Below are 55,856 nucleotides of genomic sequence, written 5' to 3'. Positions count from 1 at the left end.
GAGGCGGCCCGCGCCGACCTGCGCGCCGGTGCCTACGACCTTGCGGAGCGTTCCCTGACCGCGGCGCTGGGGGAGTGGCGCGGCGCGCCGTTCGCCGACTTCGCCGACGAGGAGTTCGCGGTCGCGCCGGCGGCGCAGCTGACCGAGCTGCGCGACAGCGCGGTCGAGGAGCTCATCGAGGTCCAGCTGGCCACGGGTCGCCCGGCCGGCGCCGCGGCCTCGGCCCAGGGCCTGCTGGAGCGCCACCCGTTCCGCGAACGGGCCTGGGGCCAGCTGATGATCGCGCTGTACCGCGCCGGCCGGCAGGCGGACGCGCTGGCCGCCTACCGCCGGGCCCGCGAGGTCCTGGACGACGAGCTGGGCCTCCCGCCCGGGCCGCACCTCCAGGCGCTGGAGGCGGCCATCCTCCGCCAGGACCCCGACCTCGACCCCGTCGGCGGCTCGTACGTTCCGGCCCTCGCTCTCCACGATCCCGCTCACCGCGACCGAACCACTCACGGAGTGCCCGACATTTCCGAAAAATCGGGAACATCGGGCGACGGCGGCCGAGGCGACGAGGCCGCGGGGGGTGCGGCGCAGCGGGTGGCCGCAGGCGCGGGACCGCTCGCGGGAGGCCAGGCCGAGCGCACGGCTGCCCGCGGCGAAGCGTTCGCGGGAGGGCCGTCCGCCACGCACCGGGAATCGCTCGCGGGAAGGCCGTCGGCCACGCACCGAGCAGCGCCCGCAGGCGGGCCGTCGGCCAACCACCGAGCAGCGCTCACAGGAGGGCCGTCGGCCGCCCGCGGAGCAACGTTCGTGGGCGAGGCCGCCGGCGTCGAGCCGCTCGTCGGCCGGGCGGCCGAGGAGCAGCACGTCGCCGACCGCATCGCCCAGGCCGGCGCCGGGCGCGGCGGCGTCCTGCTCGTCGTCGGCGAAGCCGGCGTCGGGAAGAGCCTGCTGGCCGAGTGGGCCGCCGCCACCGCCGAGCGGCACGGGCTCGCCACCGCCTGGAGCCGGTGCGTCGAGGCCGGGGCCACGCCCGCGTTCTGGCCGTGGGCGCAGGTCCTGCGCGCGCTGCCGGACACCCCGGAGCGCCGGCACCTGCGCGACGTGCTCGCCGGGCGGGGCGACAGCGAGTGGCGCCGGGAGGACCCCGACGCCGGCCTGTTCCACCTGCACGAGGCCGTGGCCGAGACGCTGCGGGAGGCCGCCGGCGAGCGGCCGCTGCTCGTCGTCGTCGACGACCTGCACGTCGCCGACGCCTCGTCGCTGCAGCTGCTCGCGCACCTCGCGCCGGCCCTGCACCGGCTGCCGATCCTGCTGCTCGCCACGCTGCGGCCGGAGGCCGGCGACGCCGACCCGGCGCTGCGCGAGGCGCTCGCGCTCCTCGCCAACGAGCGCGGGGCGGAGCGGCTGCGGCTCGGGTCGTTCACCGCCGCCGACATCGCCGACTACCTCGGCGGCCGGCCGGGCGCCGACGTGGTCGAGGCCCTGCTCGAACGTACCGGCGGAAACCCCTTCTATCTCAAGGAACTCCTGCGGCTGCTGGCCAGCGAGCACCCCGGCGGCTGGGGCTCGGCGCAGGCCGTCGTGGACACCGGCGTGCCCGAGAGCGTCCGGGACGTCATCTCCCGCCGGGTGTCCCGGCTGCCCGACGACACCCAGGTCCTGTTGCACGCCGCCGCCGTGATCGGCCGCGACGTGAGCCTGCTCGTGCTCGAGGCGAGCACCGACCGGCCCAACGAGGCGGTGCTGGAGGCGCTGGAGCCGGCCGTCGCCGCCGGGCTGCTCACCGAGGTGCCGGGGACGTGGGACTACCGCTTCTCGCACGCGATCGTGCGCGACACCGTCTACGGCGGGCTCAGCCGCCTGCAGCGGGCCCGGCTGCACAAGCAGGTCGGCGAGGCCCTCGAACGCGCCGAGGACCCGGCCCTGCTGCCGCTGCTCGTCCACCACTTCACGATGGCCGCGCCGCTCGGCGTCGCCGACCGGGCCGTGCGGCACGCCCGCCGCGCCGCCGAGCTGGCGATGGCCCAGCTCGCCTACGACGAGGCCGCGCGCTACCTGGAGACGGCGCTCGGCGCGACCCGGCCCGGCGCCAGCCGGGACCGTGGCCGGCTGCTCGTCCAGCTCGGCGTCGCCCGCCGCGCCGCCGGTGACGTGGCCGGCACGCGGGCCGTCCTCGACGAGGCGCTCACCGTGGCCACCCAGCTCGGCGACGACGAGCTGGCGATGGACGCGGCCACCCTGTTCGGCGGCGTCACCCTCTGGACCTGGCGCCCGTACCTCGGTGTCGACGAGCGCATGATCGGCATCCTGCGCGCCCAGCTCGGCCGGCTCGACCCGGCGGACGACCGGCGGCGCGCGGTGCTGCTCGGCACGCTCGCGGTCGAGTTGTACTACAGCCCCGACCGTCCCGAAGGCGAGGAGCACGCGGCCCGGGCCGTCGCCCTGGCCCGCGGGAGCGGCGACCCCGACCTGCTGGTCCGCACGCTGAACAACTACTGGGTCGCCGCCTGGGTGCCGCAGCGGGAGGCGCCGCGCCGCGCGGTCGTCGACGAGCTGCTCGCCATCGACTCGCTCACGCCGACCGTCGAGGTGACCGCACTCGTGCACCGCATGATGTCGCGGACGATCGCCGGCGACCTCGCCGGGTTCGACGCCGACCTCGCCCGGTGCGTCCGGCTGGCCGAGGAGATCCGCACCCCGGTGCTGGGCGCGCAGGTCAGGTACGCGCGGGCCGGCCGCGCCATCAACGCCGGCGACTGGGCCACCGCGGAGCGGCTGGTCGGCGAGGCGTTCGCGCTGCAGGAGCACACCAGCCTCTGGGGCACGCAGTGGATCCGCCTCGCCATGCTGCACACCAGCCGGCGCTTCGAGGGCCGGCCGGGGGACCTGCGCGACGAGCTGGTGCGCTGGGCCGACGAGCCGCTCCTGGAGCTCCTGCGCCCGACCGCGGTGCTGGCGGCCTGCGAGTCCGGCGACGAGGACCTGGCCCGCGAGTTGGTCGGCCGCTGGGGTACCGCGCGGGACCACCTCTGGTGCTGGAGCTTCATCGCGTTCCAGTGGGGCCTGGTGGCGGCCCGGCTGGGGACGCCGGACCCGCGGGAGTTGTACGACGAGATCCTGCCGTTCGCCGACCAGTGGTCCTCGGTCGGGAGCGGCTGCGCGACGTGGGGCACGCTGCACTTCGTGCTGGCCGAGCTGGCGGCCCGGCTCGGCGATCCCGCGGCGCTCGAGCACGCGACGGCGGCCCTGGCCGAGCACACCCGGGTCGGCATCGCCCACCTGGTGGCCGCGAGCCGGGCTCAAGTCGCGCGCATGACGGCTTAAGTCATGACCTAGTTGCCCACAAGTGGTGCCCCGCAGAGTGACTCCTGCACGGCCCCCGCCCCGGGAGCCTCTGTTCTAGGGCAGTTCTTCGATGACGATTTCCGACATTTCGATAGACGACCTGACCGCCGCCGTCGCCGGCCCGGTGTTCGTGCCGGGCGACGAGGGGTACCCCGCCGAGACGTTCGCCTGGAACGTCGCCCACCAACACCAGCCGCTCGTCGTCGTCGGCGCGACCAGCGCCGCCGACGTGGCCGCCGCGGTCCGCTGGGCCGGCCGGCACGGGCTCGCCGTCGCGGTCCAGGCGACCGGCCACGGCGCGGTACGCCCGGCCGAGAGCTGCGTGCTCGTCTCCACCACCCGCATGCAGGAGCTGAGCGTCGACCCGGCCACCCGCACCGCCCGCGTCGGCGCCGGCGTGCGCTGGGCGCAGGTGATCGAGGCGACCACGCCGCACGGCCTGGCCCCGCTCAACGGCTCGTCCTCGAACGTCGGCGTGGTCGGCTACACGCTCGGCGGCGGCCTGGGCCCGCTCGGCCGCGCGTACGGCTTCGCCGCCGACCACGTCCGCTCGGTCGAGATCGTCACCGCCGACGGCGCGGTCCGCACGATCGACGCCGACCGCGAGAGCGACCTCTTCTGGGCGGTCCGCGGCGGCAAGGGCAACTTCGGCATCGTCACCGCCATCGAGTTCGGCCTGTTCGAGGTGGCGTCGATCTACGGCGGCGGGATCTACTTCCCGGCGACCCACGCCGCCGAGGTCCTGCACGCGTACCGCGAGTGGGCCCCGACCCTGCCCGAGCGCACGAGCACGTCGATCGCCGCGCTGCGCCTGCCCCCGCTGCCGCAGCTGCCCGAGCCGCTGCGCGGCGCGTACGTGGTGCACCTGCGCTTCGCCCACCTCGGGACGGCCGAGGAGGGTGCCGAGCTGCTGGCCCCGATGCGGGCGGTGGCCCCGGCCGTCATCGACGCCGTCGGCGAGCTGCCGTACCAGGCCATCGACGCCGTCCACCAGGACCCGGTCGACCCGATGCCGAGCCGCGAGCGGGGCGCCCTGCTCGGTGACCTGTCCGCCGAGACGATCGACCGCCTGCTGGAGGTCGCCGGCCCGCAGGTCGCCGACATCCCGGTCATCATGGTCGAGCTGCGGCTGATGGGCGGCGCCCTGTCCCGCCCGGCCGCCGTCCCCAACGCGGTGAGCGGCCGCGGTGCCGCGTACTCGCTGTTCGTCATCGGCCTCGGCGTCCCCGAGCTGGCCCCGGTGGTCGACGCGGTGAGCGCCGACATCGTGGCCGCGGCGGCCGCGGACACGGTGCCGGGCGGGCTGATCAACTTCTCGGGCAGCGCGGTCCACGAGGCGCTGCTGGCCAACTGGTCGCAGCCGGACCGCGACCGCCTGCTGCGGGTCAAGCGCTCCTACGACCCGACGAACCTGTTCTCGGCCAACCAGGCGCTGCTCCCCTAGGCGCCCGTTCGGGCGAGCTCGCGGTACTCGGCGGGCAGCTGGCCCAGCGCGTGCTGCACCCGCGCGCTGTCCGGCAGCCCGCTGAGCGTCGCGAGGACGACCCGCAGCCCGCGGGTGACCTCGTCCTGGTTGAGCCCGGTGCGCTCGCGCAGGTGCCGGGTGAAGTTCCGCAGCGGCTCGGGGTGGGCCTGCCCGTCGTGCTGGGTCACGTGCCCGGCCAGCTCGATGGGCAGGTCGAGCGCCAGCTCCCGGCTCTCGCCGCCGCTGAGCTGCCCGCCGAGCTGCTCGAGCGTGGCCCGGATGAGGTCCAGGGCCTCCTCCTTGGCCAGCCCCGCCTGCTCGGCGACCAGCGCCGCGAACGTCCTGTCGTCCACGCCGTCCAGCCTCCCGGCTTCCACGGGCTCCCGCCCCCGCACCGCCGGGGTGATACTCGCCTCGTGGACCGGCCGGGACTTCGCGTGTTCGCCCACCAGTTCCGGATCGGCGCGGCGGCGATCGCGGTCCTCGGCCTCATCCCCGGAAGGATCTCCGCCGGCGAGGCGGCGGCCACCTTCGGCGCCGGGCTCGTCATGTGCTGGGTCCTGCGCAAGGCGTCCGGAGCGACGTGGCGCGACACCTTCTGGCCGCGCCACGAGCGCGAACGCCCGCTCTGGGAGACCCTGCCGCCGAGCATCGAGTCGGTCCGCACGCTCGATCGGGCCGGCTACCGGGTCCAGGCGATCAAGATGTACCGGGGGCTCACCGGCGGGGGCCTCAAGGACGGCCTCGAAGCCGTGAAGGCCCTGTCGGCGGACGGCGGTCACAGTGCGGACCGTGGCCGGGCAGCCCGGGTGGCCGACCCGGCCAGCCACGGCGGCGGGCCGCCGGTCACGAAGCGTCAGCGCCGGTCGTCCACGCCCCGACGCACCCCTCGGGCGGAGGACCGGCTCGCGCGGCGGGAGGTCGTTCGCGCTGCGGCCACGAGCCGGTCCGTCGTCAACTCCCTAGCGGCGGGCGTGGCGGACGGCGGTCACGGACAGGACCGTGACGAGACAGCCCAGGGCGGCTGACCCGACCAGCCACGGCGGCAGGCCGCCGGTCATGAAGTTCAGCGATACGACGTCGTTGATGATCAGGTACCACCAGATCGTGTACAGCGCCTGGAACGTCCGGGCCGTGCCGGTCAGCGCGCCGAGCAGCAGCGCCAGCGCCGGGACGAACAGCGACGACGCCGCGAACGGCAGCGGCAGCTGCCAGGACGCCAGCGCGCCGAGGGCGGCCGTCAGCGCGGCCCCCGCCGCCCAGGAGGCGAGCAGGCGGGCGTGCGGGGACGGGTACGCCGCCAGGAACGTCGTCGTCCGGGTGCCCAGCCGCGACCAGAGCAGGATCGGCCAGACCCAGATCGCGGCCAGCGCCACCCCGGGCGGCACGGCGAGGGGCAGCCAGAACAGCACCGCCGCGCCCAGCCACCACCACCAGGGCGTGCCCTGCAGCAGGATGCGCAGTTCGCCCGCGAACAGCCGCAGGAAGCCGAACCCGTACGACGGCGGCGTCCGCGGGAGTCCGCGGTAGACAGCGTGCGGCGCCGGGACGTCACCGGCGCGGGACGACACCGGGCGGTCGAAGCGGTGGAACCACAGCGCCGGCAGAAGCGCAACGGCGACGGCGAGAACGAACACGATCGCGCGGCCTCCGATGTACGCCGGCTGCGCAGGAAGGCCGGGCCACTCGAACGTCTGCAACGGAGTGTCCACATAGGTCAGTCCCAGGCTGAACCCGCCGCCCGACAGGGTCGGCAGGTGCGGCAGGCCGACGCCGCCGAGCGGGGCCGACGGGGACTGGCCGCCCACCGCGCCGACCATCCACACGAAGAACCACAGGCTGTTGCCCAGGCCGCCGCGCAGGACCGGCGTCGTTTCGAACAGCACGGCGGCCGCCGCGGTCACGGCCAGCATGGGCAGCGCGATGCAGAGGTACGGGGTGAGCAGGCCGGGCAGGTCGAGCGCCCGTTCCTCGCCACGCAGCTGCTGCAGTGCGAGGGCCGTCGCGGCGAGGGTGGCGGCCATCGATGCCAGGAGCAGCACGTTGCCGAGGAACTTGCCGGCGAGATAGACGGGTGTGCGCAGCGGTGTCGACGCCAGCAGGTGGCCGACGCCCGTGCGCTCGTCCCGTGCGACCGCGTCCCGGACGAGGTAGAAGCCCACGAACGTCAGCCAGAGCGCGCTGGTCAGGGCCGTGACCAGCCCGACGTACGCGCCGGTGTAGATGCCCCGCCGCCCGCCGGCGTCGAGCACCACCCAGTGGGCGTCGGCGGCCGGCACCGCGAGCCAGCCCAGGCCGATCGCCGACAGGAGCATCAGGAGGTACCCCGGGCGCCGCGTCCGCTCGCGGAAGTCCGCGACTGCCAGGCCCCAAGCCGCGCGCACCGGCCACGCCGCGCGCACCGGCCACGCCGCGCGCTCTGGCGACGTCACGCGCCCTGGCGCCGCCGCAGGCCCTGGCGATGTCGCGGGCCCTGGCGATGTCGCGGGCCCTGGCGACGTCGCGCGCACCGGCCGTGCCGCGCTCATCGGTGCACCGCCGCCAGGTAGGCGTCCTCCAGGTCCGGCGCGACCGCCACGGCGCCGGGCAGCGGTGGCGCGGTGGCGAGCATCCGCACCCGGATGCCGCCGGGCACCCGGATCCGCCGGGTGGTGAGGAACCGGACCTCGGTCTCCGGCGGTACCACCGCCTCCCAAACGTGACCGTCCACCGTGCGCAGCAGCTCGTCGGGCGTGCCGGCGAACCGCAACCGGCCGTCCTTGACCACCGCGATCCGGCCCGCCACCGACTCGACGTCGGCCACGATGTGCGTCGACAGCAGCACCACCCGGTCGGCGGCGAGGTCGCTGAGCAGGTTGCGGAACCGGACCCGCTCCTCCGGGTCGAGGCCGGCGGTCGGCTCGTCGACGATCACGACGCGCGGGTCGGCCAGCAGCGTCTGCGCGATGCCGACCCGGCGCAGCATGCCGCCCGAGTAGCCGCCGAGCGGGCGCTTCGCCGCGTGCGTGAGGTTGACCAGTTCGAGCAGTTCGTCGATGCGCGTGCGGGCCGAGCGGGCGGACAGGCCCTTCACCGCGGCGAGGTACCCGAGGAACTCGCGCGCATTGAGGTTCGGATAGATGCCGAAGTCCTGCGGCAGGTAGCCGAGCGCGCGGCGCAGCCCGCCCGGGCGGGCGACCGCGTCGGCGCCCTCGAACCGGACCTGGCCGCTGGTCGGCCGGGTGACCGTCGCCGCGATGCGCAGCAGCGACGACTTGCCGGCGCCGTTCGGCCCGAGCAGGCCGAGCAGCCCCGGCCCGAGCCGCAGGGTGAGGCCGTCGACGGCGCGCTTCGATCCCCTGTAGACCTTCGTGATGTCGAGCAGTTCGAGCATGCGCTCAAGCGTCGGCGGGCGGCCGCTCCGGCACATCTGCCGAACGGGAGAGATCGCAGGTGACGCGCCACCCGCCCCGGTACGGCCCGGCGGCGAGCCCGGGCACGCGTTCGCGCAGCCCGGCCAGCCCGCTGCCACCCACTCTTGAGCGGCTCGTCTCCTTGTTGGGGCGTTCGCTCGTTTCCGATTGGAGGTTTCTGCTCGTTTCCTTTCGCGGGCTTCCGCTGTCGACGATCGTGAGCCGCCCGTCGCGATCGAGCGTCACGGTGACGGTGTCGGCGTCCGGCGCGTGCCGACGCACGTTGGTCAATGCCTCCACGACCACGTGATACCCGGCGGTACCGGCGGCGCTGCCGATCCGCACGTCGGGGTCCATGACGAGGGTCGCGCGGGTGGGGCCGCTCGCGTCGAACCGGGCGACGACACCGGGGATGTCCGCGAGCCCGTACCCGCGCATCGTGCGCACCAGCCGGTCCATGGCGTCGAGGGCGCGCTGCCCGGCCTCCTCGATCCTGCTGTAGGTGGCGTTGTCGGCGTCCTCGCGGCGCTCGAGCTGCGCGGCCTGCGCCTGCACGACGATCGCGGTGACCTCGTGCGCGACGAGGTCGTGCAGGTCGCGGGCCAGCCCGAGCCGCTGCTCCCGGCGGGCCTCCCCCTCCGCCCGCCGTCGCTTGTCGTCCCCGTATCTGAGATACAGCCCGAGGCCCGCGCAGGCGACCGCGACCGCGAACGCGGCGGCGACGAGCAGCACGGACCCGTCGAACCGGTTGCGGGGCACGTGCAGCGTCATCCGCAACGGCAGCAGGGTGAGGGCGAGACCGACGAGGATCGATTGCAGGACGGTGCCGCGGCGGCTGACGAGCACGAGCAGGAGGCCGAGCGCGGTGAACTCGACGGGCATCCACAGCCCCGGCGGCTGCGGCGGACCCTGATAGGCGCCATCGACGGCGAGTGACAGGACCGCCGCGGGCAGCGCGAGTTGCGGCACGATCAGGGCGACGACCGCCCCGACGCCGGCCACCGCCGGCAGGATCCCGGCCAACCCGGTGAGCGGGACCGCGCACAGCCCGACCAGGACCGCGAGCCCCACGGCGACCCACCGCCACGGCTTCACGGCGCGACGTTCCCGCTGTCCCAGGCCCAGACGGCGATCCCGACCCGGTTGCGCACGGCGAGCTTGCGCTGGATGGCCGCGACGTGCGTCTTGACCGTCCCGGCCGAGATGAACAGCTCGGCGGCGATCTCCGCATTGGTCCGCCCGGCCCCCACGTGCGCGGCCACCTCCAGCTCACGCTCCGTCAGGGGCTCCACGAGGGCGGCCCGCGGCGGCCGCGGCCCGGTGACGTGCTTGAGCAGCCGGACGGTGACCTCCGGGCTGATGAGGCTGTCCCCGTCGACGGCCGCCCGCACGGCGGCGACGAGCAGCGCGGGCCCGGACCGCTTGAGCAGGAACCCGGAGGCCCCGAGCCGCAGCGCGGGGTACACGTACTCGTCGAGGTCGAACGTGGTCACCACGACGACCCGGGTGGACGACCCGGCGAGCTCGCGGGTGACGGCGAGCCCGTCCATGCGCGGCATCCGCACGTCGACAAGCGCGACGTCGGGCCGCAGCTCACGAACGACCGCCACGGCCTCGACCCCGTCCCCGGCCTCCCCGACCACCTCGACGTCCCCGGCCGCCTGGAGGATCCGCCGCAGCCCGTCCCGCACCATGGCCTGGTCGTCGGCAATGACCACCCGAATCACGCTGTCGAGGCTACGCGGCCCTCGGGTGGGCCAGCGGCTTCCCGCGGTGCATCGCCGCGTCCGCCGCCGCCATCACCTCGTCCGGGTCGGCGGCGTCGGCCGACAGGCCGTATCCGACGGTGCCGCGCACGAACACGCGCTTGCCCGACAGGTCGAACGGGCGGTCGAACGTCGCCAGTAGGGCGGCCGCGGAGCGCTCCGTCGCCGCGCGGTCGGCGCCGGGGCACAGCACCGCGAACTCGTCGGCGCCCAGCCTGGCCACGACGGCGCGGCCGTGGGCGGCCGCCCGCAGGCGGTGGCCGACCGCGGCGAGCAGCTCGTCGCCGACGCGGTGCCCGTGGGTGTCGTTGATCGCCTTGAAGTCGTCGAGGTCGACGAGGAGCACCGAGTACGGCTCGACGGAAGCGTTCAGATGCTGCCAGAGCATGGCCCGGTTCGGCAGCCCGGTGAGCGCGTCGTGGTACGCGGCGTGGTGCAGGGACTCCTCGTACGACCGCTGGGCGCTGACGTCGAGCAGGGCGAACACCGTGCCGGCGCCGTCGGCCTCGGCACCCATCGGTACCGTTTCGATCAGAATGTCGCTGCTGGAACCGCCGGGGCGCAGCAGCCGGACCTCCAGCGCCGACGCCTCGGCACCGGCCACGGCGGCGAGGTCGACCGGGCGTCCGTCGAGGCCGACGAACCGCAGGTCGGCGAGGCGCGTGCCGGACCCGGGCGACCAGCCGAGCAGGTCGCCGGCGGCGGGGTTGGCCATCATGACGGCGCCGACCGGGTCGGTGACGACGACCGGGAAGGGCAGTCTCCGCAGTACCGCGTCGAGCAGCGCGCGCTGCGAGCGGTGCTGCTCCTGGACGCGCAGCACCAGCGCGCGCAGGCACGAGACCATCACGGTGACGACGGCCAGCATCACCAGCGTGGCCGGGAAGACGGTGATGCGCGGTTCGATGACGGTGGCGGCGATCAGCATCGCGACGTAGCCGGCCGCCAACGGCAGCATGCGGAGGGCGGGGCTGGTCGCCGCGCGGTACAGCACCATCAGGAAGATCGGTCCGAGCAGCGGGCGCTCGTCGCCCAGCCCGACCGCGACGGCGAGCATCGCGAGGCATTCGGCGGCGTCGACCCACACCGGCACCGGCCGCCGCCGCGCGTACTCGATCGCGCGCAGCATCGTCACGAACGCCAACGCCGCGCACGCGTTCGCGATCGTTGCGGGCGGCCGGTCGAGCGTCCCGACCTGGATCATCGACGCCAGATTGATCGCCACGAGCGTGACCAGGGCTATCAGGCGCATCGTGCGCAGCACGTCACGACGCGACGACCCGATCACCTTGCCCCACACGGGGCGCAACCGCAGCGAAACCACGCGGCCAGCATCGTCACCGGCGCGCGCACCTTCGAGAGCTTCCGGGGTGCGGTTCGGTTCCTACGGTTCGGCGTTCACACGATCCACCACGTGACGATGCCGGCGACGGTGAGCAGCGCGCCGACGGTGATCACGAGCGCCCAGCGGGCCCGCTCGACGTGGTGGTGGTACCCGGCGACGGCGGCCGTGGCCAGCCCGAGTACGAAGGCCACGACCGCCATCAGGTGGAGGAACAGGTCCGTGACGAGGGTCGCGAACCCCTCGGGCGAGCCGAACGAGTCCCGGTACATCAGCTCGGCCAGGGCCAGCCCGACGAGCGCCAGGCCGGTGAGCATGCCCAGCGTCCTCGCCGCCGGTCCGGCGCCGCTGTTGCTGTTGGGCGCCCAGTCCGCCGGGATCTCATCGCGATCCATGGCGGGACGCTACCTCCCCGGCGCCGCCAGCGGGGCCGCGCCGAACGACACCGAGAAGCGTTTGCACCAGATGGTGACGCTTCGGTACTGCTGGAGATCGGTCGAGGCGGGGATCGCGTACGTCTGGTCGCCCTTGTTGCCCTTGAGCTTGCCCAGTTCCAGCCATCGCCCGTCGTCGAAGACGCTCCAGTCGTTCGTGACGGGCTGGTCGGTCAGCCAGACGCGCAGGTCGGGGCCGTCGGAGGTGTCGAGGCCGGCGATCTCCAGACGGTGGGTGCCGTCGGGGAACCGGATGATCCGGGCGGTACCGCTCGTGTGGTGCTCGTGCGCGACGAATGCCCCCTCGGCGACCAGGGCGGGCGCGGCGCCCGCCCCGGCGGCGCTCGCCCCCGCGGCCCCTGCCTCGCCGGCGGCTCCGTTTCCGACTTCGGCCGTGCTCCCGCCTGCGGCCGTGCTCCCGCCAGCGCCGTTGTTGCCGTTCGTCTGGCCGTTCCCGCCCGCGTTCGGGCTCCCGGGCGTCGCCGACGTCGATGTCAACGCATCGTTGACCGTCGTATTGGTCAGCAGGCGCCACGGCGCGAACCAGTACAGCCCGAATCCCAGCGCCACCGCGAGCACCACTGCGGCGCCGATCAGCGCACGACGTCTCATGCCATCGAGTGAACCGATCGCCCGGCCGGGTCGCCAGATGCCAGACCCTTACCGGCCGCTTACGGTCGCCGAAGGCGGGTAGATGCCCGGCATGACGACCACGATGCCGATGCTCGAAACGTACCCACAGCCCATCGACGTCGACCGGAGCGCGCTCGCCACCGCGATCGACATCATCGCCAGCTGCGGCCAGACCTGCACCGCGTGCGCCGACGCGTGCCTCGGTGAGGAGATGGTCGATCGTCTGGCGACATGCATCCGTCTCGATCTCGACTGTGCGGACGTGTGCGCCGTGACCGCGCGGATGCTCGCGAGGCACACGGGAGCGAACGCCGCCGTCATCCGGGCCCAGCTCGAGGCGTGCGCCGCCGCCTGCCGGGCCTGCGCCGACGAGTGCACCAAGCATGCGGCCATGCACCAGCACTGCCGGATCTGCGCCGAGATGTGCCGGCGCGCCGAGCAGGCCTGCCGGGACCTGATGTCACTCTCGATGTGACGTTCGATGTGACGCTTGCTCTGACGCTTGATGTGACCGAGAACGCCAGGTGAACCCGTCGGCTGCGGCATAGGCTGGGCCGCTGTGGCCGACGGGGCGACTGGGCGAACGCTCTGGCGACGCGATGTGACGGCGCCGTTGCGGGCATTCGTGCGCACCGAAGCCGGCAGCGCAGGCGTGCTCGTAGCGGCGATCGTCGTCGCGCTGGTGTGGGCGAACGTCGATCTCAGCTCGTACGACCGGATCTGGAGCACAACGCTCAGCGTCCGGCTGGGCGGCGCGGAGCTCGCGCTGGACCTGCGCACGTGGGTCAACAGCGGCCTGATGACCCTGTTCTTCCTGGTCGTCGGCCTGGAGGCGCGCCGCGAGCTCGACCTCGGCGACCTGCGCGACCGCCGCCGCTTCCTGCTGCCCGGCCTGGCCGGCGTGCTGGGGATGATCATTCCGGTCGCCATCTACCTGGCCGTCAACGCGTTCGCCGGTGCCGGTCATGCAGGCGGCGCGGGCCTCGTCGGCTGGGGCGTGGCCATGTCGACCGACACCGCGCTGGCCCTCGGCCTCCTCGCCCTGCTCGGCCGGGGTGTCCCCGACCAGGTCCGCGTGTTCCTCCTGACAGTGTTCGTCGTCGATGACCTGATAGCGCTGGTCGTCATCGCCACGGCGTACTCCGAAGCGATCGCGTTCACGCCGCTGCTGTTCGCGGTCGTCGTCTTCGCCGGCATCCTGGGGCTGCGCGCGCTCGGCGTGCGCCGCGCCGCCGCGTACGCCGCGCTCGGCATCCTGCTCTGGCTGTGCCTGATGGAGAGCGGCGTCGATCCCGTCGTGGCCGGCCTGGCGATCGGACTGACCGCCACCGCGTACACGCCCGCCCGGACCGCCCTCGAAGCGGCGAGCGGCCTGTTCAAGCTGTTCCGCGAGCAGCCGACGGCCGAGCTGGCCCGCACCGCCAGCCTCGGCCTCACGCAGACGCTGTCGCCGAACGACCGCCTCCAGCGCCTGTACCACCCGTGGAGCAGCTACCTGATCGTCCCGCTCTTCGGCCTGGCCAACGCCGGCATCGCCATCGATGGATCATTTCTCGCCCGCGCATTCACCTCGCCCATCACCCTGGGAATCATCGCCGGCTATGTCATCGGCAAGCCGATCGCCGTGGCCGGCACGTCCTGGCTGGTCTCGGCGCTGTCCGGCGGCCGCATCCGCCCCGCGGTCGGCTGGGCCGGCGTGCTGGGCAGCGGCACGATCGCCGGCATCGGGTTCACGGTCGCCCTGCTGATCGCGAGCCTCGCGTTCGAGGACCGCCCGGACGAGCTCGCCGAGGCCAAGATCGGCGTCCTGTCGGCCGCGGTGCTCGCGTCGACGCTGACGTGGCTGGTGTATCGCATGACCGCCCTCCTCCCGAAACACCGGCGCGCGCGAGCACTCCTCGGCGACGTGGAGCAGCTGGTCGACCTCATCCCGGCGGTCGACGAGGAGCGCGACCACGTCCGCGGCGCCGCGACCGCGTCGGTGACCGTCGTCGAGTACGGCGACTTCCAGTGCCCGTACTGCGGCCAGGCCGAACCCGCCGTCCGCGAGCTGCTGGCGGACGCCGACCTGCAGTACGTCTGGCGCCACCTCCCGCTCGGTGACGTGCACCCGCTTGCGCAGCTGGCCGCCGAGGCGTCGGAGGCAGCCGCCGCGCAGGGCGGGTTCTGGGCGATGCACGACCTGCTGCTGGCGCATCAGGACGAGCTGCGGCCGGCCGACCTGTTGCGGTACGCGGACCAGCTGGGCCTGGACTCCGAGCGCTTCCACGAGGACCTGATGCGGCACGTCCACGAGCCGCGGGTCGCGCAGGACCTGGAGTCGGCCGACCTGAGCGGCGTGAGCGGCACCCCGACGTTCTTCATCAACGGCCGCCGCCACTACGGCGCCTACGACATCACGACCCTGACGGCGGCCGTAAGGGAAGCTCGCGCTCGAGCGCTGCTGCAAACGCATCCGGCTCGTCGGCGTAGAAGCGAATGAGCCCGCCGTCCGCGGTGTGCAACTCGACGTTGGTCTGCCCGGACACGACCAGCGAAACGGTCTGCCCGTCGACGAGGCGCATCTTGTTCTCGGAGTGGTATCGCTTGCCGACCCTTGCCGTGCTCAACGCGTCCCAGGGCACGAACTCCTCGACGAAGAACCCTTGCCGCAGCCGAATGCCGTCGCCGTCGATCGTGTGCGGATTGACCTTGTATCCGGCGAGAATCCCGAACATCCAGACCAGCCCGTAGACGGACAACACATCGACGATGATCCGCACAATCTTCCACGGCAGAATGAGGTGCAGGGCAACGGTCTCCACCGCGGAGACGATGATGAAGGCCCAGAGCACGGCGTTGAGCGGCTTGATGTAGGTATACCCACTGGGCCCCTGACGGCGAATCCAGCGGTACAGGCTGAGCCACATCCGCGACTCGTAGGCCAACCACCTGCTCACAGCGCCCCCTTGATCCTGCCGACGATCTCGTCCAGCCCTCGGGTGAGTGATTCGAACTGCTCCTGCGGCATCCCGTCGAACAGCAGCGTGGTGAACTCCAGCTGCTCCCGCTCTAATCGCTCGACGATGTCGGTCCCGGCGCCGGTGAGCTCGACGAGCGTGGCCCGCCGATCGGTGGGGTGCGGCGTCCGCCGGACCAGGCCGGCGGCCTCGAGCCCGTCCACGAGCCCGGTGACGTTCCGCGGCGTGACGTGCCGAGCGGCGGCCAGCTCCCGCTGCGTCATGGGCCCCTGTTGCCGGATGGTCCAGAGCACCCCGGCCCGGCTGTCACTGAGATGGTCCTGCTCAAGCCGCTTGCTCATGTCCTGCCCAAGCAGGACGACAAGCTCCAGCACAAGCCCGAGCGCCCGTTCCCGCGCCGCCTGATCGGCCATGATTGGTGAGCCTCCTACATGGTGTAGTGACTTCACTATACACCATGCGTGGGCCTGGTTGGGGTGGAAGGCAGCCACATTGCATTTCGACATAGCGCGTTTTCACGCTTCATAGGCGAACTCATCGCCACGGCAGAAGCCCTTAGGCCGCGTTCGGCCGGACCCGGAGAAATAGGTGTTCCCGAGCGGTAGTGACCATCCGCCGTACAGACGAGTGAATTTCGGCTGGCCGCACCAATACGATCACCGAACCCCGATCACAACACGGGTTACCCCCGTTTCGCAGGAGGCCAGGATTGAACTCCCGGTTACCCAGGTATGCCCTGTTCGCCGCGACAGCGGCAACGACCGTCGTGGTGGGCGTGACAATCGCGCCCGTGGCCGCGACGGCCGAAACCACCGGCCCTAACCTCAGCTACGTCGTCAACGCGGTGAGCAAGGAGCGGACGGCGGACGCCGCCGCCGCCGTCACCGCGGCCGGCGGCACGGTGACGGTGTCGTACGCCCAGATCGGCGTGGTCATCGCACGCTCCACCAACCCCTCGTTCGTCCAGGCGGTGAAGGGCGCCGCCCACGGCGACGCCGTCCTCTCCGTCGGCGCGACCCGGACCGCGGCCCTGCCCGCCCTGGCCGAGGACGGCGAGGCCGTCGAGGACTACGCGCCGGACGCGATGGAGAACACGACGCGCCAGAGCGACATGGTCCTCATCGGCGCGCGCGCGGCGCATGAAGTCGGCCTCGGCAGCGCGACCGTCACGGTCGGCGTCCTCGACGACGGCATCGACGCCAACCACCAGGACCTTGCGCCGGTGGTGGACCAGTCGAAGTCCGTCAACTGCGTCGGCACCGGCGCTCCCGACACGACGCCCGGCGCGTGGCGACCCACCAGCCTGACCGCCGACTACCACGGGACGCACGTGGCCGGGACCATCGCCTCGGCCAAGAACGGCGTCGGCATCGTCGGCGTCGCGCCCGGCGTGAAGCTGGCCTCCATCAAGGTGGTCAACTCCGACGGCTTCATCTACCCGGAGTACGCCATCTGCGGCTTCGTCTGGGCGGCGGAGCACGGCATCCAGGTCACCAACAACAGCTACTACATCGACCCGTGGCTGTACTGGTGCGACAGCCAGGCCGACCAGGCGCCGGTCGTCGAGGCGGTCCGTCGAGCAGTGGGCTACACCACCGCCAACGGCATCCTCAACATCGCGGCGGCGGGCAACGAGAACCAGGACCTCAGCAACAAGACGGTGGACACGACGAGCCCCGACGACACCACGCCGGTGCGCCGCACGCTCGACCCGAGCTGCCTCAACCTGCCGAGCGAGCTGCCCGGCGTGGTGTCGGTCTCCTCCACGACCCAGCCGACCGCCCCCGCGGCGGCCGTCGGGCCGTGGGCGCCGGGCCTGACCACGCAGCCGGCCCGGTCGTCCTTCTCGAGCTTCGGTCTCGGGGCGGTGGACGTGGCCGCACCAGGTTCGAGCATCTACTCCACCTCCCCGTCCACCGGGGTCAGCAGCTACCGGACGCTCTCGGGCACCTCGATGGCGTCGCCGCACGTCGCGGGCGTCGCCGCGCTGCTGGTGTCCAAGCACCCGGGCGCAACCCCCGACTACATCGCGGAACTGCTGCGCAAGCAGGCGATCCCGCTTGCCTGCCCGACCTCCGGCACCGACTACACCCAGGGCCGGTGCAAGGTGGACCCCGCGAACCCGTCGGTCAACGGCTTCTTCGGACACGGCCTGGTCAACGCCTACAAGGCCGTCACCGAGGCGGAAGACGTGACCCCGCCGACCGTGGCGGTCGCCGGCGTCACCCAGGGCCAGCGGATCACGCTGGGTACCTCGGTGACGCCCTCCTGCACGACGACCGACGCCGACAGCGGCGTGGCGAAGACCGCGACCCTGTCCGTCACCGGCGGCCCGCAGGTCGGCTACTTCACCGCCACGTGCTCCGGCGCCCGTGACCGCGCCGGCAACACGGCGGCCCCGGTCAGCGCCACCTACCAGGTGGTGTTCGGCTGGCGCGACTTCGGCTCGCCGATCAACGTCGACAAGCTCAACGTCGTGAAGGCCGGCAGCGCGATCCCGGTGAAGTTCGGCCTCTCCGGCAACCAGGGCCTGAACATCTTCACCGGCGGCGCCCCGACGATGCAGCCGGTGGCGTGTGACACGTCGGCACCGCAGGACCCGGTGGAGGCGACGGTCACGGCGGGTTCGAGCTCGCTGACCTACGACGCGGCCTCCGACCAGTACAACTACGTCTGGAAGACCCAGAAGACCCAGGCGAAGACGTGCGGGCAGCTCGTCGTCACGCTGATCGACGGCACCACCCACACCGCGAACTTCATGTTCACCTGACAGCCGACCGAAAGTGGCGGCCCGGAGGCAGTTGCCTCCGGGCCGCCGTCATTCCCACGATTGTGCAGAACACGTGCACGGCAAAGCAGTCCAGCCGCAGACGCCGATCGGGAGTCCGTCGATGGCCGGGGCTATCCTTCCGCGTGGCGATCTGCCACCGGGCCGGGAGCAAGCGGTTGCGATCCTGGACCTTCCCTTGCCCGATCCGCCGCCTGACGGTGCGCGGTGGATCGAGGCGTACCGGCACTGGGGCGGATGACCTGTGAGCGAGTATCAGTACTACGAGTTCGTGGCGATCGACCGGCAGCTGACGGCGGCCGAGCAGGGCGAGCTGCGGGCGGTGTCGACACGTGGCCGGATCAGCGCGTCGAGCTTCGTCAACGACTACCAGTGGGGTGACCTGAAGGCCGACCCGCGCCAGTGGATGGAGCGGTACTTCGACGCCCACCTGTACCTCGCGAACTGGGGCACTCGCCGGATCGCGCTGCGGCTGCCGGTACAACTGCTGGATCCGGATCTCGCGGCGACGTACTGCGTGGGTCACTCCGCGTCCTCGTGGGCCACGGACGAGCACGTGATCCTCGACCTGTACAGCAGGGACGAGGACGGCGACGAAGAGTGGTGGGACGACGAAGCCGCACTGGCGTCGATCGTTCCGGTCCGGGCGGAGCTGGCCGCCGGCGACAACCGGCTGCTGTACCTGGCGTGGCTGTTGTGCGTGCAGGACCGGGAGCTGGACGAGGACGAGTTGGAGCCGGCCGTCCCGCCCGGCCTCGCCGAGCTGTCCGGGCCGCTGCGCAGCCTCGCCGACTTCCTGCGCCTGGACCAGGACCTGCTCGACACCGCGGCCCGGGCCAGCGCGCCCCTGACCACGAAGGCGCCTTCGGCGGCAGCGCTGACCAAGTGGGTGCGACGGCTGCCGGAGGCGGACAAGGACCAGGCCATCGTGCGGCTGCTGCGCGGCGACGGCACGCACCTGCGCGCCGAGCTGCTGCGCCGGTACGGCGGCGGGACGGCACCGGAGGCCGTGCGCGGCGGCCGGACGGTGGGCGAGTTGCTGGCCGGTGCCGAGACGCGCTGGGCGGACCGGCAGCGACTGGCCGAAGAGCGTAAGGCGGCCGAACAGGCCCGCCGGGAGGCAGCGGCCGCGGCCGCCCGCGAGCAGCGCCTCGACGCGCTGGCCGCGGACCCGGAGCGGGCGTGGCGGCAGGTGGCGGAGCTGATCGCGACCAAGAAGCCGAAGGAGTACGACGCGGCGGTCGCGCTGCTGGTCGACCTGGAGGCACTCGGCGAACGCGACGGCCAGCGCAAGGCGTTCCGCGGGCGGATCCACCAGCTGCGTCAGGAACACGCCCGCAAGCCGAGCCTGCTGGACCGCCTGGAACGCGCCGGCCTCATCGCGAGCGCAGCCAGCGGAGCGACGACGTGAGCGCAGCCTCGACGGCTTGGATCAGCCGTCGTCGCCCCTGGACGGCGGCGATTGCGTCGTTTCCGGTGCCAATGCATGGTCGAGACCGAGCCGAACCCGTGGTTCCGAGACACTCTTGAGACATCGACGACTATTTGTTAACTTACCTAAGAGTTGGCCCATAGCTGAGGAGTGCTATGAAACGAGCCCTGTTCAGAATCGCCGTCGTGGCCACCGGAGCGGTCGCCATCGGCGGCGTCATCGCATCTCCGGCCAGCGCCGGCGTCTACGGCGTCTACCCCAGCGCAGAGTCGTGCAACCACGTCGGCCAGACGTACACCGGCGTGCTCTGGAACTACTACTCCTGTTCCCCGGCTACCGGGGGGAGCGGCAACCTCTGGGCTCTGTGGGCCCCGGGGTACTAGGCCGCGTTCAGAAGTGCCGGAGCCCTCGATGCAGGTCCGGCGGGCGTCGGTGATGGCGAGGTCTCCGGAGAAGACGAGCGGAGACCTCGTGGCCGCCGCAGCGATGACGAAACGCTCGGCCCTCGCGCCTGAAGCGGCGACCGGTACAGGTCACGGGCAGCGGCGGGGAGCCGCCACGCCGGTCCTACTGACCGTGACGGCTCCCGTACCGGTGAACGGCGAACCCAATCACCGACCCCAGCCCGCCTAGCCGGCCGATCGACCGCGCTCCTGACCGGGCCCGACTGAACCGGCCCAGTCACGTGCGCAGAACAGCGTGGCGGAACGTCGACGCCCTCGACCTCGATGTCGTCGCTGCGGGCAGAAGGCTCGACATGCACTCAACGGACGGTGCCAACCCGAGCCACGGGAGTCAGGCCGGCGACCGAACGGACATCGCCATGTCGCAAACCGGCATGGTGTGACCGGCGTGCCGTCCCATCAGCACAAACACGCCCGAGGCCAGCTGAGGGTGTCTCGGCCGACATATGCCGAAGCAGGTCAACGGCAGGCTCGGTACACTGTGCTCCGCGCCCTCGTAGCTCAGGGGATAGAGCAACGGTTTCCTAAACCGTGTGTCGCAGGTTCGAATCCTGCCGGGGGCACCAGGTCAGGGGCTTGATCAGGGGTTATTCGATCTTCTTGCGGGGCTTCCGTGCCCGCCGCGGGCCCGTAGTCTCTCGGGCGACCTTGTCCAGGTGCACCGCCACCTGGTCGTCGGCCCCGTCCATCGCGCGGGCGTACTGGTCGTGACGCTGGCGTTGGCGTGCCCGAGCCGGCGGGCCACGACCAGGCACGCGGAGGGAGCGGGGAGCGGAGAGTGCGGGCGCTGAGCTGACACCGAGACGGACGAACTCCCGAGCGCCTCGTGTTGCCTCGATGGCACCATGGCATGCGTGGACGTGCGCGTTGTGCATTCTTCGGCGTTGGCGATCCAGGAGCACCGCCGGATCCGCCGCCTGCTCGACACCGCCTTCGGCGGGCGGTTCGGCGACGACGACATGGACCATGCGCTCGGTGGGCTGCATGTGCTCGTCGAGGATGACCAGCAGCTCGTCGGGCACGCCTCCGTCGTCCAGCGGCGGCTGTTCCACCAGGGGAAGGCGCTGCGCGCGGGGTACGTCGAGGCTGTTGCCGCGCATCCGCAACGACACGGGCACGGTGCGCGGGTCATGGCCGAAGTTGAGCGAATCGTTCGCGGCGGATACACGATCGGTGCGTTGTCGGCGTCCGAGGGCGCCGTGGAGTTCTACCGGCGGCGCGGGTGGGTCCGTTGGGAGGGGCCGACCGCGGTCCTGGCTCCCGACGGGCTCACCCGCACCCCCGACGACGATGACAGCACCTACGTGCTCAGGGTCGAGGACGGCGTCGACATCGCGGGGCTCATCGCCTGCGACTGGCGCGACGGAGACGTCTGGTAACTACTCGTTGCGAGCCGTCTCCGGGCCGGTCAGACGGCGCAGCAGCGGCAGCGTCGTGCCGATGATGACCAGCGACACCACCAGCCCGCCGGCGACCATCGCGTAGAACGACGGTGGCGGGGCCAGCAGCGAGTAGTCGAGCTGTGCGCGCAGGAACAGGTGCGCGGCCAGCAGTCCCATGCCGATCGCGACCGCCGCCACCAGGAGGAGCGGCACGACGGCCTCCAGCGCCACCACGCCGCGCAGGGTGTTCAGTTGGACCCCGGTCAGCCGCAGCAAGCTGAACGGCCGCTTCCGATCGCTCAGCCCGCCGGCCACGCTGACGGCCAGGCTGCAGCCCGCGATCGGCAGGCTGCACAGCATGATGACGTTCGCAAGCTGCTGGAACTGCACGAGCAGCCGCGCCGAGTCGGCCTCCCACTCGCCGACCGAGGACGGGAACCACTGCGTGGCCGGGAACGCGCGAATGAGCATCGTCCGCGCACGTTCGAACGCCGCCCGGTCGGTGGTGTTGACGACCACGGACTGGACCGGCAGCGTCTCCAACGAGGCGGCCGGGACCGGTGAAGCATCCCACTCGATCGTGTCGCGCAGCGAGAAGGCCCGCGGCCCGATCAGGTCATGCCACACCGCCGCGACCGCGGCGCCCGGCGGGCACGCGCCGAACACCTGCAGGCGGGCCAGCTCGGCGCAGGTGACGAGGCCCGTCGGGCCGGGCGCTTCCGGACCCTGGCGCACCAGCGTGACGCTGCTGACGCCGGGGATGCTCGCGAGACCGGCCGGGACGTCGGCGGCGGTCGGCTGCGGGCCGTCCTCCGCCCAGAAGTTGAGCGACAACGACGTCGCGGCGACCGAGTCGGTGCGGGGCTCGCCGCGGTTGGCGACGTACGTGGTGATCGCCCCCGTCGCCGCCGCGGTGATGAACAGGGCCACGATGAGCCCGCTCACCGAGCGGAACCCCGCCTTCGGGTTGTCGGCGAGCCGGCGCCCGGCGATGAGCGCGGCGGGGCGGCGCGCCCGGCCGGCGAGCACCCGCGCGCCGAGCATGGTGAGCCACGGGCCGGCCAGCACGAGGCCGGTCAGGATGAGGACGAAGCCGGTGAGGTACGCCAGGATCTGCTGGTTCGACGTGTCCGGACGCCGGCCGATGAACCAGGCCAGCTCGGCGACGCCGGCCACGAGCGGGACGAGCCGCCAAGCACCGGGCGGCCGAGGGGTCACCCGGCGGGTCACGCCCAGCGGGGAGATCTGCACGCGGCGCAGGGCCAGCCAGGCCGCCACCACCGCGCCGGCCGGGATGCCGAGGGCGACCGCCAGCACGTCGAGCGGCGTCAGCGCGAGGTCGGCCCGGAAGAACCGCTCGCCGGTGAACGGGGCCAGGGCGAGCGCCGGCCGGACCGCGGCGAACAGCAGGAACCCGGCGGCCGTGCCGATGAGCGCGGCGACCGTCGACTCCACGGCCGAGATGTGCGCGATCTGCCGCGGGGTGGCGCCGATCAGGCGCATCGCGGCGAACCGCTGCTCGCGGCGGGCGGCGGCCAGCCGGGTCGCGGTGCCGATGAACATGAGCACCGGGAACAGCAGCGCGGCGGCCACGACCGAGAGGATGAGCGCCATGCCGTCCTGGTTGATGCCGACGATGCAGCGGGTGCAGTCGCTCGGGTCGGTGGCCATGATCTGGTTGACCCTCACCGCGCCGAGCTCCTCCAGCGTCGCCGGCGGCCGGCCGATGACGATGATGAGCGAGTCGGGCGAGGGCAGCGCCGCGTCGCCGATGATGCCGGCCCGCCGGCCGGGGAAGCGGTCGCCGAGTTCGGCGGCGGGCACCGAGTCGAGCAGCTTCGCCAGCGCGGGAGAGACGTAGTACTCGCCGTCGGCGGGCAGGTGGGGGATTCCCGGCGGTACCGGCGAATCCGCGGCCAGCCCGGCGACCTCGATCCGGCCGATGGACTCGCCGCGGTAGTAGTCCTTGCGCGCCAGCCACCAGAGCTCGGCGCCGGAGCCCTGCGTGGAGCTGGGCGCGGTCATGGTGTTCAGCCAGGCGTACCGGAGGTTCTGCGCCCCGACGGCGTTCATGCCCGCGAGCGTCGCCAGCAGCATGCCCACCCCGAGCGTGACCGCGGCGGCGATGATGACCAGCCGGGCCGCGGCCTCCCGCCCGCCGGCGAGGGCCAAACGAACAGCAAACGTCGTCATGAGTGCACCAATGCGTTCACTTTGCCGTCGCGGACGATGACCTGGCGGTCGGCGTACGCGGCGACGCGGGCCTCGTGCGTCACGAGCACGACGGTCGTGCCCTGCTCGCGCGCGGACGCGACGAGAAGGTCCATGACCTGCTCGCCGGTGAGCGAGTCGAGCGCGCCGGTCGGCTCGTCGGCGAACAGCACGCCCGGCTTCGCGACCAGGCCGCGGGCCAGCGCGACCCGCTGGGCCTGCCCGCCGGACAGCTCGCCGGACCGGCGCCGTTCCAGGCCGGCCAGGCCGAGCCGCTCGAACCAGGGCCGGGCCTCGCGCAGCGCGTCCGGCCGCTTCGCGCCGCCGAGCAGCAGCGGGAGCGCGACGTTCTCCTCCGCGGTGAGCTCCGGGACGAGCTGGCCGAACTGGAACACGAACCCGAACCGGTCGCGGCGCAGCACGCTGCGCGCGGTCTCGTCGAGCGTGTCGACCCGGCGGCCGTCGAAGTGGATCTCACCGGAGTCGGGGACCAGGATGCCGGCCAGGCAGTGCAGCAGCGTCGACTTGCCGGAGCCGCTCGGGCCCATGACGGCGACGATCTCGCCGGCCGCCACCGACAGGGTCGCGCCGCGCAGGGCCGGGGTCTCGCCGAAGGACAGGACGACCTCGCGGGCCTCGATCATCGCTTGACCACCTTCCGGAGTGCGTCGAGCCGGGCGATCGTGGTGTCGATCCAGTGCAGGTCGGCCTCCAGGTGGAACAGGCCGTGGTCGGCGAGCAGCGCGTCGACGAGGTTGCCGCCGCGCTTGATCGTCGTGAGCTCCTGCATGCGCTTGAGGTGGGTGGCGCGCTGGCTGTCGAGGTACTCCTCGGCGGGCCGGCCCAGCATCAGCGCCAGCACCACCTTGGTGAACAGCACCGACTGCAGGTTGGGCTCGGCCTCGACCGGTTCGGTCAGCCAGGCGTCGACCTCGGTCGCCCCGAGCTCGGTGATGACATACCGCTTGCGATCCGGCCCGACCCCCGGCTCGACGTCGCCGATGACGACCTTCCCGTCCCGCGCGAGCCGCCCCAGCGTGGCGTAGACCTGCCCGAACGGCAGCGGCTTGCCGCGGCTGAAGAACGTGTCGTAGTCGCGCTTGAGGTCGTAGCCGTGGCTGGGCTCGCGCTCGATCAGGCCGAGCAGGGTCAAGGGGACGCTCATGCGCCGACCATACCCTGAGCGTATACCTCGCGTATATATCCTCGGGGTACATTCACGCTGTTCGTGATCTGTTCACGTCGCGGTAGCCGGTGTGCCCGACGCTCAGCGGGTGCGCACACCACGGTTACTCGTCGCGGCCCTGGCCGCGCTCACCCTGCCGCTGCTCGGCACCGCCGCCCCCGCCGCGGCTGAGGACGCCTCGGGCGTCGTGATCAACGAGGTCGAGTCCAGCGGCGGCACCCCGGGCGACTGGGTCGAGCTGGCGAACACCGGCGCGGCCGACGTCGACCTGTCCGGCTGGATCCTCAAGGACAACGACGACAGTCACGTCTTCACGATCCCGGCCGGGACCACGATCACCGTCGGCGGCTACCTGGCGCTGGACGTCGAGGTCGCCTACGGCCTCGGCGGCGCCGACTCGGCCCGGCTCTTCCGCCCCGACGGCGTCACGCTCGTCGACTCGTACTCCTGGACCACGCACGCCGCCACCACCTACGGCCGCTGCGGCGGTGGGTTCACCACGACGACCTCGCCGACCAAGGGCGCGGCGAACGACTGCTCGGTCCCGGTGCGGATCAACGAGGTCGAGTCCAACGGCGGCTCGCCCGGCGACTGGGTCGAGCTGGTGAACATCGGTGGCGCGCCGGTCGACGTGTCCGGCTGGATCGTCAAGGACAACGACGACAGCCACGTCTTCACGATCCCGGCGGGAACGACGATCGCCGCCGGCGGCTACCTCGCCCTGGACGTCGAGGTGTCGTACGGCCTGGGCGGCGCCGACTCGGCCCGGCTCTTCCTGGCCGACGGCGTCACGCTCGTCGACTCGTACTCCTGGACCACGCACGCCGCCACCACCTACGGCCGCTGCGGCGGCGCGTTCACCACGACGACCTCGCCGACCAAGGGCGCGGCGAACGACTGCTCGACGCCGGTCCGCATCAACGAGGTCGAGTCCAACGGCGGCACGCCGGGCGACTGGATCGAGCTGGCGAACACCGGCGCCACCCCGGCCGACGTGTCGGGCTGGCTGCTCAAGGACAACGACGACACCCACGTGTTCACGATCCCGGCCGGAACGACGATCGCCGCGGGCGGTTTCGCCGCGTTCGACGTCGAGACCGCGTACGGGCTCGGCAGCGCGGACTCGGCGCGCCTGTTCAAGCCGGACGGCACGCTCGTCGACTCGTACTCCTGGACGGCGCACGCGACCACCACGTACGGCCGCTGCGGCAACGAGTTCACCACGACGACCGCCCCCACCAAGGGCGCGGCCAACGCCTGCCCCGGGCAGACGCCCGCCTCGCCCTGGCCGGGCGGCAGCGAGATCACGACCGTCGACGAGGCGAACGTCTTCGGCGGCAACATGAGCGGCCTGACGTTCCAGGGAAGCACCCTGTGGGCGGTCAAGAACGGCCCCGGCACCCTGTACCGGCTCGCCTTCGACGGCACCAAGTGGACACCGACGCTCACTGCGGCGCTGCACTACGGCGACGGCACCGGCGACCTCGACGCGGAGGGCGTGACGGTGACGGACAACGGCGTGTTCGTGTCGACCGAGCGCAACAACGCCAACAGCGGCGTCAGCCGGCCGGCGATCGAGCGCTTCGCCGTCGTCGAGGGCGCGACCAGCCTCAACGCGAACGCCGAGTGGAACCTCACCGCCGACCTGCCGGTCGTGGGCGCCAACCTCGGGCTGGAGGGCATCACGTTCGTGCCCGACGCGGTGCTGACCGCCGGCGGCTTCGTCGACGAGCACACGGGCGCGAAGTACGACCCGGCCACCTACCCCAACCACGGCGGCGGCATCTTCTTCGTCGGCGTCGAGGCCAACGGCACCGTCTACGGCTACGCGCTCGACCAGGCCGGCGGCGCGTTCACCCGGGTCGCCACCATCGTCAGCGGCTTCCCGGGCGTGATGGACCTGCAGTTCGAGCCGGAGACCTCCCACCTGTGGGTGGTCTGCGACGACACGTGCCAGGGCCGCACGGCGACGTTCGATCTCGACGCAACCGGCCGCTACTCGCTCACGAACCTCTACGAGCGCCCGGCCGGCATGCCCAACTACAACAACGAGGGCTTCGCCATCGCCCCGCAGTCGGCGTGCGTCGCCGGCCGCAAGCCGGTCGTGTACGCCAACGACTCCAACGACGAGGGCCACGCGCTGCGCGCCGGCACGCTGCCGTGCACCGTGCCCGACTCGGACGGCGACGGCATCGACGACCCGGTCGACACCGGCGACAACACGTTCACCGGCGGCCGGATCCTCGACCGCAAGGGCCGGACGATCCACGTCGACGCCGCGTTGACCGTCACCGTCGGCGCGGGCACCGAGCCGGCGCTGTTCCAGCTCGACGGCAGCACCGCGACGATCGCGCTCACCGAGGGCACGTACAACGTCAAGAACGCGGTCGCCACCATCGCCGGCGGCCCCGCCGTCGTGACCGTCACGGTGAAGTCGACGCCGATCCTCATCACGGTCGGCGCGGGCGGCTCCGTCACCTACACCGATGCGCTCACCGGCATCCAGCAGTCCGGCCCGGTGGCGATCCGCGCGGCGAGCCAGCCGGCCGACGCCTGCGCCGGCATCGCGATCCAGAACGTCATCGTCGGTGGCACCGGCAACGAGCAGCTCTCCGGTACCGCGGGCAACGACCTGATCCTCGGCCGCGGCGGCAACGACGTGGTCGCCGGCAAGGGCGGCACCGACTGCATCACCACCGGCCCCGGCAACGACACGATCACCACCGCCGACGGCGGCGACTGGATCGACGCCGGCGGCGGCAACAACGTGATCAACGCGGGCGGCGGCGACAACGTCATCACCGCGGCGTCGGGCAACGACACCATCACCGCCGGCGCCGGCAACGACCGGATCGCGGCCGGCGGCGGCAACAACGTCATCAACGCCGGCGACGGCGCGAACGTCGTCACCACCGCGTCCGGCAACGACACCATCGTGACCGGCGCGGGTGACGACATCATCGACGCGGGCAACGGCAACAACACCGTCACCGCCGGCGCCGGCAACGACCGGATCGGCACCGGCAGCGGCAACGACACCGTCGACTGCGGCGCCGGCACCGACGACGCCTACGTCGGCAAGGGCAACAACACCAACGCGGGCAACCGCTGCGAGACCTACGGGGTGTAGTTTTCGCGCATGGCATGCGTCCGGTGCGGCGGGACCGTCGCACCGGACGGCTATTGCTGGGACTGCGGCCACGCCCAGCCGCTGCACCGGGCCCGGCTCGAGACCGCGATCACCGGCGCCGCGGCGGTCACCGACCGCGGCCTCCGTCGCGGCGTCAACGCCGACGCGATGGCCCTGACGACGGCCGGCCCCTGGACGATCGGCGTGGTCGCCGACGGCATCTCGATGACCCCGCGCCCCGAGCGTGCCGCCCAGGTCGCGGTGGCGTGCGGCGCCGAACGGCTGGCCGCCCGCCTGATCGCCGGGGCATTGCCCGAGGAGGCATTGGAGGACTCGGCGGTACGGGCGGGTGCAGCGGTCGCCGCCCTGAACGGACCCGGCTGCACCTACGCGGCGGGCATCGCCGGGCCGGCGGGCATCTGGGCGACGGGCGTCGGCGACAGCCGCGCGTACTGGCTGCCGTCGAGCGGCCCCGGCACGGCGCTCACCGCCGACGACACCGGCGACCTGGACACGATCTCCGCGTGGCTCGGCGCGGGCGCCCCGCCGCCGCGGCCGCAGGCGCACAGCCACCGCCCGCACGTGCCCGGCACGCTCCTGCTCTGCACCGACGGCCTCTGGCGATACCTGCCGGGCGCCGGCGACCTGCGTGCCCGGCTGCGCGGGCCTGCGCCGCTCGACGACGCGCGCGCCCTCGTCGGCCACGCGCTCGCCGCCGGCGGGCGGGACAACGTGACCGCACTCGTGATCGCCGTAGGCTGATCGGCCAGGTCGGATCTGGACACCTACGCCCTGTACACCTGGGGCAACTTCATCCGCGAGGTCGGGCTCGACCGCATCCCCGAGTGGCTGGACCCGGCGGTGCTGCGCGGCGACCGCCCGCTGGCGCTGGTCCGCCTTTAGCCGGCGAGCACGCGGCGGAGGGCGTCGACGGTCGCGGCAGTTCCGAACCGGGCGGCCGCCCGCTCCTCCGCCGCCCGCAGCGCCCGGGCGAGCTCGGGCGCCGGCGCCCGCCGTACCACCGCGATCAACCACGCCTCGAGCAGCGTGACGTCGTCGGGCAGCACGAGGTCCTCCTCGGTCGGTGCCGGCCGCCGGTCGCCGTCGGCCGGCAGCGGTTCGCCCGACGCGTACCGGCCCGGCGGCAGGCCGACCCGGTACGGGTGCACGCAGGTCGGCGTCCGCGTCGCCCGGTCGACCCGGTAGCCGAGGTCCGGGTCGTACCGGCTCTCGACCCGCGGCCGGTCGCTCACGTCGAACGCCCCCACCGCCAGCCGCTGCGCCGGGCAGGCGACGCAGGTGGCGTCCCGCAGGTCGTTCATGTGGCCGCTCCTCGGCGCCCGATTCCGGCCAGCAGCAGCGCCAGGCCGCCGCGGAACTCCTCGTCCGCGGGCACGCGTCGCGCCGCCTGCGCCGTGGCGCGCAGGTTCGGGAACTCGGCCGGATCCAGGCCGGCGATCGCGACCGTGCCGGCGCCGGCCAGCGGGCCGAGGTGCTCGAGCTGGATCGCCCCGATCACGTACGCCAGCAGCCCCCGCAGCGCCACCACCCGCTGCCGGTCGTCGGTGCCCGCCTCGGTCAGCAGCCCGGCGACGGACTCCGACCAGCGCAGGATCGCCGGCGAGCGGTGACGGTGGGTCATCGTCAGCGGTACCACGGCGGGATGCGCGCCGACGGCCGCCCGCACCCGCTCGACCAGCGCCGCGATCCGCTCCTGCCAGGTGCCGTCCGCGGGTGGCGCCGGGTCGACCGCGCCGAGCACCAGCTCGACGACGAGCCCTTCGAGCTCCTCGCGGTCCGTGACGTACCGGTAGAGCCCCATCGTGCTGACCCCGAGCTCCTGGGCCACGGCGCGCATGGTGAGCCCGCCGGTCCCGTGGCGGTCGAGGACGGCCAGCGCGGCAGCGGCGATCCCCTCGGCAGTCAGCGAACGAGGTCTCGGCATGGCCTTGACAGCGTACGACATACGCTTACCGTGGTAGGTGTACCTTGTACGCTTACGATCCCGGGGGTTTGCGTTGCTTTCCGTGTCGTCACGCCGGCTGCAGGACGTCTCCGGCGCCGAGGTCCACGTCCCCGACCCGTCCCGCCTGGTGCACCTCCAGTTCCGCCGCTTCGCCGGCTGCCCGGTCTGCAACCTCCACCTCCGCTCGATCGTCAAGCGCCACGCCGAGATCGAGGCCGCGGGCATCCGCGAGGTCGTCGTCTTCCACTCCAGCGCGGCGGACCTGCGCGAGCACGTGGCGGGCCTGCCGTTCGCGGTGATCCCGGATCCCACGAAGCGGTTGTACCGCGAGTTCGGCGTCGAGTCCTCCCGCCGCTCCCTGCTGCACCCGAGGGTCTGGCCGCACATCGCCGCGGCGGTGGCCCGCAGCGTGTGGTCGCTGCTCCGAGGCCGCGGCCGCGCACCGTCGCTGACCCCGGCCGGCGGCCGCTGGGGCTTGCCGGCGGACTTCCTGATCAACCCCGACGGCACCCTGCGCGCGTCCAGGTACGGCGAGCACGCCTACGACCAGTGGACCGTCGACGACCTCCTCCAGCTGGCCCGCTGACCCTTCATGATCGTGGGAACGATCCGGCTGCCCCGGCAACCAGATGGTCCCTGGTTGGGCCCGCCCCCCGGTCGGGCCCAACCGCGGTCAGGCGAGGACCGTCGCCAGCGAGAGCAGGATGGCCAGGGAGTTGGTCGCGCAGTGGGCCGCGATGCTCATCCGGATGCTGTTGAGGCGGAGCATCAGCGCCGTCAGGAGGAGCTGGGCCAGGAAGATGAACAGGAACTTCTCCGGCTGCCAGTAGTGCTGCGCCGCGAACAGCGCCGCCGACGTCACCACGGCCAGCGCGCCGTGGACGGGGAGACGGGGGAGGAGGAAGGCGCGGAAATACAGCTCCTCGACCGCCGGGTTGACCAGGCCGTCGACCAGCAGCGTGAACAGGAGCGTCGCGACCAGGGTGGCGGTCGGGAACGCGGTCGAGTCGTCGGGGAGTAACCAGTCCGACGGGTAGACCGACCGGATCGCCCGCTCCAGCGGCTCCAGCAGGATGACCAGGCCGACCGCGACGGCGATCAGGCTGGGGATCGTGATCGCGTAGAGGCGGGCCGGGAGCCGGCGCTGGAAGGGCAGCGACCGCATCAGGTCGCACAGCGAGCGGGCGCCCGTCACGCGGAACAGGATGGCCAGCTCGGTCGGGGTGAGCACGAACGCGAACGCGAGCGTCAGGGCGAACTGCGGTGGCAGGTCCAGCGAGCGCATGACGGGGCCGAGTGCCATGGCGGCGGCGAACGTGGCCGCGGCCGGCAGCAGGTGCAGCGCGAGCGTCGCGGGCCAGCCGAACCGGCGGGTCGGCGGCGCTGGGACGCGAGTGCGGGTCAGCGTCTCGGTCATGGACAAGACGCTATGGAATCGACCCGGCGCGCCCCAGCCCGCTGAGTAGAGTCTTTGAGGTAGGGCCTGCCCTACCCCGATGGTGGAGCTGGCTCTAGGAAAGGCGTCAGCGAACGCCCGCCACGGCGGCGTCGGCGCCGCCCCGCCACACGATGCCGGTCTCCGTGAACCCGGCCGCGGCCAGGGCGTCCAGGTGCCACGCGGCCGGCGGGGTCCACTCGGTGCTCGAGTGCGACTTCGGGTAGATCTGGTTCCGCTCCTCGACCAGCGGCGCGAGCAGCGGGTCGGTCGCCGCCCGGTCCCACCAGGCCCGCCACGGCAGGACCGCGCCCGCCGCGTACCGCGCCTCGCGCCGCGCGTCGGCCCGCTCGATCAGCCGCCGGCTCAGCGCCGGCAGCGCCGCGTCCGGCATGTGGTCGGCGTTCACGAACACGCCGCCGGGGCGCAGGATTCCGGGCAGCTCCGAGTAGAGGGCCGTCAGCCGCTCCGGGGCCAGCCAGTGCAGGGCGGTGGCGGTGAGGACGGCGTCGTACGAGCGGTGCGGCAGCTGCCCGACCCACCCGGGCGAGCGCAGGTCGGCGGTCACGACGGTGACCCGCGAGCCGAGCGACGCCGCGGCGATTGCCAGCAGCGCCGGGTCGAGATCGAGGAGCGTCACCTCGGCGTCTTCGAAGCGGGCCAATGCCCGCAGGCTGATCGAGCCGGTCCCGCCGGCCAGGTCGAGCAGGCGCAGCGGCCCGTCGGCGGCGACCGCGTCCACGACGTCGAGCATCGCGGTGAAGCGGTGCTCGCGATCCGGCAGGTACGCCTCCTGCTGGCGGTCCCAGCTCTCCTGCCACGCGCGAGCATCGAGCTTGTAAGGAGTCATGGACGTCAGACTAGTTACCTTCCTCGATCGGCGCCAGGAACGACGAGTCAGGCGGCGCCTCGACGGTGACCCGCCGGTCGCCGAGGTCGAACGCCAGCCGCCACGAGTGCAGGAACGTCCGGCCCGTCGCGTGCTTGTCGAACAGCGGGTCGCCCACGATCGGGTGGCCGATCCAGGCCAGGTGCACCCGGATCTGGTGCCGCCGCCCGGTCAGCGGGTGGGCCTCCAGCAGCGCCGTCGACGACGTCTGCTCGCGGACGGCGAAGGTGGTGACGGACGGATACGTCGGCACCTGGTCGAACACCTCGGCGGCGGGCACGGTCCAGGTGCCGGCGGTAAGGTCGGCGACGATGCTCTCGCGAGGCGCGGCGATGCGCACCCGGTTCTTCCGGCCGACGCTGAGCGGCAGGTCGATCCGCCCTTCCGGCGGCAGCCCACCGGGGCGGGTGATCGCGAGGTAGGCCTTGTCGACCGTCCGCTTGTTGAACTGCCGGGTCAGCCCGCCGTGCACCGCGAGATCCTTGGCGAAGAGCACCACGCCGGAGGTGACCTTGTCGATGCGGTGCACGGGGAAGAGCCGCTCGCCCGCCTCCTCCGCCATCCGCACCAGGTCGGACTCGTGGCGCTCGCCCATCACCGAGACGCCGACCGGCTTGTCCAGCACGAGGATCGCGTCATCCTCCAGGATCACGCGCTTGCGATACTCCGCCCACATGGCCTTAACATCCCACGCCCGCGCGGAGCGATCACGGCGAGGGGCAAGGCAGGGGCGGCCCCGGCAAAGCGAGCCGCGCCGCAGTGGGGAGCGCAGCGGCGGCGAGGGAGCGCAGCGGCCGGAAGAGCCGGAGCGCGGGGAGCGCGAGAGGCGGGAGCGCAGCGGTGAACGGCGCGGAGCTGGAGCAGCACCGGCGGGAGCTGGAGGTCCACTGCTACCGCCTGCTCGGATCCTGGCACGAGGCCGAGGACCTGGTGCAGGAGACGTTCCTCAAGGCCTGGCGCGGCCGGGACGCCTTCGACGGGCGCTCGTCCGTGCGGACCTGGCTCTACAAGATCGCCACCAACGCCTGCCTCGACGCGCGCAAGAGCGGGCAGCGGCGCATCCTGCCCGTCGACCTCGGGCCGCCCGCCGACCCCTCGCTCAGCCTCCCGCCGCGCACCGACGTCGCCTGGCTGGAGCCCGTGCCCGACCGCCTGCTCGACGAGTCGCCCGAGGCGGCGTTCGTCGCTAAGGAGACCATCGAGCTCGCGTTCGTCGCCACCCTCCAGCACCTGCCGGCCCGGCAGCGGGCCGTGCTCATCGTCCGCGACGTGCTCGGCTGGCCGGCCAGCCAGACCGCCGAGCTGCTCGGCATCAGCGTCGCCGCCGCGAACAGCGCCCTCCAGCGGGCCCGGGCGACCATGCGCGAGCGACGCGACGACCGGACCCGGCCCGGCCCGGACGAGCAGGAGGTGGCCCGCCGCTTCGCCGAGGCCTACCAGCGGGCCGACGTCGACGGCATGGCCAGGCTCCTGGCCGACCACGCGCGCGCCACGATGCCGCCGCTGCCCATGTGGTACCGAGGGAAATCGGCCATCGTCCAAGCTCTCCGGCAGAGCCTGCCCTTCCTCGGCGAGCTGCGCACCGGGCTCACCCGCGCCAACCGGCAACCGGCGGTGTACTCGCTGGTCCGGGCGCCCGGCGACACCGAGTTCCGGCCCTTCGCACTCTCCCTGCTCACGGTCGAGGCGGGCCTGATCGTCGAGACCACCGCGTTCCACGACCCCGACGTGTTCGACTTCTTCGCGAGGACCGATGACTTCGGCGGTACCGAATCGTCAACCTCGGCATGACGACACAACGGGTGCTCTGGCACGTGACGATGTCCCTCGACGGCTTCATCGCGGGCCCCAGGCACGAGATGGACTGGATGCCCCACGACGACGCCGAGAACCCGGTGGTGCCCGAAGTCATCGCCTCGGTCGGCGCCGTGCTCTGCGGGCGCAACACCTGGGACCTGGTCGACGGGCCGCGCGACCGGGACGGCGCGGGCGCGGTGTACGGCGGCCGGTTCGACGGCCCGGTCTTCGTGATGACCCACCGGCCCGAGCCCGGCGGCCCCTACCTCAGCGGCGACCTGAAGACGGCGGTCGGCACCGCGCTGGCCGCGGCCGGCGGGCGTGACCTGCTGCTCATCGGGGCCGGCCTGGCCCGCACCTGCGTCGCGGCGGGGCTGGTCGACCGGCTCGTCGTGCACGTCGCGCCGATCCTGCTCGGCGGGGGCGTCCGGCTGTACGAGGCCGTCGACCGCGTCCCGCTGCGGCTCGTCGAGGAGAGCCGGGCCGGGCAGCACGTGAACCTGGAGTACACCTTGCCGAGGTGAGGCTTCGGCACGGGCCCTACTGGGCATCCCTCGGTAGGGGAAACCCCACCGGCAATCGACACGTTGGCACCGCTGCGCCCGGTGGGGTGGGACGGGCACGGTGGAGGGCATGGAATCGCTGGCCGGCTGGGCATACGTACTGATCTTCGCGCTGCTCGTGGTCGACTGCCTGCTGCCCGTCGTGCCCGCCGAGACCAGCCTCATCGCCGGCGGGGCGCTCGCCGCCGACGGTCACCTCGAGCTCCCGATCGTGCTGGCCGCCGCGATGACGGCGGTCGCGGCCGGGGACCTGCTCACGCACGAGGCGGCCCGGCGCGGCGGCCACCGCCTGCTCGACCGCTGGGTGCACCGCGAGCACCGGGGCCGGATCACCCGGCTGCTCGAGCGGCGGGGCAGCGCGCTGGTCGCCGCCGGCCGGTTCGTGCCGCTCGGGCGCACCGCGGTCGCGCTGGCCACCGGCTACGCCCGGTTCCCCCGCCAGCGGTTCGTGCCGGCGCTGCTGGTCGGCGCCGCGCTGTGGAGCTGCTACATGGTCGGCCTCGGCTACCTCGGCGGGCACTTCTTCACCCACCCCGTGGTGGCCGCGCTGCTGGGGGTGGCGGTGTCGTTCGCCGTGACCGGTGTGACAACCCTGGCGCACCGCGCGCGTTTGCGCCGCCGCCGCGGCGGGCAACGATATGTGTAGTACGGCAAAGACCGGAGACGTGGGAAGGATCAGCGATGGGCTTCACGGACAAGGTCGAGCACAAGGCCGAAGAGCTCAAGGGTGCCGCCAAGGAGAAGTACGGCGACGCCACCGACAACGAGCGCACGCAGGCCGAGGGTGCTGCCGAGCGCTCCGCCGCGCAGGCCAAGCAGGCCGGCGACCACGTGAAGGACGCCGGGCGCAACATCAAGGACGCCTTCGACCGCTGACCTGAGTGACGGAAAAAGGGTGGGGCCGCCCCGGGCCAAGCGGGGCGGCCCCGCCTCGTCGTGCGCTCAGTCCGCGGCGCCCAGCAGCGTGCAGGCCAGGATCAGCACGCCGACGATGAGGTCGTTGGCGGTCGCGGCCGACCAGCCGTACTGCAGGACGAGCGGCGCCGCCAGCAGCCACCCGGCCAGCCCGCCGATCACCCAGGCGAACGGCGCCAGGGGGTGCAGCAGCCGGATCGTGGTGATGATCGCGATGGTGATGCCCACGACCGCGTCGCTCCAGAAGACGTCGTAGCGGCCCGCGCCGAGGTATCCGATCGGCACCGCGGAGACGACCAGCCACACGGCCGCCAGCAGGACCATGCTGTGGAAGGGCGCCGCCGAACCGGGCTGCCCGCGCCGTGGCTCCCGCCCCCGGTCCTCGTGCTTGACGTCGTCCAGCGTCACGCGGATGTGCGCGGGCGTGGTGAAGTCCTGGTCCGAGATGAAGCTGGTCATGGGGGGAAGCATCGACAAGCGGCGGATGAGCGAGGCTCACCCGGCCGGGGTTGCTATGCCGCGATCGGCTCGCTTTCATTCCACGAGCGGTCCAGGGCGGTCACGCAGTACGTCCCCGCCGGGCCGGTCCACTCGCCGTCGCCGCCGCGCCTCGTGGCGACCAGGCCGGCCTTGTCCCCGTCGACCCGGTAGACGGCGACCGAGGTCCCCTTGCTCTTCCAGCTCAGCTTCACCTGGTCGCCGTCGCGGCTCGCCCGCACGGTCGGCCCGGCCGGCACGTGCTCGGGCAGCCAGTCCATCACCGGCGGCAGCGCGGGCGTGCCGTAGAAGCGGGCGGCGTACCGCGACACCGAGCCGAGCGCGTCGCTGCGCATGCTCTTGGCGCTGAAGTGGACGCTGCCGGTGACCTGCGGATACGTGCGGTTGAGAGCCAGCTGGCGGTCGAGCTCGGCCGGGTCCGACCAGACGCCCGACTGGCCGACGCGGTAGTCGGCCTGCCCGATGTACAACTGCACCCTCGTGTCCTTGACGACGTTCACCCACCAGGGCAGCAGCTTCGCGTAGTCGGCGACGTCGAAGCCGATGTTCCAGTACAGCTGGGGGACGATGTAGTCGAGCCACTGCCGCTGCACCCACAGGCGCGTGTCGGCGTAGATCTCGTCGTAGCTCTGCAGCCCGCGGGTGGGGGAGCCCTGCGGGTCGGTCGTCGCGTTGCGCCAGATCCCGAACGGGCTGATGCCGAACTTCACCCACGGCTTCAGCTGGCGGATGCGGACGCTCATCTCCTCGACGAGCTTGTTGACGTTGTCGCGGCGCCAGTCGGCCTTCGATTTCCCGCCGCCGTACTGCTGGTACGCCGCCTGGTCGGGATAGTCCTGCTTGCCGACCGGGTACTGGTAGAAGAAGTCGTCGAAGTGCACGCCGTCGACGTCGTACCGCTCCACCGCCTCCAGCATCGAGTCCTCGACGAACTTGCGCGCCTCGGGGATGCCCGGGTTGAAGTGCAGCCGGCTGCCGGTGGTGCCCTTGGCCGGGTACACGACCGCCCACTCCGGGTGCTTGCGCAGCGGGTGGTCCGGCGCGAGCGCCTCGATGTCGGGCCCGGCGCCGTTCGGCCCCGGCTGGCTGCCCCGGTACGGGTTGAACCAGGCGTGGAACTCCAGGTTCCGCGCGTGCGTCTCGTCGATCATCCACTGCATGAGATCGAAGCCGGGCGCCTTCCCGCGTACCCCGGTGATCCACTCCGACCACGGCGCGTACTTCGACGGCCAGAGCGCGTCGCCGCTGGGCCGCACGTGCACGAACACCGCGTTGAGGTTGCGCTGCTGGGCGAGGTCGAGCCACCCCCGGTACTCGGCCTTGATCTGCTCGTCCGGCAGCCCGGGCGTGCTGGGCCAGTCGATGTTCTCGACCGTGGTGATCCAGATCCCGCGCAGCTCCCGCGGCGCGCTCAGCGGCTTGCCGTCGCACCGCGCGTCGCCGCGCCCGGCGTGCTCGCCCCGGTCGGCCCGCTCCGCGACCCGCGCGTCCCGCGGCGCCCCGGCGTCGGCGGCGGGCGCGCTGCTGCTGACCCAGACCGCGCGCAGGGCACCGACCCCGGCCACGATGGCGAGCACGATCCCGATCACGATGGGCAGCACCGGCGAGCGGCGGGGCAGGCGGTGACGCACGCGCCCAGTCTGCCCAGGCCTGCCACCCGGAAGCCAAGCGATCCGCCAAGTTCGGGACGAACGGCCCATGCGGCGCGCCCACTTCCTCCCCATTCGCACGGTTCCCCGCGCCGCTGCACGCCTCCGCGTCGCGCCGCCCGACCCGTGCCGCGCGCCCCGGCCACCGCGTCGATCTTGCACTTGTGGTGCCTGACAAACCCGGGTAATCCCGGAGCATCCGGGCACCATTACTGCAAGATCGACGCGGAAGGGGGGTGTGGGTTACCGGGTGGGGGTCAGGGCCGTGCGGGTCTGCTCCTCCAGCTCGGCCAGCAGGCGGGTCGTCGCCTGCGACACCGCCGCGTCCAGCAGGCGCTGCTCCCGCACCACCGTGTCCAGGCCGGCGTCGGCCACGTCCGTCGCCGCCTCGGTCACGCGCAGCTCCTGCTGGTGGCGGCGCAGCTCGGACAGCTCGCGCCGGCGGGCGTCGCGGGCCTCCGCGCGCTCGTAGCCGTTGCCGTGCGAGACCAGCTTCAGCCACACCGCGGCGCAGTCCAGGCACACCAGCAGCGCGGCCACGCCCAGGTAGAAGAAGCCGAAGCCCCAGAAGTCGCGCTGCACCAGCTCCCACATCGCGGCCGTGCGGGCGCCGAAGCCGGCCGCCGACTCGACCGTGGTCCGGTTGCTCGTCCGCTGCGCCTCGATCTGCTCGTTCAGGGCGGCGAACTGGGTGGCGCGGGACTGGCGGGCCGGCTCCTGGGCCTGCCGCACCGTCGACGCCTCCTGGTCCAGGCGGGTCGCCTCGGCGTTCAGGGAGCGTGACTGCTGGACCAGCGCGTCGCAGAAGCCGCCCGGCGGGCAGCCCGCGCGGCGGCTCACGCCCGCGGCCCGGGAGTCCTCGAGCGCCTGGTTGTAGGCCGAGGTGGCCGCCGACCGCTTCGACTCGGCGAGCCGGTGCAGGTCGGCCACCGCGGCGTCGTCGGCCGCGTCCTGGGCCCGCAGGCCGTCGATCTGGCGCTGGAAGGCCGCGATCGCGCCGCTCTGCTCCAGGCGGGCGAGCTCCCGGTTGTGCACCGTGCCGAGGTACGCGTCGATCTCGCCCTTGTAGCGGGCGAGCATCAGCGGCTCGGTGATCACGATCGCGAACAGCAGGGCGAGCACCATGCGCCCCGTGTAGAGGCCGGCCGTGCGGCGCCGCAGCAGCCGGTGCGGGTCGGCGGACTCCAGGTGCTCGTAGTTCACCGCCACCCGCCCCACCACGGCCCGGTCGTAGGCGATGACGGCGGCCGCCACCGGCGGGCCGACCAGCCACTGCCACCAGGGGTGGGTGTAGTTGCTCGACGCGTCGACGAAGGACGCGGCACCGACGATCGCGTACCCGCCGTACAGCAGGATGAAGATCCCGATCGAGCGGTACAGGGCCCGATCGGTGTGGGTCAGCACGTTCGCCGGGTTGACGTTGGCGACCCTGAGGAGGAAGGAGCGCCCGGCCATGCGCTCGACGCTACGCGAGGATTCGTCGCATTTGCGGGTTTTCCAGAGAACAACGTGCCTCGCCGAAGGCGACCCGCGAGTCGGTCGGCGAGGCGCTGGACGTCTTCCCGGCGCTGCGGGGCTGCTGCGCAACCGGGCCGGCTTCCTGTCCGGCGGCCAGCAACAGCAGCTGGCGATGGCCCGCACGCTGGTCATCATGGACGCCGGCGAGGTCGTCCGCAGCGGCGACCGCGAGGACCTGCAGGACCCCGCGGTTCGCCAGCTCCTCACGGTGTGAGCCGCAGGTTCTTCACCATGATCCGGCAGCGTTCCGGCTCGCGGACCTCGTTGCCGTCCTTGAAGACGACGTAGTAGGTGTCGAGCAGCCCGTGCTCCCACTCCTCGTAGCCCAGCCGGCGGTACAGCCGCTCGGCACCCTCGTTGTCGAGCGCGATGCCGAGCGCGAGCTGATCGCGGCCGTGTTCCCGGGCGACGCGCTCGGCTTCCAGGATGAGCATGGTGCCGAAGGTTCGGTTGCGCCACGGCTCCAGCACCCGGAGGCGGTTGAGCAGCGGTACACCCGGCAGATGCTTCTGCAGGTCATCCTCTTCGGCGTCCTCCAGCCACACGTAGACACAGCCGACGGGGTCGCCGCCCAGCCATGCCACCAGGAGGACGCCTTTGTCCTCGGATTGTCGCGCCAGCCGATCGGTGAGGAAGGCGCCCTCACCGAGCCTGGCGGCCACGTGGGCGAGCTCCTGCTCGCTCACGGGGCGGACCTTCAGATGATCTGACGACACTGAGCAATATTGCCCTCTCTGGTCCAGCGCGGTCGATGCGTGCGCTCGGGCGGGACGGTGGACCACCCTCCCGCCCGAGCCCCGCAGCGCCGGCCCGTCCCCTCCACCGGTCCGGCGTGCGGTGTCATCGGGGCGCCCTCAGGCGCCGGTTGCGGAGACGAACGCCCAGACGGCGATCAGGCCCAGCACGCCGACCAGGAGCAGGGCGGTCATGGCCAGGTTCGCCATGACCTTCACCATGCCCATGACGTCGGCGAACGTCCTGGCCAGCACGCGGAGGGAGCGGCGCAGCAGCAGTGCCACGACCAGCACGATGACGATGGTGATGACGGTCGGCGAACCCAGGACGGGGTTTCCGGCGGCGTCCGGCGCGGTTAATGTTGAAGACAGCATGGTCCGGTCCCTTGCAGCGGTCGGGATCATTGCCGCAGTGCTTCGAGGTCGCATCTCGGGGCACTGCTTGTTCTTCGGGCAGCGTGAATCGGCCCGTGCCCACGCAATTCAGCAGGCATCAGTGCGGTGTCGAACCGTCGACAGCCGGTGGCTTTTGTGGTGTCCGCTTGCTACACTCACCTCCGTCTTCAGGTAACGTCAGGCAGTGGCTGAAACTGTCCGACGTGGCGATCGAGCCTTCGGTACAAGTCAGGTTAGGCTTCAGCACTTGCTGAAGCAACGCATCGACGCCGCACACTTTACGATCGTTCAGTTCTGGCGAAGACCATCCTGACCAGGCATCCGCCGTGATTGTCGCGCTTCGGCTCTCGGCTGCTGTCGTCAGCATTGTTCAGTCGACTCCTGAAGTAGGCCTCGTACCGAAGGAATTCACCGTGTCGTCCCCGGAGGAATCGAAAGCTCTTTTGGCGCATCGGCTGAAGTCGCTGCGCATCGACGGAGCGCTGACCCAGAGTCAATTGGCGAAAGCGCTCGGGGTGAGCCCGCCGCTCATCTCGTCGTGGGAGACGGCCGGCAAGCCGGACCTCCCGCCGGCCATTCGCATCAACGCCTACGCGCGCTTGTTCTGCACGGATCGTTCGGTGTCGAATGGTCGGGTGCGGATGCTCGACGAGGACGAGCTCGACGCCGACGAGCGGGCGCGCCGGCGGGAGCTGGAGGAGGAGCTGCTCGCGCTGCGCGACGCCGCCAACGGCAACCACGGCACAGCCCAGGCGGCCGGGCCGGTGTCGGAGGAGCTGCGTCGGCTGCACAGCGGCCCGCTGTACTTCGCCGACGGCCGGCCGGTCACCATCGTCTGCGCGCGGCTGCCGCGCGACATGCGCAAGGGCATGCCCTACACCGACCCGAGCGAGCCGGACTACACCGAGGCATACACGCTGGCCGACCTCGACACCCTGCTCGAGCTGCAGGGGCACATCCGGGCGGCCAACCCGCTGAGCCAGGTGGTGATCCGGGCCGACGACAGCCTGACCGGCGACGACCTCACCACGCACCTCGTCCTGCTGGGCGGCGTCGACTGGAACTTCCTGACCCGCAGCCTGCTCGACCGGCTGGACGTGCCGGTGACCCAGGTCGGCCGCCTGGGTGACGACGAGACCGCCGCCGCGTTCCAGGTGCGGCACGACGGCGACACGGTCACCTTCGCGCCGCGGCTCATCGGCAGCGAGCTCGTCGAGGACGTCGCGCACTTCTACCGGGCGCCCAACCCGTACAACCGGCTCCGCACCGTGACGATCTTCAACGGCATGTTCGGCCGCGGGACCTACGGCGCCGTCCGGTCGTTGACCGATGAGAGGTTCAGGGACCGCAACGGTGGGTACCTCGCAAGCCGGTTCGCGGACCGCGATACGTTCAGCATCCTCACGTCGGTCCAGATCGTCAGAGGGGAAGTCTTGACGCCAGATTGGACTGTCCCCGAGACCAGGCTGCACGAATGGCCAGGGTCGGGGGAGTGACGACCGGCAGACACCCGACCGGCCGGCACCACGGGTCGCACACCCGGCTCCTGAGCACGGTCCGGAGCCGGTCGACCCGATCGGCCGGGGTCAACGCGGTCATCGTGCCGACCGCCCGGCCGTACTCGTACCTGCGCGACGCCGCGAAGCTGGCCAAGGAGCTCAACAGCCAGCTCGTCGTGCTGTGCAGCGGGTGGGCCGACGCGGTGCGCTCCTGCGAGCTCGCGGACGAGTTCGGGGTGCGGGCCGTGGCCGTCGACGTCGGCGGCTCGGAGGCGCCGCGCCTGCCCGACTTCCACACCTCGGGGCTGCTGCGGGACGCCGAGCGGGGCCTGTTCGACCGCAAGACCGACACCAGCCTGAAGCGCAACGTCGGCCTCGCCCTGGCCCGGATGGTGGGCTGGCGGTTCGTGCTGTTCCTCGACGACGACATCCGGGTCGAGAACGCCCGGGACATCCAGGACGCCGCCGCCCTGGCCGAGACCCACACCGCGGTCGGCCTGCTCAACTACGGCTTCCCGGACAACTCGGTGGTCTGCCACGCGTACCGCAAGGTCGGCGGCCCCCAGGGCACGTTCATCGGCGGCGGCGCCCTGGTCGTGCAGGTGCGCGCGGCCCGGTCGTTCTTCCCGAGCATCTACAACGAGGACTGGTTCTTCCTGCTCAACGGCCGCCGGCTCGACCCGGTGGCGATGGTCGGCAAGGTCGACCAGAAGGAGTACGACCCGTTCCGCAACGCCGACCGGGCCCGCGGGGAGGAGCTTGGCGACACGCTCGCCGAGGGCGTCTACGCCCTGCTCGACGACGACAAGGACATCGAGGCGGCCGACATCCCCTACTGGAAGACCTACCTGCAGATCCGCCGGGACTTCATCCAGCACGTGCTGGACAACATCCCGCGGGCGGCGGTCGCCAGCGAGAACGAGCGGGAGCGGATGGTCGTCGCGCTCAAGGGCGCGCTCGGGCGCAGCCTGCGGATCAGTCCCGAGCTGTGTGTCGACTACCTCCAGGCCTGGGCCGACGACCGCCGGGCCTGGCAGCGGTACGTGGGGCGGCTGCCGCACAAGCCGACCGCCGAGGCCGCGCTGCGGCACCTGGGGCTGCAGCCACACGTCAGCTGAGCAGGTGCTCACGGAACGGTGGGAGTAAAAACGCCCCCGGCGTGGTATGCCATGTGGACGGCACCGTGTGGAGGTGGCATCCCATGGGCAAGGACGTCGAGACGCGCGAGTTCAGCCGCGAGGACCGCATGCGGTACCGGGACAAGGTGCGCCAATGTCTCGACGCCTTCGCGCGGATGCTCGCCGACTCCCCGTTCGAGGACGGGCGCGGGATGAGCGGCCTGGAGATCGAGCTGAACCTCGTCGACGAGGACTACGACCCGGCGCTGCGCAACCAGCGGGTGCTCGACGCGCTGGCCGACCCGGCGTTCGTGACCGAGCTGGGGCAGTTCAACATCGAGATCAACGTGCCGCCGCAGCAGCTCCAGCAGGACGGCCTGGCCAGGTTCGAGGCCCAGGTGCGGGAGAGCCTCAACGCCGCCGAGGAGCACGCCGCGAGCGTGGACACCCGGCTGGCGATGATCGGGATCCTGCCGACCCTGCGTCGCGACCAGCTCACGCCCGACGTGCTGAGCGCCAACCCGCGGTACGCGCTGCTGAACGAACAGATCTTCACGGCGCGCGGCGAGGACCTGCTCATCGCCATCGACGGGGTCGAGCGACTGCACGTGCGGTGTGACTCCATCGCGCCCGAGGCCGCCTGCACCTCGGTGCAGTTCCATCTGCAGGTGGCGCCGCAGCAGTTCGCGGCGCACTGGAACGCGGCCCAGGCCGTCGCCGCCGCGCAGGTCGCGCTCGGCGCCAACGCGCCCTTCCTGTTCGGCCGGGAGCTGTGGCGGGAGACCCGCATCCCGCTGTTCGAGCAGGCCACCGACACCCGCGCCGAGGAGCTGAAGTCGCAGGGCGTCCGGCCGCGGGTCTGGTTCGGCGAGCGCTGGATCACCAGCATCTTCGACCTGTTCGAGGAGAACGTGCGGTACTTCCCCGCCCTCCTGCCGATCTGCGAGGACGAGGACCCGATCGCCGCCCTGGACGCGGGCGAGGTGCCGCGGCTCGGCGAGCTGCGGCTGCACAACGGCACCGTCTACCGGTGGAACCGGCCCATCTACGACGTGGTCGACGGGCGCCCGCACGTGCGCGTGGAGAACCGGGTCCTGCCGGCCGGCCCGACGGTCGTCGACAGCATGGCCAACGCCGCCTTCTACTTCGGGCTCGTCCACCGCCTCGCCGAGCAGGACCGGCCGGTCTGGACGCAGATGTCGTACGGGGTCGCCGAGGAGAACTTCCACACGGCCGCCCGGCACGGCATCGACGCCGTGCTGTTCTGGCCCGGCCTCGGCTCGGTGCCGGTGACCGAGCTGGTGCTGCGCCGGCTGCTGCCGCTCGCCCACGAGGGGCTGGACGGCTGGGGCGTCGCCCCGGCGCACCGCGACCGGCTGCTCGGCATCATCGAGCAGCGCTGCCTGGCCCACCGCAACGGCGCCGCCTGGCAGGTCGAGACCGTCCACGCGATCGAGGGCGCGGGCCCGGTGGGCCGGGACGACACGATGCGCAAGCTGCTGCAGGAGTACCTTCCGAGGATGCACTCGAACGTCCCCGTCCACGAATGGTGAGCCTGGTCCTCGAACAGGCGGGCCCGGTGGCCACGATCGTGATCACCAACCCGGCCAAGCGCAACGCGATGACCGCCGACATGTGGCGGGCCCTGCCGCCGCTGCTCGACGGCCTGCGCGACGACCCTTCGGTGAAGGTCGTGGTCCTCGCCGGGGCGGGCGGCACGTTCTGCGCCGGCGCCGACATCACCGAGGCGGCCCTGATCGCCCGGGACGGCGACGACAGCCTGGCCGCGCGGGCCGAGCTCGCGCTCGCCGACTTCCCGAAGCCGGCGATCGCCAAGATCGAGGGCTTCTGCGTGGGCGGCGGCTGCCAGCTCGCGGTCGCCTGCGACCTGCGGTTCGCGACCGCCGACAGCCGGTTCGGGGTGACGCCGGCCAAGCTCGGCATCGTCTACCCGCCGTCGACCACCCGCCGGCTGGCCGCCCTGGTCGGGCCGGCGCGGGCCAAGCTGCTGCTCTACACCGCGGAGCTGATCGACGCGCCGACGGCCCTCGCGTTCGGCCTGATCGACGGGCTCCGGGATGCCGACGAGGTCGCCGCGACCATCGCTCGGCGCTCGCAGCTGACCGTCCACGCCGCGAAGGCGGTCCTGGCCGGGCGCGCGGCACCCGCGCAGGACGAGAAGGAGCTGGCCGAGGGGATCGCCGCGTTCAGCGGGCGACGGGCACCAGACTTCGGCTGGGCGGGATGACGACCCGCTGCGGCTGGGCGATCCGGGCCACCACCAGCGTCGCGGCGACGCCCACCAGCGCGTAGCCGCCGAGCACCAGCGCCGAGCGGCCGACGCCGACGCCGTCGAAGTACACGATGCCGCGGATCGCGTCGGTGCCGAGCCCCGGCGGCAGCCACGGCCCGATCGCCCGCCAGAAGGGCGGCAGCAGCGGCGCCGGGTACGCGCCGCCCGCGCTCGGGTTGCCCAGCACGACGAACAGCAGGACCGCGAGCCCGGTGCCGACGAAGCCGAACGCGGCCTGCAGCGCCATCGCGAAGCTGCCGGCGGCGAACACCAGCAGGGCGCCGAACCACCACAGCTGGGCCAGGTGGTCACCGACCGCGCCGAACAGGCTGCCGGCGATGAGTGCGCCGCCGAGGCCGGAGAGCACGCTGTACAGTAGGAGCGCCCCCAGCCGGATCGCCGCCCGGTGCGGGTTGGCCGGCCGCGCCCCCTTGCTGGCCCCCAGCGCGACGGCGACCAGGTAGCCGCCGACCATCCAGCCGAGCGCGAGGTAGAACCCGCAGAGCCCGCGGGCGTCGCCGAGCAGGGCCGGCTTCGTGTCCTCGGTCGTGAACGCCCGCTCCTGCTGGTCCTCGATCGGCGTGAAGATCTGGACCAGCGCCTGCCCGACGCTGGCACCCGCGCCGCTGGCGATGATCAGCCGGTCGGTCGCGTCGTCGGCCGAGACGACGAACGCCCCGTAGACCTCGCGGCGGTCGATCATCCGCCGCGCCGACTCCTCGGTCGGCACGGCCCGCGCGTCGAGCGGCACGCCGGGCAGCTCGTTGAGCTGGGTGACCAGGCCGCTCAGGGCCGGCGCCGGGGCGGTGACGGCAACGGGGATGCGGTGCGGGGTCGGCTCGTGGAAGGCCCCGATGTAGCTGGCGACGAAGCCGAGCTGGAGGGCGAGCACGGCGAGGACCAGCCCACCGGCGCGCGGCGTGACGCCGTCGCGCAGTTCATGAAGAAATCCCGCTTTCACCGCTTTTGACGCTATCGTACTGGCGGAAGACCCACACCCGCATCAGCACGAATCGCAGGACCGTCGCGGCGAGATTGGCTGCCACCAGTACCGCCAGCTCCACGGCGTGCCCGCGACCCGGCGCGACGGCGTTCAGCGCGGCCAGCGACCCCGAGGTCACGGCGAGCCCGAGCAGGAAGAGCAGCAGCCCCTGCACCTGGTGCTTGACCGCCTGGTCGGCGCCCCGCACGGCGAACGTGAGCCGCCGGTTGAGCGCGGTGTTGCCGATCGCGGTGGCGAGCAGCGCGACGAAGTTGGCCGCCTGGGCGCCGATCGCGGGCCGGGCGAGGGCGTAGAGCAGCAGGTAGGCGATCGTGGACGCGACCCCGACGGCGGCGAACCGCACGAGCTGCCGCGGCATCCCGGCCGGCACCCCGGCGGCGACGAGCGGCTCCCGCCCGAACCTGGTGCGCAGCGCCTGCAGCGGCAGCGTCCCGTTGAGCAGCCCGCGCCCGAGCCGGGCGATACCTCTGAGGTCGGCGACCGCGGTGGCGACGATGTCGACCCGGCTGTCGGGGTCGTCGACCCAGTCCACCGGCACCTCGTGGATGCGCAGGCCGGCCCGCTGGGCGAGCACGAGGACCTCGGTGTCGAAGAACCACCCGGTGTCCTCGACGAGCGGCAGGAGCTGCTCGGCGACGTCCTTGCGGATGGCCTTGAACCCGCACTGCGCGTCGGAGAACCCGACCCGCAACGTGCCGCGCAGCAGCAGGTTGTAGCTGCGCGAGATGAACTGCCGCTTGGGCCCGCGGACGACCCGCGAGCTGCGGGCGAGCCGGGTCCCGATGGACACGTCGGAGTGCCCGCTCAACAATGGGGCGACCAGCGGCAGCAGGGCGTTGAGGTCGGTGCTGAGATCGACGTCCATGTATGCGAGCACGGGTGCGTCCGACTCGGTCCAGGCCCGCTTGAGCGCTCGTCCCCGCCCCTTCTCGCCGAGGTGCAGCACCTCGACACCGGGGAGCGTGCGCTTGAGTTCGGCGGCGACCTGGAGCGTCCCGTCCGTGCTGGCGTTGTCGGCAACGGTGATCCGAAAGGGGTACGGGAAGCTCTCGCTCAGGTGGGCATGCAGCCGCTCGACGCACGGCCCGAGGTCGCGCTCCTCGTTGTGGACGGGAACGACGACGTCGAGGACGACGGCGGTCCGGCTCGCGCCGGCAGCCGCGGGCCGCGTGAGGGTTTCTGTGCTCATGGCGTCAAAGGTCGGCGGCCGACCTTCCGGGACCTTGTGCCGAACCTGTGCCCACCCTGTGAACTGCTGCGCGCCGCTGCCCTGGCGGCCGCCGTTCGTCCTGGTCGCGCTGCGCTTCCGAAGACGTTGGTCGATGCGTTCGACCGCCTTGCGGGTGCGCGATGGGTCCGGCCAGACGTTGGTCGATCCACCCTCGTGTCGATCACCGTTCGCGAGGGTGGATCGACCAACGTCTTCGAAACGCCGCACGGGTCGGGCGGAGCGGGCCCCGGCGGCGCGGGCGGGAACGGCGCGGGCGGGAGCGTGGCGTCAGGCGGCCGGAGTGCGGCGGCGGGCGCCCGGGCCGGGCTGGGGGAGTACGTCGCGGGGCGATACGTCCGAGTGGCCCTGATCACACACCAGCACGGCGTGCACCGTGCCGCCGCAGCCGCGGTGGACCGTCTCCAGCGGCGGCCCGCCCGGATCGGCCAGGTACCGGTCGCCCCACTCGCGCACGGCCACCAGCAGCGGATACAGATCGAAGCCCTTCTCCGTCAACCGGTACTCGTCGCGGGCCCGCGAGCCCGGTTCCCGGTACGGCACCCTGCGCAGGACGCCGTTGTCGACCAGGAGGTTGAGGCGGTTCGTCAGGACCTGGCGGGGGATGCTCGTCCGCTCGCGCATGTCGTCGAAGCGGAAGATGCCGTTGAAGACCTCGCGCAGCACCACGATCGTCCAGCGTTCGCCCAGAATGGCCATCGCCCGGCCTATCGTGCAGTTGTCGACCGACCAATCGAGTGCCGCAGGTCTCATTTTTCCAGGCTATCCCGCGGCTGGGTCTGGTTGACAGATCCAGCACTCGCCGGGACCCTGCGTCTATGACGCAGACTCAGCCTGGGGTTCGCAGCCGTACCTTCGAGTGGTCCGATCCTATGCTCAACGCGGCCGAGCTGGGCCGGCGGAGCGGACTGGAACTGCTGCAGGCCATGGGGCGCGGCGAGCTGGCCGCGCCGCCGATCATGCACCTGCTCGGGTCGGGGCGGCTGGAGGCCGAGCACGGGCGGGTCGTGGTGACGCTGGAGCCGCAGGAGTACCACTACAACCCCCTCGGCAGCGTGCACGGCGGCGTGCTGGCGACGCTCCTGGACACCGCCGCCGCCTGCGCGGTGCACTCCACGCTGCCGGCCGGCGTGGGGTACACCTCCCTCGATCTCACGACCAAGTTCCTGCGGCCGGCGGCCATCGCGTCCGGGCTGCTCACGTGCGAGGGCACGGTGATCTCGAAGGGGCGCCGCACCGCCCTCGCCCAGTCGCAGATCACCGACGCGCGCGGCTCGCTCGTGGCCCACGCCACGTCGACCTGCATGCTGTTCGACCTGCAATAAGCGTTCCCAGCCGGCACACAGCCCGTCCGCAAGGTCCGGACAGGGTCGGCCCGCACCGTAGGCAGCATGACGACCACGCTGACCCCTCCGGCCGCGGTGCCCACGGACCGCCCGCCCGCCGGCAAGCCCGCCGACCCGGTCTGGGTCCGCCCCGCGCTCGCGCTGCTGCTGCTCGCGACCGGCGTCCTGTACCTCTGGAACCTCTCCGCCTCCGGCTGGGGCAACGCCTTCTACGCGGCGGCCGCCCAGGCCGGCGGCGAGAGCTGGAAGGCGTGGTTCTTCGGCTCCTCCGACGCGTCGAACTTCATCACCGTCGACAAGACCCCGGCCGCCCTGTGGGTCACCGGGCTGGCCGTGCGGATCTTCGGGCTCAGCTCGTGGAGCATCCTGGCCCCGCAGGCGCTCATCGGCGTGGCGACCGTCTGGCTGCTCTACCTGACCGTCCGCCGCTGGCACGGGCCCGTGGCGGGTCTGCTGGCCGGAGCGGTACTGGCGACGACCCCGATCGCCGCGCTGATGTTCCGGTTCAACAACCCCGATGCGCTGCTCATGCTGCTGCTGGTCGCCGGCGTGTACGGGATGGTGCGCGCGCTGGAGCGGGCCGGCACCTGGTGGCTGGTGTTCGCCGCGTCCGCCGTCGGCCTCGGCTTCCTCACCAAGATGCTGCAGGCGCTGCTCGTGGTGCCCGCCTTCGCCCTCGCGTACCTGCTGTTCGCGCCCACCGGCTGGGGCCGCCGGCTGGTCCAGCTGCTCATCGCGGGCGCGGCGCTGGTCGTGTCGGCCGGTTGGTGGGTCGCGATCGTCGAGCTGACGCCGGCGTCCTGGCGGCCGTTCATCGGCGGCTCGCAGGACAACTCGATCCTCGAGCTGACGCTGGGGTACAACGGCTTCGGCCGGCTGACGGGCAACGAGACCGGCAGCGTGGGCGGCGGCCAGGGTGGCGGCTGGGGCGAGACGGGCTGGTCGCGGCTCTTCGACGGCCAGGCCGGCGGGCAGGCGTCGTGGCTGCTCCCGGCGGCGCTGATCTTCCTGGTCGCGGGCCTGGTCTGGTCGAGCCGGCGGGCCGCGTACGTCCTCTGGGGCGGCTGGCTGGTCACCACCACGGTCGTCTTCAGCTCCATGCAGGGCATCTACCACGACTACTACACGGTCGCCCTGGCTCCCGCGATCGGCGCCCTGATCGGCATGGGTACCGCGACGCTCTGGCGCCGCCGCGCCGACCTCTTCGCCCTGCTGACCCTCGCCGGCGCGGTCGTCATCACCGCGGTCTGGTCGTTCGTCCTGCTCAACCGCAGCGCCGACTTCCACCCCTGGCTGCGCGTCGCGGTCCTGGTGACGGGCCTGCTCGGCGCGGTCGGCATCATGCTCAGCGAGCAGCTCGGCCGCCGGCTGGGCCTGGCCACCGCGGCGGCCGCGCTGTTCGCGCTGCTGGGCGGCCCGGTCGCGTACACCCTGAACACGGTCGCCACCCCGCACACCGGCTCGATCGTGACGGCGGGCCCGGCCGTGGCGGGCGGCTTCGGCGGCATGCGAGGCGGCTTCCCCGGCGGCTTCCCGGGCGGCGGAGGCTTCAACGGCGGCTTCGGCGGCACGAACGGCGGCCTCCCCGGCGGCGTTCCAGGCGGCGCGAACGGCGGCGCGACGGCGGGCGGCGGCTTCGGCGGCATGCGCGGCGGCGGCGGCATGGGCGGCCTGCTCAACGCCACGACCCCGAGCGCCGAGCTCGTAAGCCTGCTCAAGACCAACGCCGACCGCTACACCTGGGTCGCCGCGGCGGTCGGCTCGAACAACGCGAGCGGCTACCAGCTGGCGACCGAGGAGCCGGTGATGGCGATCGGCGGCTTCAACGGCAGCGACCCGGCCCCGTCACTGGCGGCGTTCCAGCAGTACGTGCAGGAGGGCAAAATCCACTACTTCATCGGCGGCGCGGCGTTCGGCGGCCAGAGCAACGGCGGCAGCAGCGTGAGCGCCGAGATCGCCGAGTGGGTGGCCGAGAATTACACGGCCCAGACCGTCGGCGGCACCACGCTCTACGACCTGACTCCCTGACGCTGCTCCCCCGGAAACGGAGAGCCCGGCGCCACGCGGCGCCGGGCTCTCCGCTTGCGTGGTCTTCGTCGCCGCGACCCGGGGGCGTGGGAAGCGTCACGTTCTGTAAAGAACGCTGCGGCGAAGAGTGGCCAACCTGGTGACAACAGCCCGCGCCGCCTGGCGATGGTCGCCGACCGGCGCGAGGCCGTCCAGCGCCACGACCTGGTCGTGGTGTTCCAGCCGAAGCTGGAGACGGCGACCGGGCCTGCAGCGGATCGCCGTCGACCACCGGGACCGGGCCGTGGTCCGCTCGGCCGTCCAGCTCGGGCACGCGCTCGACCTGATGGTCGTCGCCGAGGGCGTCGAGGACGAGCAGACCCTCGCCCACCTGCGGCAGGAGGGGTGCAACCTGGTCCAGGGGTTCCACATCTCGAAACCTCTGCCGGCGGACGAATTCGCGGAATGGCTGACCGCCCGAGTGCCGTCGTTCGGCGGGGCTTAACGTTCGTCCATGTGCACCGTGCTCCTCCGGTTCGACCCCGACAGCCAATGGCCGGTCCTGCTGGCCGCCGTCCGCGACGAGTACCTGGCCCGCCCCTGGGAGCCACCCGCCGAGCACTGGCCCGGCCGCTTCGGCGGCCGTGACAGCACGGGCGGTGGCACCTGGCTCGCCGTCGACCCGCACCGCCCCGGGGTCAACGCGCTGCTCAACGGATTCCCGCCGCTGCCGGCGCTGGGCGACCGGCCGACCCGCGGCGCGCTGCCGCTGAACGCGGTGCCGGACGACGACGTCCTGCGCACGTTCGACGCGTTTCATCTGGTCCGGGCCGAACCCACCGAGGTGGCGCTGATCTCGTGGATCGGTGCGTCGATCGAGCGGCGGCTCCTCGAGCCCGGCGACCACGTGATCGTGAACCAGGGCCTCGACGTCAACGACTTCGCCCCGCTGCGCGCGGCCGCGACCCCCGACCCGAAGCCCGGCCTGCCCACCGCCGAGGCGTGGGGCGACTGGGTCGGGCTGCTGTCGGGCGGCGAGTTCACCGGCGCCGCGCCGCGCTCGCTGCTGATCCGCAAGGAGATCGACGGCCTGGAGTACGGCTCCGGGTCGGCCGCCCTCGTCGCCATCGGCGAGGCCGGCGTCCGCTACGACTTCACCGCCAACCCGGGCCCGTCAGCGCTCTGGCGCGAGATCCCCCTCACCGACGGCGCGTAGCGAGGACTCCCACAGCCGGCGCGCCCGGTCGGCGCTGGTCGACCGGGGCGTGGCGAAGAAGGGCTGCCGCAGGAAGTAGTACCCGCCCGGGGCCAACTCCCCGGGCGGTGCCGTCGCCAGCCAGACCAGCGTGTCCGCGGCTCGGGCCGGGGACAGGTACAGCGGCTTGCCCAGCACGAACAGCGGGCTGGTGCCGGCGAACCGGCTGCGCACCAGCCCGGGGAAGAATGCCACGGGCAGGATCCCCCGCCCCGCCCACCGCCTCGCGGCCTCGCGCGTGAACAGCAGGTTGGCCTGCTTCGACCCGCCGTACGCCAGCCAGCGACTCCGCGTCGTGCGCAGCGGCTCGTCGACGTCGAGCACGCCCCAGGCCTCGGCGAGCGAGGCGGTCGTGACGATCCGGCCGGTTGCGGCGAAGCGGTCGAGCAGCAGGTGGGCGAGCAGGAACCCGGCGAGGTGGTTGACCCGGATCGCCGTGGTCCCGCCGTACAGCCCGCCGGCGTTGTTGACGAGCACGTCGACCGGCTCGTCGATCCGGTCGGCCGCCCGGCGGACCGCGCCGAGGTCGGCGAAGTCGGCCCGGATGGCGGCGGCCGCCCCCACGGACTCCCTGGCCGCCGTGAGCCGCCGCTCGTGGCGGCCGAGCAGGATCACCCGGTCACCGCGCTCGGCGAGCAACCGCGCCGCGGCCAGCCCGATCCCGGCGCTGCCCCCGGTGACCACGACCGTCCGGCTCACGGCTTGCCCCGCAGGTGCAGCGCGGCGGTGGCGACCAGCCACGCCGAGACGGCGACGAGCGAGGCCCGCTCCATGAGCCCGGTGAACAGCCCGCGCCCGGCGAACGCAATCCCGGCCGCCGACAGGATCAGCGGCGGGTACGCGAGGACGACGGCGAGCCGCGCGGCCCGCCGCAGCGCGCTCGGGTCGGGCTGGACCGCGTAGATCAGGATCACCAGCGCGATGAGCAGCAGCGCCCCGATCGCCCCGCCGGCATGGACGAGGTCGCGGGCGGTGGGCGTCTCGTAGGGCGGCAGCGGACACCCCGGACTGCAGCTCACGGCCCCGGCCACCGCCGCGAGCGGCGCGGCGGCGGCGAGCGCGAGCCCGCCGAGGAACGCCCAGTGCCCGACGACCGGCAGCCCGGTGGCCCGGGCGGTCCGCCACGCGGGCACGCTGAGCAGGGCGATCGAGGCGGCGAGCAGGATCATGCTGACCCGGTACAGCCCGGCGTGGGGCGCCCCGGCGACGCCGGACTCGCTGACGTACCGGAACGGCTCGGACCCGGCGACGGAGATCGCCAGCCCGCCGGCCCCGACGGCGGCCAGCAGGGCCGACCCGCCGGCCAGCCACCGCCGATGCGCGCTCACGGCTCAAGCCTAATGAGGGCTCGGAGGTGTCGAGTATGCGGCGAAGCGGCTCAGCGTATGCACGAAGGGGTGCAATGGCGCTACCCTCCAGCCGTGGAGTACACCACGACCGGCGACTCCCGGGCGGAGCTCGTGCAGGCGGCCGCCCGGCGGTGGCGGTCGCAGCTGATCGACCTCGGCGGGCGCAACACGCTGCTCTACTACCGTGACCTCCGCGCCGGCACCCTCGATCTCTCGGCGGCCGACAGCGTCGCCGTGGAGGCGCTGCTCGGCGGGCGGACCCTGCCGCTCGGGCAGCTGTTCCCCGACCGGGAGCAGCACGCGGCCGCGATCAAGCGCGCCCGCACGATCCGGAACAAGGCGCGCGAGCTCGCCGAGGAGCGCGGCATCGAGACCTGCTTCGCGGCCATCGGCAGCGCCACCTGGCACGCCGCGCCCGGCAGCGGGGCCGCGCCGTCCGCGCCCGTGCTGCTGCGCTCGGCGCAGCTGCGGGCCCGCGGGGCGGCCGAGGACGACTTCGACCTCACCCTGCAGGGTGACCTGGAGCTCAACCCGACGCTGCTGCAGCTGCTCGACGAGGACTTCGGGGTCCGCGTCGACGCCGACGAGCTGGAGGAGCTCGTCAGCTACTCGGCCGGGTTCGACCCGCTCCCGCTGTACGAGCGGCTCACCAAGGAGGCGGCCGGCCGGGTCCGCGGCTTCGCGGTCAGCCCCCGGTTCGTGCTCGGCACCTTCTCCTACGCGAAGCTGCCCATGGTCACCGACCTGCGGGTCGCCGCGCCGGCCCTGATCGGGCACGACATCATCGCGGCGATCGCCGGTGACCGGGACGCGCAGGCCGGGCTGCGGCCCGCCGCCGGGATCGACCTGCGGGACCCGGACCTCATCCCGCCCGAGGACGAGTTCCTGGTGCTCGACGCCGACTCGTCGCAGAACTATGCCATCAATGCGGTCCTGGCGGGGCAGCACAGCGTCATCAAGGGCCCGCCGGGGACGGGCAAGAGCCAGACCATCGCCAACCTCATCGCCTCCCTCGTGGCGCGGGGCAAGCGGGTGCTGTTCGTGGCGGAGAAGCGCGCCGCGATCACCGCCGTCACCGACCGGCTCAACCGGCGCGGCCTCGGCAACCTCGTGATGGACGTCCACGACGGCACCACGTCCCGGCGCAAGGTCGCGGCCGACCTCAAGGCCGCGTTCGACTCCGCCGCCCGCATCGCCCAGCCCGACCTCGCGGTGCTGCACGAGACGCTGGCCGCCCGGCGGGCCGCGCTCAACGACCACGACGAGGCCCTGCACCAGGTGCGGGAGCCGTGGGGCGTCAGCGCGTACCAGAGCCAGAGCGCCCTGATGGCGCTGTCGTCCGTGGTGTGGCCGATGACGGCCGTCCGGCTGCGCGGGCCGTCGCTCGCCGGGCTCGACGCCCCGGCCGCCCGGCGGGTCCGCGAGCAGCTGCGCGACTACGCGACGCTCGGCGGGTTCACGCTGACCGAGCAGCAGTCCGGCTGGGCCGGCGCCGCCGTGCACAGCCCGCAGGACGCCGAGGCCGCGTTCGACCTGGCCGAGCGGATCAACGAGCAGCTCCTCCCGGCCGCCCGCCCGGCGCTCAAGTACGTCGGCGACGGCACCGGGCTGCGGGCGCCGAACGACCTCAACGGCTGGCGGCAGCTGTTCGGCCTCCTCGACGCGGTCGCGGCGACGCTCGCCCACTTCCGCGAGGACGTGTACCGCACCGACCTCTCCATGCACATCGCCTCGGCCGCCGACCGGGAGTGGCGCCGGGCGCACGCCGGGCAGCCCGGCACCGACGCCGGCTGGCTCACCCGCCGCCGCATGCGCAAGCAGGCCGCCGAGCTGTGGCGCGGCCCCGGCACGCCCGGCCGCGAGCAGCTGTTCAACGGGCTGACCGCCGCGCTCGCCCAGCGGGAGCAGTGGGCCCGCGCCGCCGTCGACCGCGGGTTGCCCCGCCTGCCGGCCGAACTGGGCCGGGCGCGCGCCGCCTTCGACCAGCTCGACCAGGCCGTCGGGCAGCTCGCGCGGTTCGTGCCGCGGCTGCCGCCGGGGCTGACCGAGCTCGGCCGGGCCGTCGCCGCGCTGGCCGCCGACGAGCGCACGCTGCGCCGGGTGCCGCGGCTCAACGAGCACGCGGCCGCGTTCGCCCGGCTCGGCCTCGACCCGCTGGTGGCCGACCTGGCCGCCCGGCGGCCCGACGCCGACCTCGCCGGCGCGGTCTTCGACGCCTGCTGGCACGCCTCGATCCTGCAGCACCTCAACTTCACCGACCCGCGCATCGGCGCCTTCGACGGGCCGCTGCACGGGCGGACGGTCGCCGAGTTCCGCGACGCCGACCGGCGGCACATCGACGCCACCGCGACCCGGGTGCTGCGCGCCGTGGCCGAGCACATCACGCGGGCGCGCGACGAGTACCCCGACGAGAGCCGCCTGGTCGAGCACCAGGCCAACCTCAAGCGCCGCCACCTGCCGATCCGCCAGCTGTTCGCGAC

At 72.7% G+C, this 55,856-nt stretch carries 54 protein-coding genes and 1 tRNA gene (1 of these 55 only partly in view); 27 read left to right on the top strand and 28 right to left on the bottom strand.

Annotation, left to right across the window (positions count from 1 at the left end):
- Together IEZ31_RS07475 and IEZ31_RS07470 are read left to right on the top strand one after the other, a co-directional pair.
- A protein-coding gene (locus IEZ31_RS07475) for an ATP-binding protein (protein ID WP_190249018.1) crosses the window boundary here: on the top strand, positions 1-3,312 show its 3' portion. 345 nt of this gene lie to the left of the window's left edge; only the last 3,312 of its 3,657 coding nucleotides appear in the window; the start codon falls outside the window, past its left edge; its stop codon occupies positions 3,310-3,312.
- A gap of 91 nt (positions 3,313-3,403) precedes the next feature.
- On the top strand, positions 3,404-4,777 hold the full coding sequence (locus IEZ31_RS07470; protein WP_190249017.1) for an FAD-binding oxidoreductase: 1,374 nt from the start codon (positions 3,404-3,406) through the stop codon (positions 4,775-4,777).
- Here the strand turns inward: IEZ31_RS07470 and IEZ31_RS07465 are convergent.
- Positions 4,774-5,151 (bottom strand): DUF2267 domain-containing protein, encoded by a 378-nt coding sequence (locus IEZ31_RS07465; protein ID WP_190249016.1) that lies wholly within the window; start codon positions 5,149-5,151, stop codon positions 4,774-4,776. The genes IEZ31_RS07470 and IEZ31_RS07465 overlap by 4 nt on opposite strands.
- Positions 5,152-5,214: 63 nt before the next feature.
- On the opposite strand from IEZ31_RS07465, the gene IEZ31_RS07460 reads away from it, so the two are divergent.
- Positions 5,215-5,826: a hypothetical protein gene (locus IEZ31_RS07460; RefSeq protein WP_190249015.1), complete on the top strand. Its 612-nt coding sequence runs from the start codon at positions 5,215-5,217 to the stop codon at positions 5,824-5,826.
- On the opposite strand, the gene IEZ31_RS07455 is transcribed toward IEZ31_RS07460, so the two are convergent.
- From IEZ31_RS07455 to IEZ31_RS07425, 7 genes are all read right to left on the bottom strand, one after another.
- Positions 5,761-7,230 carry a hypothetical protein gene (locus IEZ31_RS07455; RefSeq protein ID WP_229834416.1) on the bottom strand — a complete coding sequence of 490 codons (1,470 nt, stop codon included), beginning with the start codon at positions 7,228-7,230 and terminating at the stop codon, positions 5,761-5,763. The genes IEZ31_RS07460 and IEZ31_RS07455 overlap by 66 nt on opposite strands.
- Positions 7,231-7,322: 92 nt before the next feature.
- Positions 7,323-8,171 (bottom strand): ATP-binding cassette domain-containing protein, encoded by an 849-nt coding sequence (locus IEZ31_RS07450; RefSeq protein ID WP_190249014.1) that lies wholly within the window; start codon positions 8,169-8,171, stop codon positions 7,323-7,325.
- Between the two features lie 4 nt (positions 8,172-8,175).
- Positions 8,176-9,285, bottom strand: a complete 1,110-nt coding sequence (locus IEZ31_RS07445) for a sensor histidine kinase (protein ID WP_190249013.1) — start codon at positions 9,283-9,285, stop codon at positions 8,176-8,178.
- The gene (locus IEZ31_RS07440; RefSeq protein ID WP_229834410.1) at positions 9,282-9,917 is read right to left on the bottom strand and encodes a response regulator; all 636 of its coding nucleotides are present in this window, start codon (positions 9,915-9,917) and stop codon (positions 9,282-9,284) included. The genes IEZ31_RS07445 and IEZ31_RS07440 overlap by 4 nt, the downstream gene beginning before the upstream one ends.
- A gap of 10 nt (positions 9,918-9,927) precedes the next feature.
- A complete protein-coding gene (locus IEZ31_RS07435) occupies positions 9,928-11,280 on the bottom strand; it encodes a diguanylate cyclase domain-containing protein (protein ID WP_190249012.1) in 1,353 nt (450 codons plus the stop codon).
- 74 nt (positions 11,281-11,354) lie between these two features.
- Positions 11,355-11,693 carry a hypothetical protein gene (locus IEZ31_RS07430; RefSeq protein ID WP_190249011.1) on the bottom strand — a complete coding sequence of 113 codons (339 nt, stop codon included), beginning with the start codon at positions 11,691-11,693 and terminating at the stop codon, positions 11,355-11,357.
- 9 nt (positions 11,694-11,702) lie between these two features.
- The gene (locus IEZ31_RS07425) at positions 11,703-12,344 is read right to left on the bottom strand and encodes a DM13 domain-containing protein (RefSeq protein WP_190249010.1); all 642 of its coding nucleotides are present in this window, start codon (positions 12,342-12,344) and stop codon (positions 11,703-11,705) included.
- A gap of 91 nt (positions 12,345-12,435) precedes the next feature.
- On the opposite strand from IEZ31_RS07425, the gene IEZ31_RS07420 reads away from it, so the two are divergent.
- Together IEZ31_RS07420 and nhaA are read left to right on the top strand one after the other, a co-directional pair.
- On the top strand, positions 12,436-12,840 hold the full coding sequence (locus IEZ31_RS07420; protein ID WP_190249009.1) for a four-helix bundle copper-binding protein: 405 nt from the start codon (positions 12,436-12,438) through the stop codon (positions 12,838-12,840).
- Positions 12,841-12,909: 69 nt separating this feature from the next.
- Positions 12,910-14,847 (top strand): Na+/H+ antiporter NhaA, encoded by a 1,938-nt coding sequence (gene nhaA / locus IEZ31_RS07415; protein WP_229834473.1) that lies wholly within the window; start codon positions 12,910-12,912, stop codon positions 14,845-14,847.
- On the opposite strand, the gene IEZ31_RS07410 is transcribed toward nhaA, so the two are convergent.
- Both IEZ31_RS07410 and IEZ31_RS07405 read right to left on the bottom strand, forming a co-directional pair.
- Positions 14,762-15,304, bottom strand: a complete 543-nt coding sequence (locus tag IEZ31_RS07410; RefSeq protein WP_190249007.1) for a hypothetical protein — start codon at positions 15,302-15,304, stop codon at positions 14,762-14,764. The genes nhaA and IEZ31_RS07410 overlap by 86 nt on opposite strands.
- Complete coding sequence (locus IEZ31_RS07405) at positions 15,301-15,738, bottom strand: MarR family winged helix-turn-helix transcriptional regulator (RefSeq protein ID WP_190249006.1); 438 nt, start codon at positions 15,736-15,738, stop codon at positions 15,301-15,303. Before IEZ31_RS07405 ends, IEZ31_RS07410 begins: the two co-directional genes overlap by 4 nt.
- A 362-nt stretch (positions 15,739-16,100) precedes the next feature.
- On the opposite strand from IEZ31_RS07405, the gene IEZ31_RS07400 reads away from it, so the two are divergent.
- From IEZ31_RS07400 to IEZ31_RS07380, 5 genes are all read left to right on the top strand, one after another.
- On the top strand, positions 16,101-18,095 hold the full coding sequence (locus IEZ31_RS07400) for a S8 family serine peptidase (protein WP_229834409.1): 1,995 nt from the start codon (positions 16,101-16,103) through the stop codon (positions 18,093-18,095).
- Positions 18,096-18,357: 262 nt separating this feature from the next.
- Positions 18,358-19,524 (top strand): hypothetical protein, encoded by a 1,167-nt coding sequence (locus IEZ31_RS07395; RefSeq protein ID WP_190249004.1) that lies wholly within the window; start codon positions 18,358-18,360, stop codon positions 19,522-19,524.
- Between the two features lie 206 nt (positions 19,525-19,730).
- Positions 19,731-19,928, top strand: a complete 198-nt coding sequence (locus IEZ31_RS07390) for a hypothetical protein (RefSeq protein ID WP_190249003.1) — start codon at positions 19,731-19,733, stop codon at positions 19,926-19,928.
- Between the two features lie 571 nt (positions 19,929-20,499).
- Positions 20,500-20,575, top strand: a tRNA-Arg gene (locus IEZ31_RS07385).
- A 288-nt stretch (positions 20,576-20,863) separates the two neighbouring features.
- On the top strand, positions 20,864-21,388 hold the full coding sequence (locus tag IEZ31_RS07380) for a GNAT family N-acetyltransferase (RefSeq protein WP_229834407.1): 525 nt from the start codon (positions 20,864-20,866) through the stop codon (positions 21,386-21,388).
- Here IEZ31_RS07380 and IEZ31_RS07375 read toward each other — a convergent pair whose 3' ends face one another.
- From IEZ31_RS07375 to IEZ31_RS07365, 3 genes are read right to left on the bottom strand one after another with little or no spacing between them, the layout of a single operon-like run.
- Positions 21,389-23,584, bottom strand: a complete 2,196-nt coding sequence (locus IEZ31_RS07375; RefSeq protein WP_190249001.1) for an FtsX-like permease family protein — start codon at positions 23,582-23,584, stop codon at positions 21,389-21,391.
- Positions 23,581-24,246, bottom strand: a complete 666-nt coding sequence (locus IEZ31_RS07370; RefSeq protein ID WP_190249000.1) for an ABC transporter ATP-binding protein — start codon at positions 24,244-24,246, stop codon at positions 23,581-23,583. Before IEZ31_RS07370 ends, IEZ31_RS07375 begins: the two co-directional genes overlap by 4 nt.
- Complete coding sequence (locus tag IEZ31_RS07365; protein ID WP_190248999.1) at positions 24,243-24,767, bottom strand: PadR family transcriptional regulator; 525 nt, start codon at positions 24,765-24,767, stop codon at positions 24,243-24,245. Before IEZ31_RS07365 ends, IEZ31_RS07370 begins: the two co-directional genes overlap by 4 nt.
- Positions 24,768-24,876: 109 nt before the next feature.
- On the opposite strand from IEZ31_RS07365, the gene IEZ31_RS56150 reads away from it, so the two are divergent.
- Positions 24,877-27,918, top strand: a complete 3,042-nt coding sequence (locus IEZ31_RS56150) for a lamin tail domain-containing protein (RefSeq protein ID WP_229834405.1) — start codon at positions 24,877-24,879, stop codon at positions 27,916-27,918.
- A gap of 9 nt (positions 27,919-27,927) precedes the next feature.
- Positions 27,928-28,680, top strand: a complete 753-nt coding sequence (locus IEZ31_RS07345) for a PP2C family protein-serine/threonine phosphatase (protein WP_190248998.1) — start codon at positions 27,928-27,930, stop codon at positions 28,678-28,680.
- A 137-nt stretch (positions 28,681-28,817) separates the two neighbouring features.
- Here IEZ31_RS07345 and IEZ31_RS07340 read toward each other — a convergent pair whose 3' ends face one another.
- Both IEZ31_RS07340 and IEZ31_RS07335 read right to left on the bottom strand, forming a co-directional pair.
- Positions 28,818-29,240 carry a hypothetical protein gene (locus IEZ31_RS07340; protein WP_190248997.1) on the bottom strand — a complete coding sequence of 141 codons (423 nt, stop codon included), beginning with the start codon at positions 29,238-29,240 and terminating at the stop codon, positions 28,818-28,820.
- Positions 29,237-29,863, bottom strand: a complete 627-nt coding sequence (locus tag IEZ31_RS07335; RefSeq protein WP_190248996.1) for a TetR/AcrR family transcriptional regulator C-terminal domain-containing protein — start codon at positions 29,861-29,863, stop codon at positions 29,237-29,239. The genes IEZ31_RS07340 and IEZ31_RS07335 overlap by 4 nt, the downstream gene beginning before the upstream one ends.
- A gap of 82 nt (positions 29,864-29,945) precedes the next feature.
- On the opposite strand from IEZ31_RS07335, the gene IEZ31_RS07330 reads away from it, so the two are divergent.
- Positions 29,946-30,470, top strand: a complete 525-nt coding sequence (locus IEZ31_RS07330) for a peroxiredoxin-like family protein (protein ID WP_229834403.1) — start codon at positions 29,946-29,948, stop codon at positions 30,468-30,470.
- Between the two features lie 87 nt (positions 30,471-30,557).
- Here IEZ31_RS07330 and IEZ31_RS07325 read toward each other — a convergent pair whose 3' ends face one another.
- The 3 genes from IEZ31_RS07325 to IEZ31_RS07315 all read right to left on the bottom strand — a co-directional run bounded on the left by IEZ31_RS07325 (position 30,558) and on the right by IEZ31_RS07315 (position 32,884).
- Positions 30,558-31,301, bottom strand: coding sequence for a CPBP family intramembrane glutamic endopeptidase (locus tag IEZ31_RS07325; RefSeq protein WP_190248994.1), 744 nt, complete (start codon positions 31,299-31,301; stop codon positions 30,558-30,560).
- Positions 31,302-31,407: 106 nt separating this feature from the next.
- Complete coding sequence (locus IEZ31_RS07320) at positions 31,408-32,169, bottom strand: class I SAM-dependent methyltransferase (RefSeq protein WP_190248993.1); 762 nt, start codon at positions 32,167-32,169, stop codon at positions 31,408-31,410.
- A gap of 10 nt (positions 32,170-32,179) precedes the next feature.
- Complete coding sequence (locus tag IEZ31_RS07315; RefSeq protein ID WP_190248992.1) at positions 32,180-32,884, bottom strand: RluA family pseudouridine synthase; 705 nt, start codon at positions 32,882-32,884, stop codon at positions 32,180-32,182.
- 83 nt (positions 32,885-32,967) lie between these two features.
- Between IEZ31_RS07315 and IEZ31_RS07310 the strand changes: the two genes are divergently transcribed.
- From IEZ31_RS07310 to IEZ31_RS07295, 4 genes are all read left to right on the top strand, one after another.
- A complete protein-coding gene (locus IEZ31_RS07310) occupies positions 32,968-33,999 on the top strand; it encodes an RNA polymerase subunit sigma-70 (protein ID WP_190248991.1) in 1,032 nt (343 codons plus the stop codon).
- The gene (locus tag IEZ31_RS07305) at positions 33,996-34,529 is read left to right on the top strand and encodes a dihydrofolate reductase family protein (protein ID WP_190248990.1); all 534 of its coding nucleotides are present in this window, start codon (positions 33,996-33,998) and stop codon (positions 34,527-34,529) included. The genes IEZ31_RS07310 and IEZ31_RS07305 overlap by 4 nt, the downstream gene beginning before the upstream one ends.
- A 109-nt stretch (positions 34,530-34,638) precedes the next feature.
- Complete coding sequence (locus IEZ31_RS07300; RefSeq protein ID WP_190248989.1) at positions 34,639-35,214, top strand: DedA family protein; 576 nt, start codon at positions 34,639-34,641, stop codon at positions 35,212-35,214.
- A 35-nt stretch (positions 35,215-35,249) separates the two neighbouring features.
- The gene (locus tag IEZ31_RS07295) at positions 35,250-35,444 is read left to right on the top strand and encodes a CsbD family protein (protein WP_190248988.1); all 195 of its coding nucleotides are present in this window, start codon (positions 35,250-35,252) and stop codon (positions 35,442-35,444) included.
- 66 nt (positions 35,445-35,510) lie between these two features.
- On the opposite strand, the gene IEZ31_RS07290 is transcribed toward IEZ31_RS07295, so the two are convergent.
- The 3 genes from IEZ31_RS07290 to IEZ31_RS07280 all read right to left on the bottom strand — a co-directional run bounded on the left by IEZ31_RS07290 (position 35,511) and on the right by IEZ31_RS07280 (position 39,085).
- Positions 35,511-35,942, bottom strand: coding sequence for an SPW repeat domain-containing protein (locus IEZ31_RS07290; RefSeq protein WP_190248987.1), 432 nt, complete (start codon positions 35,940-35,942; stop codon positions 35,511-35,513).
- A 53-nt stretch (positions 35,943-35,995) separates the two neighbouring features.
- Positions 35,996-37,612: a glycoside hydrolase family 10-like protein gene (locus IEZ31_RS07285; RefSeq protein ID WP_229834399.1), complete on the bottom strand. Its 1,617-nt coding sequence runs from the start codon at positions 37,610-37,612 to the stop codon at positions 35,996-35,998.
- Between the two features lie 261 nt (positions 37,613-37,873).
- Positions 37,874-39,085 carry a DUF4407 domain-containing protein gene (locus tag IEZ31_RS07280; protein ID WP_190248985.1) on the bottom strand — a complete coding sequence of 404 codons (1,212 nt, stop codon included), beginning with the start codon at positions 39,083-39,085 and terminating at the stop codon, positions 37,874-37,876.
- Between IEZ31_RS07280 and IEZ31_RS07275 the strand changes: the two genes are divergently transcribed.
- Positions 39,084-39,362, top strand: coding sequence for a hypothetical protein (locus IEZ31_RS07275; protein WP_190248984.1), 279 nt, complete (start codon positions 39,084-39,086; stop codon positions 39,360-39,362). The genes IEZ31_RS07280 and IEZ31_RS07275 overlap by 2 nt on opposite strands.
- Here the strand turns inward: IEZ31_RS07275 and IEZ31_RS07270 are convergent.
- Both IEZ31_RS07270 and IEZ31_RS07265 read right to left on the bottom strand, forming a co-directional pair.
- A complete protein-coding gene (locus IEZ31_RS07270) occupies positions 39,352-39,834 on the bottom strand; it encodes a GNAT family N-acetyltransferase (RefSeq protein ID WP_190248983.1) in 483 nt (160 codons plus the stop codon). The genes IEZ31_RS07275 and IEZ31_RS07270 overlap by 11 nt on opposite strands.
- Before the next feature lie 168 nt (positions 39,835-40,002).
- Positions 40,003-40,257, bottom strand: a complete 255-nt coding sequence (locus IEZ31_RS07265; RefSeq protein WP_190248982.1) for a hypothetical protein — start codon at positions 40,255-40,257, stop codon at positions 40,003-40,005.
- 464 nt (positions 40,258-40,721) lie between these two features.
- Here IEZ31_RS07265 and IEZ31_RS07260 point away from each other — a divergent pair, with 464 nt between their 5' ends.
- From IEZ31_RS07260 to IEZ31_RS07245, 4 genes are all read left to right on the top strand, one after another.
- Positions 40,722-41,774: a helix-turn-helix transcriptional regulator gene (locus IEZ31_RS07260; RefSeq protein ID WP_229834396.1), complete on the top strand. Its 1,053-nt coding sequence runs from the start codon at positions 40,722-40,724 to the stop codon at positions 41,772-41,774.
- The gene (locus tag IEZ31_RS07255; RefSeq protein WP_190248980.1) at positions 41,771-42,895 is read left to right on the top strand and encodes a hypothetical protein; all 1,125 of its coding nucleotides are present in this window, start codon (positions 41,771-41,773) and stop codon (positions 42,893-42,895) included. The genes IEZ31_RS07260 and IEZ31_RS07255 overlap by 4 nt, the downstream gene beginning before the upstream one ends.
- An 83-nt stretch (positions 42,896-42,978) precedes the next feature.
- Complete coding sequence (locus IEZ31_RS07250) at positions 42,979-44,448, top strand: glutamate-cysteine ligase family protein (RefSeq protein ID WP_190248979.1); 1,470 nt, start codon at positions 42,979-42,981, stop codon at positions 44,446-44,448.
- Complete coding sequence (locus tag IEZ31_RS07245) at positions 44,442-45,143, top strand: enoyl-CoA hydratase/isomerase family protein (protein ID WP_190248978.1); 702 nt, start codon at positions 44,442-44,444, stop codon at positions 45,141-45,143. Before IEZ31_RS07250 ends, IEZ31_RS07245 begins: the two co-directional genes overlap by 7 nt.
- On the opposite strand, the gene IEZ31_RS07240 is transcribed toward IEZ31_RS07245, so the two are convergent.
- The 3 genes from IEZ31_RS07240 to IEZ31_RS07230 all read right to left on the bottom strand — a co-directional run bounded on the left by IEZ31_RS07240 (position 45,103) and on the right by IEZ31_RS07230 (position 48,172).
- A complete protein-coding gene (locus IEZ31_RS07240) occupies positions 45,103-46,149 on the bottom strand; it encodes an ABC-2 transporter permease (protein WP_190248977.1) in 1,047 nt (348 codons plus the stop codon). The genes IEZ31_RS07245 and IEZ31_RS07240 overlap by 41 nt on opposite strands.
- Positions 46,127-47,380, bottom strand: coding sequence for a bifunctional glycosyltransferase family 2/GtrA family protein (locus tag IEZ31_RS07235; RefSeq protein ID WP_190248976.1), 1,254 nt, complete (start codon positions 47,378-47,380; stop codon positions 46,127-46,129). Before IEZ31_RS07235 ends, IEZ31_RS07240 begins: the two co-directional genes overlap by 23 nt.
- 309 nt (positions 47,381-47,689) lie before the next feature.
- Complete coding sequence (locus IEZ31_RS07230) at positions 47,690-48,172, bottom strand: winged helix-turn-helix transcriptional regulator (RefSeq protein ID WP_190248975.1); 483 nt, start codon at positions 48,170-48,172, stop codon at positions 47,690-47,692.
- A 65-nt stretch (positions 48,173-48,237) separates the two neighbouring features.
- Between IEZ31_RS07230 and IEZ31_RS07225 the strand changes: the two genes are divergently transcribed.
- From IEZ31_RS07225 to IEZ31_RS07210, 4 genes are all read left to right on the top strand, one after another.
- Positions 48,238-48,744, top strand: coding sequence for a PaaI family thioesterase (locus tag IEZ31_RS07225; protein WP_190248974.1), 507 nt, complete (start codon positions 48,238-48,240; stop codon positions 48,742-48,744).
- 66 nt (positions 48,745-48,810) lie between these two features.
- Entirely contained in the window at positions 48,811-50,793 is a 1,983-nt protein-coding gene (locus IEZ31_RS07220; RefSeq protein ID WP_190248973.1) for a glycosyltransferase family 39 protein, read from the top strand.
- A gap of 139 nt (positions 50,794-50,932) precedes the next feature.
- Positions 50,933-51,277 (top strand): EAL domain-containing protein, encoded by a 345-nt coding sequence (locus IEZ31_RS07215; protein WP_190248972.1) that lies wholly within the window; start codon positions 50,933-50,935, stop codon positions 51,275-51,277.
- Between the two features lie 9 nt (positions 51,278-51,286).
- Entirely contained in the window at positions 51,287-51,988 is a 702-nt protein-coding gene (locus tag IEZ31_RS07210) for an NRDE family protein (protein WP_190248971.1), read from the top strand.
- Here IEZ31_RS07210 and IEZ31_RS07205 read toward each other — a convergent pair.
- Positions 51,947-52,726 carry an SDR family NAD(P)-dependent oxidoreductase gene (locus IEZ31_RS07205; protein WP_190248970.1) on the bottom strand — a complete coding sequence of 260 codons (780 nt, stop codon included), beginning with the start codon at positions 52,724-52,726 and terminating at the stop codon, positions 51,947-51,949. The two genes, IEZ31_RS07210 and IEZ31_RS07205, sit on opposite strands and share 42 nt — an antisense overlap.
- The gene (locus IEZ31_RS07200) at positions 52,723-53,355 is read right to left on the bottom strand and encodes a DUF998 domain-containing protein (protein ID WP_190248969.1); all 633 of its coding nucleotides are present in this window, start codon (positions 53,353-53,355) and stop codon (positions 52,723-52,725) included. Before IEZ31_RS07200 ends, IEZ31_RS07205 begins: the two co-directional genes overlap by 4 nt.
- Before the next feature lie 93 nt (positions 53,356-53,448).
- Here IEZ31_RS07200 and IEZ31_RS07195 point away from each other — a divergent pair.
- The coding region (locus IEZ31_RS07195; RefSeq protein ID WP_190248968.1) for a DUF4011 domain-containing protein at positions 53,449-55,856 on the top strand (2,408 nt) is incomplete at its 3' end.

This window comes from Dactylosporangium sucinum (genome assembly GCF_014647515.1).
In the GTDB taxonomy this organism is placed as follows: Bacteria; Actinomycetota; Actinomycetes; order Mycobacteriales; family Micromonosporaceae; genus Dactylosporangium; species Dactylosporangium sucinum.
Note: the sequence above shows the minus strand (reverse complement) of the source record. Positions and strands in the feature narration are given on the sequence as shown.

What these genes read in the sequence shown, in the direction of transcription:
- IEZ31_RS07470 (WP_190249017.1), top strand. Translation starts at nt 3,404, where the DNA reads ATGACGATTTCCGACATTTCGATAGACGACCTGACCGCCGCCGTCGCC.
- IEZ31_RS07450 (WP_190249014.1), bottom strand. Translation starts at nt 8,171, where the DNA reads ATGCTCGAACTGCTCGACATCACGAAGGTCTACAGGGGATCGAAGCGC.
- IEZ31_RS07430 (WP_190249011.1), bottom strand. Translation starts at nt 11,693, where the DNA reads ATGGATCGCGATGAGATCCCGGCGGACTGGGCGCCCAACAGCAACAGC.
- IEZ31_RS07425 (WP_190249010.1), bottom strand. Translation starts at nt 12,344, where the DNA reads ATGAGACGTCGTGCGCTGATCGGCGCCGCAGTGGTGCTCGCGGTGGCG.
- IEZ31_RS07420 (WP_190249009.1), top strand. Translation starts at nt 12,436, where the DNA reads ATGACGACCACGATGCCGATGCTCGAAACGTACCCACAGCCCATCGAC.
- IEZ31_RS07405 (WP_190249006.1), bottom strand. Translation starts at nt 15,738, where the DNA reads ATGGCCGATCAGGCGGCGCGGGAACGGGCGCTCGGGCTTGTGCTGGAG.
- IEZ31_RS07375 (WP_190249001.1), bottom strand. Translation starts at nt 23,584, where the DNA reads ATGACGACGTTTGCTGTTCGTTTGGCCCTCGCCGGCGGGCGGGAGGCC.
- IEZ31_RS07370 (WP_190249000.1), bottom strand. Translation starts at nt 24,246, where the DNA reads ATGATCGAGGCCCGCGAGGTCGTCCTGTCCTTCGGCGAGACCCCGGCC.
- IEZ31_RS07365 (WP_190248999.1), bottom strand. Translation starts at nt 24,767, where the DNA reads ATGAGCGTCCCCTTGACCCTGCTCGGCCTGATCGAGCGCGAGCCCAGC.
- IEZ31_RS07345 (WP_190248998.1), top strand. Translation starts at nt 27,928, where the DNA reads ATGGCATGCGTCCGGTGCGGCGGGACCGTCGCACCGGACGGCTATTGC.
- IEZ31_RS07340 (WP_190248997.1), bottom strand. Translation starts at nt 29,240, where the DNA reads ATGAACGACCTGCGGGACGCCACCTGCGTCGCCTGCCCGGCGCAGCGG.
- IEZ31_RS07335 (WP_190248996.1), bottom strand. Translation starts at nt 29,863, where the DNA reads ATGCCGAGACCTCGTTCGCTGACTGCCGAGGGGATCGCCGCTGCCGCG.
- IEZ31_RS07325 (WP_190248994.1), bottom strand. Translation starts at nt 31,301, where the DNA reads ATGACCGAGACGCTGACCCGCACTCGCGTCCCAGCGCCGCCGACCCGC.
- IEZ31_RS07320 (WP_190248993.1), bottom strand. Translation starts at nt 32,169, where the DNA reads ATGACTCCTTACAAGCTCGATGCTCGCGCGTGGCAGGAGAGCTGGGAC.
- IEZ31_RS07315 (WP_190248992.1), bottom strand. Translation starts at nt 32,884, where the DNA reads ATGTGGGCGGAGTATCGCAAGCGCGTGATCCTGGAGGATGACGCGATC.
- IEZ31_RS07305 (WP_190248990.1), top strand. Translation starts at nt 33,996, where the DNA reads ATGACGACACAACGGGTGCTCTGGCACGTGACGATGTCCCTCGACGGC.
- IEZ31_RS07300 (WP_190248989.1), top strand. Translation starts at nt 34,639, where the DNA reads ATGGAATCGCTGGCCGGCTGGGCATACGTACTGATCTTCGCGCTGCTC.
- IEZ31_RS07295 (WP_190248988.1), top strand. Translation starts at nt 35,250, where the DNA reads ATGGGCTTCACGGACAAGGTCGAGCACAAGGCCGAAGAGCTCAAGGGT.
- IEZ31_RS07290 (WP_190248987.1), bottom strand. Translation starts at nt 35,942, where the DNA reads ATGACCAGCTTCATCTCGGACCAGGACTTCACCACGCCCGCGCACATC.
- IEZ31_RS07275 (WP_190248984.1), top strand. Translation starts at nt 39,084, where the DNA reads ATGCGCTCGACGCTACGCGAGGATTCGTCGCATTTGCGGGTTTTCCAG.
- IEZ31_RS07280 (WP_190248985.1), bottom strand. Translation starts at nt 39,085, where the DNA reads ATGGCCGGGCGCTCCTTCCTCCTCAGGGTCGCCAACGTCAACCCGGCG.
- IEZ31_RS07265 (WP_190248982.1), bottom strand. Translation starts at nt 40,257, where the DNA reads ATGCTGTCTTCAACATTAACCGCGCCGGACGCCGCCGGAAACCCCGTC.
- IEZ31_RS07250 (WP_190248979.1), top strand. Translation starts at nt 42,979, where the DNA reads ATGGGCAAGGACGTCGAGACGCGCGAGTTCAGCCGCGAGGACCGCATG.
- IEZ31_RS07245 (WP_190248978.1), top strand. Translation starts at nt 44,442, where the DNA reads ATGGTGAGCCTGGTCCTCGAACAGGCGGGCCCGGTGGCCACGATCGTG.
- IEZ31_RS07235 (WP_190248976.1), bottom strand. Translation starts at nt 47,380, where the DNA reads ATGAGCACAGAAACCCTCACGCGGCCCGCGGCTGCCGGCGCGAGCCGG.
- IEZ31_RS07230 (WP_190248975.1), bottom strand. Translation starts at nt 48,172, where the DNA reads ATGAGACCTGCGGCACTCGATTGGTCGGTCGACAACTGCACGATAGGC.
- IEZ31_RS07225 (WP_190248974.1), top strand. Translation starts at nt 48,238, where the DNA reads ATGACGCAGACTCAGCCTGGGGTTCGCAGCCGTACCTTCGAGTGGTCC.
- IEZ31_RS07220 (WP_190248973.1), top strand. Translation starts at nt 48,811, where the DNA reads ATGACGACCACGCTGACCCCTCCGGCCGCGGTGCCCACGGACCGCCCG.
- IEZ31_RS07210 (WP_190248971.1), top strand. Translation starts at nt 51,287, where the DNA reads ATGTGCACCGTGCTCCTCCGGTTCGACCCCGACAGCCAATGGCCGGTC.